The following is a 57,671-nucleotide window of genomic DNA, read 5'->3' on the forward strand; positions in this document are numbered from 1 at the left end:
TTTGTTCAGCGCTTTTCATTGCTGCCCGCCGTGTCAGTGGATGCGCATTATAGGGATGCGAAGAATTAACGCAAGCACTTTTTGAAGGTTTTTTTGATTATTTTCAAATTAGTACAATAACCATACAAATAAAGGGCTGCAGAGGGGTTTTAGCTCAAAAAGCAGTCATTTTTGTGAGGATAAAATGGCATAGAAAAAGCGACATACTTTAAATTAGGTATGTCGCTTTTTATTTTTATAAGGCGGATTAGTTAGTAGAAATTTCCCAAACAGCGATTGACCCCGAAATTTCATTACCAACAACTAGCAATGCTTCATTCGTTGCACTTTGTTCTGCAGGTATAAATGCCATACCTTCAGGAGCAAGATCACCTGTTATATCTGCATCAGCTTCTAGGCCACGATTAAAAAAGTAATCTTGGAATGTCACATTGTATGGATTAGTAATATCAAACACCATAATGCCACCCATACGCTCTAAACCAATAAATGCAAATGTACGTTCGCCAATCGTACCCAGTGCTAACGCTTCTGGTTCTGCACCTTTGTCATCAGAGCGACTATCACCGTCATTTTCATCTTCGTTATTATTGAATGCTGCTCCGTGAACTGATGCAGTAATACGTGAGATTTGATCGCCCGAGTCAAAAACCACCATGCCGTTACTATCCCAAATGGTAAAAGAGCGGGCACCATATGCATAGAGTGATTCATATTCGCCATTATTATCTTCATCACCTTTAACAGTGGTCACTTTTAAACGGCCAATATCACTGTTGTCATTGTTCAGGTAATCAAAATTGCTTGCCAGTGTTAAGTCTTTAGCTCTGGTTTCATCTATATATGATAAACAACCATCATCTTCATCATAATCTAGACCACCCTTTGCTAAACAATCAGCTTCGTCGGTTGTATCAAAGAAGTATTCTCGTGCATCACCTTCGTTCGCTGTGACAATAAAGTTAGCACCTTTCCAAGTAAAGCTTGAAATCGTATCAGGTTGATACATGCCATAGAGACCAGGGTACGATTTAAAGTTAACACCACCGTCTTTATCTGATGCATCAAAAAGTAAATTAGACCAATCTTTAAATCCTAAGCCTTTAAGCTCTAAGCTATTATCTTCAAGATTGACGATAGCAAGGGCGTTATTTTCTTGTAATGACACGTAGGCAAACTTATTGTCTTTCGAAACGCTGATGTATTCAGGTTCTAAATCCATTGCTACGGTTGTATTAATCAAGTTACCGTTGATTGTTCGACCTGTCGGGTTAGCAAATACAATCCCAAGTTCTTCAAGTTCTGCTTGTTTGTCGTTATAAGCCGAAAAAGTAATGCTAATAGCAGTATCTGCAATTACACCATCATTAATATTAATAATGCTGATAGAGCCTTCTGGGTCAATACTGTAATCACCATTAGGTTCGCCTTCATTTGCAACCAATACTTTATTGCCATCATGGCTAAAAGTAACCATGTCGGGTAGGGCGCCAACAGTGACATTTTTAATAAACTGAGGCTGGTCGCCACTAATATCATAAAATGCGATTAAACCGGCATCACCGGTATTACTTGCAGCCATAGCGACTGCTAAAAGTTCATTATTAGCATCAATAGCGATACTGTTTGCATCACCCACACTGTGCTCATTAAGTGCAAGGGTAATCTCTGAGCTTAAATTAGTGCCGTTTATAACCCCTTCGTTATCTTTAACTAAAGCTGCGCGGTCAAAGCTATCGGCTTTCATGATATTAACGACCGCAGAATCACCGGAACTATTGATAGCAAAAATTCGTTGTTTAGATGCTTGATAAGCAACAATTTCCGCAGCACCTTCAGGGCTTTCTGCATTCAGCACTGCACGGCCGATAAGATTTATAGTTAAAGCAGCGTTTGCATCTGTACCATTTGCTCCGTCAGTTCCGTTTGCACCATCGGTGCCATTTACCCCATCAGTTCCATTAGTACCATTTTGACCTGCAGGACCTTGTTCACCTTGTAGGCCGTCTTTGCCGTCGTCACCGTCTAATGAGCAGCCAGAAAGAATGGTTAAAAGTGATAGCGCAATAATTGATCTTTTTAACATTATTATTTTTCCTTGGAGTTGTATTGAGGCAATTACAACACGCAGGCATTACAACTATATGGCACTTTTATGAGAACAAAATTTTGTCATAAAAAAAGCGAGTATAAACTCGCTTTTTATTTATAAATTAGTAGGGTAGCTCATTACTTTTTAGTTGGGCGCTTCCAACCAGTAAGGTTACGTTGTTTACCACGAGCGACTGCAAGCTGATCATCTTCAACAGTATTAGTGATAACAGAGCCTGCGCCAATCGTTGCCATTGAGCCAATATTCACTGGGGCCACCAGTGATGAGTTAGAACCGATAAAGGCGTTATCACCAATAATGGTTTTTGATTTATTTACACCATCATAGTTACAAGTAATAGTACCTGCGCCAATATTAACTTTTTCGCCAACTTCAGTGTCGCCTAAGTAGGTTAGGTGATTTGCTTTTGAGCCTTTGCCTAAGCGAGTCTTTTTCATCTCAACGAAGTTACCAATGTGCGAGTCTTCTTCCATAATCGCACCAGGGCGAAGGCGGGCATATGGGCCTAAAGTACATTTAGCAGCAACGCTGGCTTCTTCAACAAGTGAGTTAGCTTTAATAACAACGTTATCGCCGATAGTACAATCTTTAAGTACGCAATTTGGGCCAATTTGTACGTTATTACCCAGAGTTACTTTACCTTCGAAAATAACATTAACGTCGATGAGAACATCTTCGCCAGTCGTTACTTCACCACGTACATCAATACGAGCAGGATCAGCAAGTGTTGCGCCGTTTAGCATTAGCTCTTCTGCTTGCCATGCTTGGTATGCACGTTCAAGCGCTGAAAGTTGTACGCGATTATTAGCACCTTCAACTTCCATCGGATGCTCAGGCTGTGCAGAGGTAATTTCAACACCTTCACTGTGTGCCATCGCAACAATGTCTGTTAGGTAGTATTCACCTTGGGCGTTATTGTTAGATAGGTTACCTAACCAACGTTTAAGTAGCGCACCATTAGCAGCCATAATACCGGTATTGATTTCTTTAATCGCAAGTTGCTCAGGTGAAGCGTCTTTTTGTTCAACAATACCGACTAGCTTGCCATTTTCACGGATCATTCGACCATAACCTGATGGATCATCTAAGGTAACCGTTAATACTGCTAAGCCTTTTTCTGGAGTCGCAGCAAGTAGCTTTTCTAAGGTCGCGCGTTTTGTTAATGGCACATCACCATAGAGAATTAATACGGTGTCATCATCGGCAATATGTTCTTTAGCAACAGCGACAGCATGACCCGTACCGAGTTGTTCTTCTTGTAATACCCAGTTTACTTGGTTGTGCGATAGGGCTTCTTGAAGCTGCTCACGGCCATGACCGTAAACAAGATTTGTTTCACGAGCGCCAAGGGCAGTGGCATTATCAATAACGTGCTGCACCATAGGTTTGCCAGCAACTTTGTGTAATACCTTAGGTAGAGCAGAGCGCATACGGGTGCCTTTACCCGCAGCAAGAATAACGGTAGTCAGAGACATTAAAACAATATCCTTCTTTCTTTGTTTTAGGTGTGCAATATTTTGTGAGTTCTGGGAAACATACAAAGTTGTGTAAGTCACATCATGTGTAAATACTCAATCCTAATGTGTTGGACTGAACCTTGAATGAAACAGCTATTCACTATTAATTTACACTATTGTAGCGAGCTTTGATGAAGGATATAAGTATAAATATAAAGTAGGGTGCTTAGCGGTGAATTTTAGGCACAAAAAAGCCCACATTAAGTGGGCTTTTCGAAAACCGAGTAGGCTTACTTTTTACGTAATTGTTGAATTACGCGAAGTTGAGCGATTGCTTCAGCAAGTTGCACTGCAGCTTGTTGATAATCTAACTCAGCAGTTGACGTATTCGCCATTTGCTCTTCAGCATCACGTTTAGCTTTTTCAGCCGCTTGCTCGTCTAGGTCTTCACCACGTACTGCAGTATCTGCAAGAATCGTGATGCGATCCGGTTGAACTTCTAGCGTGCCGCCAGCAATATACATCACGTCTTCGTGACCAAATTGCTTAACTAAACGTACCATACCAGGTTTTAGGGCAGTTAATAATGGAGCGTGACCATAGTTAACACCAAGGTCACCTTCACTACCACTCACTTGAATCGATTCAACCAGACCAGAGAACAAGCTCTCTTCTGCGCTTACTACGTCAAGATGTACAGTCATAGCCGCCATACTACCCTCCTAATTACATGCTTTTGGCTTTTTCTTGAGCTTCTTCAATAGAGCCAACCATGTAGAACGCTTGCTCTGGCATATCATCAAACTCACCGTTTAAGATACCTTTGAAGCCAGCAATTGTGTCTTTAAGTGACACGTATTTACCAGGCGCGCCTGTGAATACCTCAGCAACGAAGAACGGCTGAGATAGGAAACGCTGGATTTTACGTGCACGAGATACAACTTGCTTATCTTCGTCAGAAAGCTCGTCCATACCTAGGATTGCGATGATGTCTTTAAGTTCTTTATAACGTTGAAGAACTGTTTGAACGCCACGCGCTGTATCGTAGTGCTCTTGACCGATTACTAGTGGGTCAAGTTGACGTGAAGATGAATCAAGTGGGTCTACCGCAGGGTAGATACCAAGTGAAGCGATATCACGAGAAAGTACTACTGTTGCATCTAAGTGAGCAAACGTTGTTGCTGGAGATGGGTCAGTTAAGTCATCCGCAGGTACGTATACCGCTTGGATTGAAGTGATTGAACCCGTCTTAGTAGATGCGATACGCTCTTGAAGTACACCCATTTCTTCAGCAAGAGTTGGTTGGTAACCTACTGCTGAAGGCATACGACCTAGAAGTGCTGATACCTCTGTACCCGCTAGAGTATAACGGTAGATGTTATCAACGAAGAAAAGTACGTCACGACCTTCGTCACGGAACTTCTCAGCCATAGTAAGACCAGTTAACGCTACGCGTAAACGGTTACCCGGTGGCTCATTCATTTGACCGTATACTAGAGATACTTTGTCTAGTACGTTTGAGTCGTTCATCTCATGGTAGAAGTCATTACCCTCACGAGTACGCTCACCAACACCTGCGAATACTGAGTAACCGCTGTGCTCGATTGCGATGTTACGGATAAGTTCCATCATGTTTACGGTTTTACCAACACCGGCACCACCGAATAGACCAACTTTACCACCTTTAGCGAATGGACATACAAGGTCGATTACCTTGATACCAGTCTCTAAAAGTTCTACTGAACTTGATTGTTCTTCATAAGAAGGTGCTGCACGGTGAATAGACATACGCTCTTCTTCACCAATTGGACCAGCTTCATCAATAGGGTTACCTAAAACGTCCATGATACGACCTAGTGTCTTCGTACCTACTGGAACGTGGATTGGCTGACCTGTACCTTCTACTGCAGTACCACGACGTAAACCGTCAGTAGTACCAAGTGCGATACCACGTACCACACCGCCACCTAGCTGTTGTTGAACTTCTAAAGTTAAACCAGCTAAGTCGCCATCTGTTACTTTTAGTGCGTCATATACGGCTGGCACGTTGTCTTGTGGAAATTCGATATCCACAACGGCGCCGATAATTTGGACGACCTTACCTAAACTCATGTCTATTCCTCTCATTAAACTTTGCCGAAGCGTTAAACTGCTGCCGAACCGCCAACAATCTCACTAATTTCTTGTGTGATTGCAGCTTGACGAGCCTTGTTATAAACAAGCTGTAACTCATCCATAAGGTCGCCTGCGTTATCAGTTGCAGCTTTCATTGCAACCATACGGGCAGCCTGTTCAGAGGCAGCGTTCTCAACTACACCTTGGTATACTTGAGACTCAATAAAGCGTACTAACAGAGCTTCTAAAATTGCTTCTGGGTTTGGCTCATATAAGTAATCCCAAGAATGTTGAGATACTTCTTCTTCAGCTTTTGGCAAAGGGAGTAACTGATCGATTGTTGGCTCTTGCTTCATAGTATTAACGAACTTGTTAAATACTACGTATAAGCGGTCAATTTTACCTTCAGAGTATGCATCTAGCATTGTCTTTACAGGACCAATAACGTCTTGTAGTGAAGGTGTATCTCCTAAGTTCGCTTTTTTAGCGACTAACTTACCGCCAAAACGTTGGAAAAAGCCAGCTGCTTTGCTACCTAAAGTAGTAAATTCAGCTTCAACGCCTTTTTCTTTCCACGCTTTAACATCTAGGGCAACTTTTTTGAACTCGTTTGAGTTCAAGCCACCACATAGACCACGGTCAGTAGAGATAACAATATAACCAACTCGTTTTACTTCACGCTCTTCTAAGAAAGGGTGAGTAAAATCAAGATTTGCTTGAGCAACACGACCAATCACTTGGCGTAAGTTTTCAGCGTATGGACGGCTTGACGCCACACGTTCCTGCGCTTTTTTCATTTTAGACGCAGCAACCATTTCCATTGCGCTGGTGATCTTTTGAGTATTCTTGATACTCCCGATCTTGCTTTTAATCTCTTTTCCGCTGGCCATGACTCTCTCTCCGAATCAGGTGGGCTTTAGTTGCCTAAAGCTCACCATTCATAACTAAATTACCAAGTTTGCGTCGACTTGAACTTCTCTAGAAGTTCTTTAAGTTGAGCTTCAATCTCAGCGTTGTAGTTACCAGTTTCATTGATTTGAGCCATTAGCTCTGCGTATGTGCTGTTTGCATAAGAAATTAGGCCAGCTTCGAAATCCATGATTTTCGCGATTTCGATGTCTTTTAGGTAGCCTTTTTCAGCAGCAAATAGCGACAGAGACATTTCAGCAACAGACATTGGTGCGTACTGTTTCTGCTTCATTAGCTCTGTTACGCGCTCACCATGCTCTAATTGAGCACGTGTTGCATCGTCAAGGTCAGACGCGAACTGCGAGAACGCAGCTAATTCACGGTACTGAGCTAACGCTAGACGGATACCACCACCTAGTTTCTTAACGATTTTAGTTTGCGCTGCACCACCAACACGAGATACCGAGATACCAGCGTTAACAGCTGGACGGATACCTGAGTTGAATAAGTCAGTTTCTAAGAAGATCTGACCATCGGTGATAGAGATAACGTTTGTCGGTACGAACGCAGAAACGTCGCCGCCTTGAGTTTCAATGATTGGCAATGCCGTCAATGAACCTGTTTTACCTTTCACTTCACCATTAGTGAACTTCTCAACGTAATCAGCGTTTACACGTGATGCACGCTCTAGAAGACGTGAGTGAAGGTAGAATACGTCACCTGGGTATGCTTCACGGCCTGGTGGACGCTTAAGTAGTAATGAGATTTGACGGTAAGCAACAGCTTGCTTAGATAAATCATCATATACGATTAGCGCGTCTTCACCACGGTCACGGAAGTATTCACCCATAGTACAACCAGAGAATGGTGCTAGGTACTGAAGTGCCGCAGATTCAGAAGCAGATGCAACAACAACGATTGTGTTTTCTAATGCACCGTGCTCTTCTAATTTACGTACTACGTTAGCGATAGTAGATGCTTTTTGACCAACTGCAACGTACACACACTTAACGCCTGTACCTTTTTGGTTGATGATAGCATCGATTGCTAATGCAGTTTTACCAGTTTGGCGGTCACCGATCACAAGCTCACGTTGACCACGACCTACTGGGATCATCGCATCGATAGATTTATAACCAGTTTGTACTGGCTCATCTACTGATTGACGTTCGATAACGCCTGGTGCGATTTTCTCAACAGGTTCAAAACCGTCGTTATCTAAAGCGCCTTTACCGTCGATAGGTGCACCTAGTGTGTTAACAACACGACCAAGTAGACCACGACCAACAGGAACCTCTAGGATACGACCAGTTGATTTAACTTTTACGCCTTCTTTAAGGTCAGCGTAAGGACCCATTACTACAGCACCTACTGAGTCACGCTCAAGGTTTAGTGCGATAGCATAACGGTTGCCAGGAAGCTCGATCATCTCACCTTGCATACAGTCAGCAAGACCGTGGATGCGGATGATACCGTCAGTAACAGATACGATAGTACCTTCGTTACGAGCTTCACTTACAACTTCGAACTGCTCAATACGTTGTTTGATCAGATCTGAAATTTCAGTGGAATTAAGTTGCATGCTCTTTTTCCCAATTACGATTGTAGTGATGTAGCTAAGCGGGCTAATTTGCCACGTACTGAGCCGTCGATTACAGTGTCACCCGCCTTAATGATAAGACCGCCAACAACTGTAGTATCTTCACTACAATTCAGCTTAACTTTGCGTGCGAAACGTTTTTCAAGTGCCGCTACCAATGTTGCTTGCTGCTCAGCAGCAAGCGGTGTTGCAGAAATCACGTCAACGTCGATTTCTTTGTCGTAGTCCGCTTTAAATTCAGCGAATAACTCAGCAACAGCAGGCAGTGCAACTAAACGTCCATTTTCAGCCATCACCTTGATTAGGTTCTGACCTTGTTCGTTGAGCTGCTCTGCACAGATCTTGATAAACAGATCTGCTTGTTCAGTAGCAGTAGGCAATCCAGCTAGCGCGGCAGCGGCTTGCTCGTTGCTGGCAACATGGCCAGCAAAGAACAGCATGTCGTTCCAACTTTCAACAGTGCCTTTTTCAACGGCAAGTTCAAAAGCCGCTTTAGCGTATGGGCGAGCGATAGTAGCCAATTCAGACATGCTCATACCCTCCTAATTACAGCTCAGCGACAAGTTTTTCAACGATGTCACTGTGTGCGGCTTGATTGATTTCGCGCTCTAAAATCTTCTCAGCACCAACCACTGCCAGCGTCGCTACTTGTTTACGTAGTTCTTCTGTTACACGGTTACGCTCTGCTTCGATTTCAGAGTGCCCTTGAGCAATAATTTTTTCACGCTCTTGTTGACCACGAACAGTTTCTTCGTCAACGATTAGCGTGGCACGCTTTTTAGCTTGTTCAATGATATCAGCCGCTTGAGCTTTTGCCTCTTTAAGCTGCTCAGCAGCTTTCTTTTGCGCAAGTTCTAAGTCTTTTTCGGCTCTATCAGAGGCAGCTAAACCATCTTCGATTTTCTTCTGGCGAGCTTCAATTGCACCATTTAGTGGTGGCCATACGTATTTCATACAGAAAAGTACGAAAACCGTAAATGCAATTAATTCACCGATAAGAGTGGCTGTTAAGTTCACGACCGCTCCTCCTTAAAATAGTAAGCTGTTCAAAAAATAATATTAAAGTACGAACAACAATACCATTGCGATACCAACACCGATCATAGCTACGGCATCGATTAGACCAGCAAGGATGAACATCTTAACTTGTAATGAAGGTGCAAGTTCAGGTTGACGTGCACAAGCTTCTAGGAATTTACCACCCATGTTACCGAAGCCGATAGCAGTACCGATTGCACCGAAGCCGATAAGTAGAGCAACAGCGATGTACTTAAGACCAATCATTAGTTCCATTTTTTTCTCCAAAGTTTCAATTGTAAATTAAAGTTAAAATTTAAAAGTGTAAAAAATTAGTGATTATCTGAGCTTGCCATGCTTAGGTATACGATTGTAAGCATCATGAATACGAATGCTTGCAGTACGATTACTAAGATGTGGAATACAGCCCAAATAAAGTGCAACGGTAGTTGCATTAAACCAACTGCGCCGATCAAGATGAAAATCAACTCACCAGCATATAAGTTACCGAATAAACGCAGTGCTAACGAGAACGGCTTAGCAACTAAAGCGATTGTTTCTAGTAATAAGTTACATGGGATTAAGAACACCATCGCTAGCTTGTTATTAGAGCTAAACGGGTGAAGCGTTAATTCAGCTAAGAATCCGCCAATCCCTTTAATTTTGATTGCGTAACCGATCATCAGAATGAATACACCAATAGCAAGTGCAGCAGTCATGTTGATGTCTGTTGTAGGTACAATCTTCATGTAAACGTCGTGAGAATCCATACCAAATGCTTGCTCGCCAACGAAGCCAGCGAATGCAGGTAGGAAATCAACCGGAATCAAGTCCATTAAGTTCATTAAGAACACCCAAACGAAAATCGTTAGAGCTAATGGAGCGATTAATGCGCTTTTACCGTGGTATGTGTCACGTACGTTGTCGCCAACGAACTCAACGATCATTTCAATGAAACACTGAAATTTACCAGGTACACCGGTATTTGCTTTCTTAGCGGCACTACGGAAGATCCATAAAAATACAAGACCTAGACCGATTGACCATGCGAGGGTATCTATATTCCATGTCCAGAAACCACTGTCTGCACACGCTTTGTTGAAGGCAAGACCAGCGTCGGTCGAGCACATCTTAGCGTTAGTTAAGTGGTGCTGAATATGGCTTGATAGAGTTACTTCTTCTGCAGCCATGTTATATCCCAAAAGTTAATGATTAAAAAAAACGGGCGCAAACAATCCGCTAAATAACACCAATACATAAACACAGAAAAACGGTAATAAAACGACCGTGTAAGACTTCAGTATCAGTGCAAACAAAACGATTGTTAGCATAAATTTTAATCCGTTGCCGCGCTTTAGCGAGGCATACACTTGATTTACTCGACTTGCACCCATATAACGGAATGCATAGACAGCAAATACAAAATTAGGGAGTAGTGCAACAGCTCCGCCAGCAAGCGCTGACTGGCCGGCATTGACTCCCCAACCTATAAAAACAATTACTGCAGCGATTAATGCTACGATACCCTGAAGACAAATTAATTTAAATGCGGCAAGCCTATACGGCCTTGCTAACCTATTAGTCACGTTTTGTTAACCTTTAGAACGTTAAATTGTCAGGGTATGAAAACTGGCGAAATTATACTGATTCCTACCAGTTTTGCAACTTGAGTCGACCCTTTGTAGTGCAAAAACACCACAAATGTCTCTTTTTGGACATGTTATTAATTAATGACGGGAATAGTCTTAATTTATACGGCTTAAAATGCCATCCAACTCATCAAGAGTTGTATAAGAGATAACCAGTTTGCCTTTGCCTTTTTTATTGTAGTTTATTTCTACTTTAGCGCCTAAATTTTCAGCAAGTTTTTGTTCTAACTGTTTGACATCCGGATCTTTTTCTTGCACTTCTTTTTTCGGGGCAGGTTCTAAGATAGAGCGAACTAATTTCTCAGTTTCACGAACAGTCAACGCTTTAGCAACCGCTAATCTAGCAGCATCTGACTGCGCTTCGCCTTCAAGTGCCAATAAACAACGTGCATGACCCATTTCGATGTCGCCATGCTCTAACAAGATTTTAACATCTTCGTTAAGATTATTTAGACGTAGTAAATTAGTCACAGTCGTACGCGATTTACCAACAGCTTCGGCGACTTGTTGATGAGTGAGTTCAAATTCGTTAAGTAAACGATTTAATGCTATCGCTTCTTCCATCGCGTTTAGGTCTTCACGTTGGATATTTTCAATCAATGCGATTGCAACGGCTGCTTCATCTGGTACATCTTTGATGATACATGGAACAGCATCTAATTTTGCAAGTTGAGCAGCACGCCAACGACGTTCACCAGCAATAATTTCATATTTGTCTGCACCAATTTGGCGCACAACAATTGGCTGAATGATGCCTTGAGCACGAATTGAACTGGCTAACTCTTCTAGCGCTTCTTCAGACATGTCTTTACGCGGTTGATATTTACCCGATTGTAAAAACTCAATCGCTAATTTTTGCAGCTCACCTTTGCTTTGCTCTGCAACAACTTCAGAGACTTGCTCTGGTGTTGCTGTCGCTTGTTGCTGATTATTTGCACTTGGGGCAGGTTTTGATGAACTTAATAAAGCGTCGAGTCCTCGGCCTAAACCGCGTTTTTTAGCAGACATGTTATTTTTTTACCTCGAAGTTAGGCTACTGCTGAAGATGTTTTCTCTTTTCTACGTAACATTTCGCCGGCTAGGGCTAAGTAAGCTTTAGCACCACTTGATGCACGGTCATAATACATGGCAGGGGCACCAAAACTCGGCGCTTCTGCTAAACGGACATTACGTGGGATAACGGTACGATATACTTTATCGCCAAAATGTTGTTTTAGTTGTTCTGATACATCATTTGCAAGGCGATTGCGCGGATCATACATGGTGCGCAAAATCCCTTCAATTGTTAACGCTGGATTTACTAGCTTAGATAGCTGAGTAATGGTATCCATTAATGCCGTTAAACCTTCAAGGGCATAATACTCACATTGCATCGGAACTAAAATCGAATCTGCGGCAGCCATTGCATTAACAGTAAGCATGTTAAGTGAAGGCGGGCAGTCGATAAAAATGAAATCGTATTGGTCTTGAATTTGTTCAAGCGCATTACGTAAACGCACTTCACGAGCAAACAATTCCATTAGTTTAACTTCAGCGGCAGTCACATCGCCATTAGCAGCAATTAAGTGATACTCACCTGAGGTTTCTTTATTGATCACTTCATCGATTGGTGTTTCTTCAATCAATAAATCGTAAATAGTCGCAACATCACCGTATTTATCGACACCACTACCCATAGTAGCGTTTCCTTGCGGATCAAGATCGATTAATAACACTTTACGCTTCGTCGCGGCCATCGATGCCGCGAGGTTCACAGCGGTGGTCGTTTTACCAACACCACCTTTTTGGTTTGCTAATGCGATGACTTTTGCCACAGTGCTCTGATCCCTAGTCTTTAGATAGAATGATTAGATGTCTTTGCGCATCTAACTCAGGTACTTCCAAGCTGATTTTTTCATCAAACTTAATACCTTTAGGTAATGAGTCTAGTTCTTCGCTCGGAAATACGCCTTTTAAGGCGATAAATTTACCTGAATGATCAATCAAGTGCGCACACCAGTCAACCATATCTTGTAAAGAGGCGAATGCACGACTTAATACACCATCTAATTTAACACTTGGTTGATATTCTTCAACTCTAGACTGCACTGGGGTTACATTTTCAAGGCCAAGTGCATGTTTTACCTGCATCAAAAAGCGCACGCGTTTACCTAAACTATCTAACAATACAAATTGTGTATCAGGTAAAGCGATGGCTAATACGATACCCGGTAAACCAGGACCCGTACCTACATCAATGTAATGTTTGCCTTTAAGGTGTGGTGCAACAACTAAGCTATCCATAATATGTTTAACCATCATTTCTTCAGGTAAACGAACAGAGGTTAAGTTATACGCTTTGTTCCACTTGTCTAATAATTCAACATATTGCACAAGTTGTTGTTGCTGTTTTTCTGTTAGCGCAATATCAGTTTGCGCTAACAGCGAAGTTAATTGTTGTTGTAACACTGTATTCCTCACCAACTACGCAGTCTTGCGCAGTAAGCCTTGCTTTTTCAGATAGACTAATAATAGCGAAATAGCAGCAGGGGTGATACCTGAAATACGTGACGCTTGGCCAATTGTATCTGGACGACTATCAGTAAGCTTTGCGATAACCTCATTTGATAAGCCAGAAACAGTTGAATAATCAAAGTCTTTTGGTAATACAGTTTGTTCATGACGTAGCTGCTTATTGATCTCATCTTGCTGACGAGCAATATAGCCTGCGTACTTAGTATGGATCTCAACTTGCTCAAGTGCAGCTTGGTTATCAAACTCAGAACCCAAACCATCAATTGCCATTAAGTCGTTATAACGAATTTCAGGACGGCGGATCAGATCTTCAAGGCTCGCTTCACGAGTCAGTGGTGTTTTTAATAATGCATTTACTTGATCAACAGCAACGTGATCTTTGTGGATCCATGTTTCTTTTAAACGTTGCGTTTCTTTTTCGATGATTTCCATTTTTTCGTTAAATGCAGCCCAACGAGCATCGTCAACTAAGCCAAGTTCACGGCCTTTCTCAGTTAAACGAATGTCGGCATTATCTTCACGAAGTAATAAACGGTATTCAGCACGGCTAGTAAACATACGGTACGGTTCTTTAGTACCTAATGTTGCTAGGTCGTCAATTAGTACACCTGTGTATGCTTCATCACGACGAGGTGTCCAAGACTCTTTGCCTTGTACTTGTAATGCGGCGTTCATACCCGCAATTAAACCTTGTGCGCCTGCTTCTTCGTAACCGGTTGTACCATTGATTTGGCCTGCGAAGAATAAACCATTAATAAACTTAGTTTCTAATGATTGCTTTAAGTCGCGCGGATCAAAGAAGTCATACTCAATCGCATAACCAGGGCGACAAATATGTGCATTTTCAAAACCAGTGATTGATTGCACAATTTCGAGCTGTACATCAAACGGTAAGCTCGTTGAAATACCATTTGGATATAATTCGTATGATGTTAAACCTTCAGGCTCAACAAAGATTTGATGTTTGTCTTTATCAGCAAAACGTACGATCTTATCTTCGATTGAAGGGCAGTAACGTGGACCAATACCTTCAATTACACCTGAATACATAGGTGAGCGATGTAAGTTATTGCGGATCACATCATGTGTTTTTTCATTTGTATAAGTGATGTAACACGGGATCTGCTGTGGGTGATCCGATTGTTTACCCATAAATGAGAATACAGGCGTAGGGGTATCACCAGGCTGTTCTTGCATCTTGCTAAAATCAACAGTTCGCGCATCAATACGAGGAGGCGTGCCTGTTTTTAAGCGATCAACACGGAAAGGTAATTCACGTAATCGCTCTGCAAGTGCAATTGAAGGTGGATCACCGGCACGACCACCTTTGAAGTTCTCTAAACCAATATGGATCTGACCACCTAAGAAAGTACCTACGGTAAGAACCACAGAAGGTGCGCTAAAACGAAGACCCATTTGCGTTACAACACCGATTACTCGATCACCTTCAACGATTAGATCGTCACATGATTGTTGGAAGATCTTTAAGTTTTCTTGATGTTGTAAAGTATGTTGAATAGCTGCTTTATACAAAGCACGGTCAGCTTGTGCACGTGTAGCACGAACTGCAGGGCCTTTAGATGAGTTTAAAGTACGAAATTGAATACCGCCTTTATCAATAGCCTGAGCCATTGCACCACCAAGTGCATCGATCTCTTTAACTAAATGGCCTTTACCAATACCGCCAATTGCCGGGTTACAAGACATTTGACCAAGGGTATCCATATTATGAGTTAGCAATAGGGTATTCATGCCCATGCGAGCAGATGCTAATGCAGCTTCAGTACCTGCATGTCCACCACCTACAACAATAACATCAAAACGTTCGTGAAAAATCATTTATGGGATCCTACTTAATCGACCAGCAAAACTTTGTAAAGGGAGCGTATTCTACCTAGAAATTTAGAGAAGATAAATGATTAAACAGTGCTCAAGATCTAAGTGGGTGATCTCTAATAATATAAAGGATCTTTTAAAGAGATCTTTTATTACTCTTACTACTAGTAACGGCTAGATCTGTTGATAATGTTCGCTTTACTATTTAAAACATGATCTTAACGCAGATCTAAAGGTGTTAATATGATCGGATCTTCCCGCGTAAAAGCTTTGATCAAAAGGGCTGTTTATACACAGGGCAATATCGATTGGATCTTATCCAAGGGATAAACTAGGTTAAAATCGCAGTTAGATCAGTGTTTATCCACAATCCGATCTAAATTATCAGTAAATTGTGGGTAACTTTTATAACAACGATCAACACCGATCGGATTAATTGAGCCCTGCTGATTCGATCCAGCTTGGTAACCAGGCTAATGCCGTGTCTTCTGGCAATGCTTCATCAAGAATATTTAGCTCTAAGCGTTCTGCCACGCGGTTTGCGCCTTTATTAGCTAATAACTCATCTAGATTACGGCCAGCATAGTTATAGGTGTCGTAACTAGTGTCACCTAATCCGATCACACTGTAGTTTAATCCTTTAAGATCAGTCTGTTGGTTAATAGATTCAACAAATGGCAGAAGGTTCTCTGGGTAGTCTCCCGCGCCGTATGTAGAAGTACATAACAACCAAATAGTATCTTGCTGATCAATATCATCAAATACAGGCTGTTCATGAAGCTGCACTTGGATCCCTTGTTGTTCAAGGGCTTCTGCTAGTTGCTCTGCTACGTATTCTGCAGATCCCATTTGGCTACCAACGATGATATTTACTGATTGCATGTGATTGATCATGTATAGAAATAAGTGGCCACATGATAACTAAGTTAGGGTGTGAGTAAAGCGTTGAATTACGATCTGAATAAGTTTTTCTGCTTAAAATGACAGCTTTAATTTAATACTTTTTATAATCTACTGTTTTTAATAGTTTTTTATATTTATTCATAAATTAAACCCTTTGATCAAGCTGTTAATAAATTTGGGGAAAGTTCTGATCAAGCTAAATATTGGAAACTGTATAACTTTGCTAAGTTGTTGATCTTTAATTATGTGTAAGCGCTTAATTTTTCAGATCTGATAAAAATAGTGAGTATGATCGTTTTGTGGATAGAACGCTTGTTGATAACGATCGGTTTGCAATTTGCGATCAATAAAATAGATCGGAAAAAACTTAAATAAGCGCTAATAAAGGCTGTTTTTAAGAAAATTAGTTATCAAAAAGGGCTGTTGTATGAAAATAAATTCAAATTTCCGCGTTTTTTTATGATCAAATCAGCCTTTAGATCTAAAAAATCCCCAAATGTGGATAACATTTTTAGCTAAATTCGATCTTAAAAGCTGTTTTGATCTGATTTTTTAGCTCGCTAAGTTAATTTTCGATCTGAGTTAAACTGGTTTTTATCGTATTACCGACTAGATCATAGAGCGAATTACCTAATGAAAAACGTTTAGCACCACCAGCAAAAGCCGCTTTTGCTGAGTTAAAATTATTCATTGCCATCACATTTAGTGGCATATCTATTGTGTTAGCTAAGCTGGTTATGTGCTCTATGTTAGTTAAGCCGGGCACAAACAGACCGTCAGCACCTGCATCTTGATACGCTTTCGCACGTTCTAGTGTTTCTTTAAAAGGGGAGTCACTAACAAAGTAGGTATCGGTTCTGGCGTTTATAAATAAACCACCGAAGCCATTTTCGCTAAGTACTTTCTTTATCTCACTAATAATAGTGCATTGCTGTTCGATAGATCTCAGTGCGTTAGTGTCTTTATCTGAGTCCTCTATATTGATGCCTACAACTCCTAATCTTGCTAACGCTAAAACGTTTTCGCTAATTTGCAGCGGATCGTTACTGTAGCCTGACTCTATATCCACAGAGAGTGGAATATGAAGGTGTTCGGTTAAGCTTTTAGCTAGTGCTAATTGAGTTTTAAAAGAGATGTTTTCACCATCAGCTAACCCTAAACTGGCAGCAATTCCCCAGCTGGTTGTTGCTACTGCTTTAGCTCCCGCAGCTTGGATGAATTGTGCTGAACTAAGATCCCACGCATTAGCAAGCATAAAGCCGCTTTGCTGGTGGTGTAATTGGTGAAAGAGTTGATATTTGTCCATGATGTCCTCCGTTTAATGACATCGCTAGACTAATTGATATGAGGTTAATTACTGGCTGGTTTCGGCCCTGAACCGATAATTGATTACTAGACTAAAAACAAAAAAGAGTCTTGCGACTCTTTTTTATAATATTGATGACCGGAATTTATTTACCGATACAGAACGAACTAAAGATTTTCCCTAGCAAGTCATCAGAGGTAAATTCACCCGTTATCTCATTTAAGAACTGTTGAGTTAGGCGTAACTCTTCAGCCAAGATCTCACCAGCAATATGCATCTCTAATTGCTCTTTGCCTGTGTTTAAATGATAGGCTGCATGATCAAGAGCATCTAAGTGACGACGGCGTGCCATAAATCCACCTTCTGTGGCGCCTTGGAAACCTATACATGCCTTTAAGTGAGTACGAACTAACTCTATACCCTCTGCATTTTTAGCGCTTAAACGGATCACCGGATATTGATCATGTTCATCCATACCGACATTTTCACCGGAAATATCGGCTTTATTTCGGATCACAGTAACACCCATACCCTCTGGCAACTTGGCCATAAACTCTGGCCAAATATCATGAGGATCAGTGGCTGATGTGTCTGTGCCGTCTAACATAAATAGTACGCGATCGGCTTGGTTAATTTCATCCCATGCGCGTTCAATACCAATTTGCTCTACTTTATCTGGGCTTTCACGCAGGCCTGCGGTATCAATAATATGTAGTGGCATACCATCAATGTGGATATGTTCGCGTAATACGTCACGTGTTGTACCTGCTATTTCGGTAACGATAGCAGCATCACGGCCAGCTAACGCATTAAGTAGGCTTGATTTACCAGCGTTAGGGCGACCCGCAATAACAACACGCATACCTTCACGCATGATGCTACCTTGTTTAGCTTGCTGAGTTACATTCTCTAATTGATCAATAATGGCATTGAGATCTGCGGATACTTTACCGTCTGATAAAAAGTCGATTTCTTCATCTGGAAAATCAATTGCGGCTTCAACATACATACGTAGGTGAATGACTTTCTCCACCAGCGTTTCAATATGTTTAGAGAATTCACCTTGCAGTGATTGGAGGGCGCTTTTTGCTGCTTGTTCACTGGTTGCATTAATTAAATCGGCAATTGCCTCTGCTTGAGTTAAATCAAGCTTATCATTCATGAATGCGCGTTCAGAGAACTCACCTGGTTTTGCTAAACGTACACCGTCAATTTGGCTAATTTCTTTTAATAGCATATCTAATACGACAGGGCCGCCGTGACCTTGTAGTTCTAGTACGTCTTCGCCGGTAAATGAATTTGGCCCTTGGAAGTAAATAGCAATACCTTGGTCAAGCTGTTCACCGTTCAAGCTTTTAAATGGTACATAGTCTGCGTAACGTGTTTTAGGACAACGGCCAATAATCTGTTCTGCCACTGTTTTAGCTAAGCTGCCAGAGACGCGAATAATACCAACCCCACCACGTCCTGGTGCGGTCGCTTGTGCTGCAATTGTGTCTTGATTAATCATGCGATGAAATAATGCCAATAAAAGAATGAATGCTGGCTCTATTGTAACCTATGGCTTAATTTCATGCGAATAGCTGTTTGAGTAATGAAGTAGCAAAAGTCTGATGTAAGTAATACTTTATTTAGCTTTAATTAATAATAAACGGCCATTGCAAATGATAATTATATTCATTACCATATTGCGCATTCTAAATCTTATCGTTTTTTATTATGCGTCTTTCTGCTGTTTTTATTGCACTTGCTGCTGGTTTTTCGGGCGTTGCACATGCTCAAACTGAAGTGACTACTTCTGATCAAAGTGATTCTAAAGAACTCGAAAAAATAGAAGTTGTTGGCCGTGCGTTCTCTTTATATCGCCCAACCGAGTCTAGCTTTGCTACTCGTACCAATACACCTTTAGAGAAAATTCCTCAGTCAATTCAAATTTTGCCGCAGGAGCTGATCAGTGATCAGGCTGCTCGCCAAATTACCGATCTTTATAGCAATATTGCTGGTGTTAATGCCTTTAGTTATTCAGGCGTGACATTCCGTGGTTTCCGCCAAGATGAGATTTTATATGATGGTGTAAAGGGCGACCCTTTCAATGGCTTTGCTGTACCGCAATTATTTAATATTGAACAAGTTGCGGTTTTAAAAGGGCCTGCTGGCGCTATATACGGTAGTGGTAATCCGGGTGGTATTATTAACTATGTAACTAAGAAGCCTAAATTCACCAGTGAACACAGTATTGAAGTTGAAGTAGGTAATGATGACTTCTTCAGTGGTGCATTAGAAAGCACTGGAACATTGAGTGAATCACTTGATAATCATGCTTACCGTGTTGGTCTTTACCGTGATACTGAAAAGCCATTCCGTGTTAATACTAGCAGCGATAATACCATTGTTGATCTTGGTTATACGTGGCTTATAAACAGTGCAACCGAATTGACCACTCAGTATACCTATATAGAGCAAGAGTTGGGTGGGGCACGTTTACGTGGTGTACCTGCTGATGATAATGGCAATTTTCTAACTGATATTAGCTGGAATCATAACGAGGCGACAGACTTTCAAAATGTTGAAGCCCATGTCTATCAGGCAACTTTAAAACATGAATTTAATGATGTTTGGCGCACCGATGTCACAGCACGTTATTTTGATAACAAAGAAGTGCAAAACTACCATGAACCAAGAGGCCTCGTAGATACAGATGACGACGGTATTGTTGATTGGAGCCATCGTGAGTTTCGTGATCAAGTACGTGAGAACGAAGGCTTTAGCTTAACAGCTAATGCGATTGCAGAGTTTGCATTTGCTAATATGCAGCATCAAGTGCTGTTTGGTAGTGATTGGTATGAACATGATTTTGAAAGCGTTTACCGTACAGCTACGCAACAAAGTAAAGGTGGCCCAGTACCAGGACTTGATCTTAACAACCCTGAGTATGGTTTAACCTCTGCTGATGATTATCACCTTGATAGTATTACACCTAGGCTTGGCAAAACGAATAGCACCCGCTTTGGTGCCTACTTGCAAGATCAACTAGATATCACCGCTAATTGGAGTGTGACAGCTGGCTTAAGGTATGATCGTTTTGAAGATAAAGATCTGTTAAATCAAACCGAGTTTTCTGATAGCGACTTAACCTACCGTATTGGTACCAGCTATAACATTAATAATATGTTCTTCCCTTATGCGCTACATGGCACTGGCTTTGTGCCGCAAAGTGCGAGTAATCAAGAAACAGCAAAGGGCGGTCCGTTCTCGCCGGAAACTAGCCGCATTAACGAGTTAGGTTTAAGAACCAAGCTATTAGCAGACACACTTGCTGTTAATATGGCTGTGTACGATATTGTCCGCGAAAACATCCTGCAGCCTAGCTTATTAGGTGATGTTGCAGGTGACGGCGTTGATGACCTAGTTGCCGTTGGTGAAGTACAAAGTAAGGGTTTTGAACTCGAAGTGGTTGGTGACATCACTGAGCGCTGGGTAGTTACTGCAAGCTACGCTTATAATGATACCCGTATAACTAAAGCCAACGACAGCATTCGTAACCAAATTCCAGATAGCGATAAATTTGCTAACGCGCCGCAAAATACTCTAGGTATATGGACACGCTATGAGCTACCTAGCTTATCGTCATCTATTTCTGCTGGCTTAGATTATGTTGATGAACAGCTTAGTTTAGGCGGTCAACGTGTTAAACCTTACACTGTTTACAACATGGCGTGGCAAACAACCGTTGATAACTGGCAATGGCAGCTATCAGTTAAGAACCTATTTGATAAAGAATACGCAAGCAGTGGCTTTATCGAGCGAACAGGGCACTTTCCTGGTGAGCCACGCCGTGTCTATTTAAGTGCTAAATACAGTTTTTAATGGTGGCGTGTGAACGCTAAAAGTTGGTTTAACTTACATTCTTGGGCAGGACTCTTCGTTGGAGTCCTGTTTTTTGTTACCTGCGTATCGGGGACACTCGCTACGTTAAGTCATGAACTCGAGTACTTAACAGACGCTAAGTACCGTGCTTTAACTTCTTCAGCCTCTACTAACTACCCAGCTCTCGAAAACACCCTTAATAAGCATTATCCGCAAGCTCAGTTACTTTATATCCAACGTCATAAACAAGATTACCTTGCCACTGAAGCGGCTCTTAAAGTCGGTGATTCATTTCGCTTTGTTTATTTAGATGCTGCAACGGGTCGCTTACTCGGTGAAGGAGAATGGGCGCGGATATCACGGTTTTTACGTAACTGGCATATGAACTTGTCGATGGGCTGGATGGGTAAACTAATCGTCACCAGTTTGAGTATTTTACTCGTTATTTTATTGGTCTCGAGTTTTTATGTGTATCGGCGCTGGTGGCAAGGCTTTATGAAAAAGCCTGCTGCGCTAAGCCTAGATAAACGTAGTAGTTGGTCTGATTGGCATAAGCTGTTAGGGCTTTGGAGTTTATGGTTTATTGCTGTGATGGCCATTACAGGGGTTTGGTATCTGGTAGAACATGGGCTGCAAACTGCGAAGGTACCTCACTATGTCTCTAGTCCACCAGCCTTGAGTGAGTTTAAAAAGCAAAGCCCTAGCAAAGGTCTAACACCAATTAGTTTAGCTACAGCTTATGAAGCTGCTCAACAGGCATTTCCTAGCCTTGATATTCGCTATATTCGTTATCCTAATAAAGCAGAACAGCCAATTGAAGTGCGTGGTTATAACGATGATATTTTATTGCGCCTGCGTGCTAACCGGGTTTATTTAAAACCAAGTTCCGGTGAAGTTCTAGGCATACAAAAAGGGGAAGAACTAAACCTGCTTCCACGAATTAAAGACACCGCTGATCCGCTGCACTTTGGTAACTTTGCAGGCATTGGTACCAAGCTTATTTGGGGGTTATTTGGTGTATTGATGAGCTTTGTAAGCGCTGCTGGCATCTATATGAGTTGGCTTAGGGTTAAGCGTAAAACAACGGCTGTAAAGTGGCTTGGTTTATCTGGGGTGGTTGCAATCGGTTTGGTAGTTGCTTCGTTACTAACAACGAGTTTGAGCTTTACTGAACGCAGTGTGCCCAATCAAGTTTATTCTCCTATTCTCGGTTAGCTTTTTTCAGGCAATAAAAAAGGCGCAGTTAGCGCCTTTTTTATTGGGTTAAGAGTTAGCCTCTTACCTTAATACCTTTTTTCTCCATACCGCGGTAGATGATTAGCATCTGTGCGATTGAGATAAGGTTCGATACTAACCAGTAAAGTACTAGGCCAGATGGGAACCATAAGAAGAAAATAGAGAATATAACTGGCATAAAGGTCATCATTTTTTGCTGCATAGGGTCAGTAACCGTCATAGGTTGCAGCTTTTGAGTGATGAACATACTTAAACCAAATAAAACCGGTAATACGTAGTATGGGTCCATTGCTGATAAGTCATTTAACCATAAAACGAATTCAGCATGACGTAGCTCAGTTGATTCTAAGAATACGTAGAATAATGCTAAGAAGATTGGCATTTGTAGTAACAGTGGGAAACAGCCACCCATAGGGTTCACTTTTTCTTTGCGGTACATTTCCATCATAGCTTGACCGAATTTTTGACGGTCATCACCATACTTTTCTTTTAGTGCAGCCATTTTAGGCTGTAAGGCACGCATCTTCGCCATTGACGTGTATTGTGCTTTAGTAAGCGGGTACATTGCCGTTTTAACGATAACCGTGATTGCAATGATAGCTAGACCCCAGTTACCTAGGATGCTGTGTAACCACTTAAGTAGTACGAATAATGGTTGTGAGATAAACCATAACCAACCGTAGTCTACAGTTAGGTCTAAGTCTGGGTGAATTGCTTCTAGTACGTCAGACTCTTTCGGGCCCATATAGTAAGTTGAGCTAAGTGTTGCTTGCGTACCAGCTTGTACGTTAACTGCTTCACCTTTAGTACCAATAATTGCCGCATTACCGGCAACTAATTTGCTGTAAAGGGTATTTTGTTGGTCTTGCTTTGGTACCCACGCACTTACAAAGTAGTGTTGGATAAATGCAATGTAGCCGCCAGCTGTAGTGATGTTAAGGTTTTTATCAGCCATGTCTGAGAAGCTGTACTTTTCGTATGGCTCTTCTTCAGTACCAAATGCTGCGCCTAAGTAGTTTTGATCTACTAAGCTACCTTTTTCTTGTACTGTGCGTTTTACTTGCGTGTATAACTGAACTTGAATTGGATCAGCAGTTACGTTGTTTACTGTGTACTCTAAATCTACAGCGTAGTCGCCTTTTTTGAAGATATAAGTTTTAGTAAACGTCACACCTTTACTGTCAGTAAACTCAAGTGGTACACGTAGCTCATCACCCGTTAAAGTGAATGCTTTTTGTGTGGTTTTATAAACAGGGCGACCAGCAACAGTTGCGTCAGGACCATTTAAACCAATTAAGCCACTTTGCGAGAAGTATTGCTTACCATCGAACTCACCTAATAGCATGTAAGGTGTGTTACTGCCTTTTTCTTCTTCGTACTGAAGTAAGTCTGTTTCAATGATGTCACCACCACGGGTGTCAATTTTAACAGTGAATACATCAGTTGTTACATCGATAACTGAGCGCTTTGCTGTCGTTACAGCTGGAACTTCACCGTCAGATGATGCAGGAATAAAGTCATCAGATTCTGGTGTTGTTGCGCCTAGTGTTTGTGTTGTGGCACTTGGATCAGCCTTTGGTGCGTTGTAGTCGTTATTCCATTCTTGAAATAATAAAAACGACACAAGCATCAAGCCGATTAATAAAAACGTGCGTTGCGATTCCATAACAGCTCTTATTTCTCGTGTTGGTGGTTAATATGATTTTTTGCCGGTACGGGATCATCCCCACCAGCATGTAAAGGGTGGCATTTTAATATGCGTTTAACAGCTAACCAACTGCCTTTTACACTTCCATGCAAATTAATTGCTTGAATAGCGTAACTAGAGCAGGTTGGATTAAAACGACAATGCGGGCCTAATAGTGGACTTATCCATTTTTGATAGCCGCGTATTAGCATGACTAAACAGCGCTTTGGAATAGCAACAAGTGGTTTAAGTAACCTCATGATGTGTCTGCCCCTGCGTTAATTTAGTCAATGGATACCATGAATTTAAATTCCCATCGTAGAATTTTAAATGCATGATTAAAAGGTGAGCTAAAGATACCTTAATTAAGCCTGTAATTCTATTGCTATCAGGCTTGTTTATTAGATTTAGCTGATTTATTCGGGCGTTTTTTAAATGGTGGTGGTTTAGGTGCACCAGGCTTGCAGCGTTCGTTAATTTTTCGCCACAATTTATTTAGTTGCTTTGTTAGCTCTTCGTTTGACTGTTCATCGATACCACTTTTAACCATAAGCACAATATCAATGTTATCGAGTTTGTGCTGATTTAAACGGAAACTTTCGCGAGCAAGTCGTTTAATTCGATTACGTTGACAGGCTTTTTTAACGCGTTTTTTTGCGACCGTAAGACCTAATCGAGGATTAGTTTGGTCATTGCGTTTAGCTAATAGGGTAAAGAAAGGAGTCGCAGCGCGTGCTGGTTCATTAAAGATTCGAGAGTAATGCGAGGGAGTTAACAGACGTAACTCCCTGCTGAAGCTAAAGTCTTCCACTTATATATTAAGCAGAAAGAACTTTACGGCCTTTAGCACGACGACGAGCTAATACTTTACGGCCATTTGCTGTTGCCATACGAGCACGGAAACCGTGTGTACGTTTGCGTTTTAAAACGCTAGGTTGAAAAGTTCTTTTCATAACAATTCCATCCGATCGGTTAAGGTTAAAACATCCTATGCAGGTCGCGATCCTGGCACAGGTGCCATTGCGAGCGCGAGATATTATAGATGAAGACAACAAAAGTCAATCATTAAAACGCTGCAGAGGCCGTAATTATAAAGGATCCTTTTAACTGATCATATAGGATCATCATAAATAAGAAGTTTTCCACAGCCTCTGTATAAAAAGTGAATAAAAGCTTGGGAAAAGCCAATTCGATCGTAGAATTTGATCGCGATCTGGCTGCAAATTTGTTATGATCACTGTTCGAGCTTAAAAAATAATTTTCTTAAAAATCAGTGTTTTATTCTTTTATGTTGCTGAGATCATATTTTTCATAAAAATCAATCTTGTACTTGTGGATAAAGTACCTTCATAATAGTCGGTCTGGGCCAAGAAAGTTGGTCAAAGATTAGCAATAAATGTTTGATTTTCCATCATTAAAGATGAACGGGAATAAAAATTAAATCTCTGGGAGTTTAACTGTGTATCTGTCGGTTTGGCAAAGTTGTTTATATGTATTGCAAGATGAATTGCCTTCACAGCAATTCAGTATGTGGGTAAGACCACTTCAAGCAGAAAGTACCGAAGATACGTTGACTATATATGCACCTAACCGTTTTGTTTTGGATTGGGTGAGAGAAAAGTATTTAAACCGTATTAATGAACTACTCGTTGAAATTTGTGGTGATGAAGCACCTGAATTACGTTTTGATGTTGGTAGTAAACCTATTTTAAATGCCCAAGTGGCATCAGCACCGGCTGCAGCAGAAACAAGCGCGCCTGTTACCCAACAGACTGCCGAAAAACAACAGCCAAAACCTGAAAAAGCAGCGGTCGAACCTGCACCAAAATCAGGCTATAAATCAAACATTAAAGAAAATTACACCTTTGATAGCTTTGTTGAAGGTAAATCAAACCAATTAGCAAAAGCTGCAGCGACTCAAGTTGCAGATAACCCAGGTTCAGCATTTAACCCTGTATTTATATACGGTGGTACTGGCTTAGGTAAAACTCACTTATTACACGCTGTTGGTAACGGTATTATGGCTAATAAGCCAGACGCGAAAATTGTTTATATGCACTCAGAGAGATTTGTGCAAGACATGGTTAAAGCGCTACAAAATAATGCCATAGAAGAATTTAAACGTTATTACCGAAGTGTTGATGCATTGATGATCGATGACATTCAATTTTTCGCTAATAAAGAACGCTCACAAGAAGAGTTCTTTCATACCTTCAATGCTTTACTTGAAGGAAATCAACAAATTATCTTAACTTCAGACCGCTATCCTAAAGAGATAGAAGGGGTTGAAGATCGCCTTAAATCACGTTTTGGTTGGGGCTTAACAATTGCTATTGAGCCACCAGAACTTGAAACGCGCGTTGCTATTTTGATGAAAAAAGCGCAGCAAAGTAAAATCAATTTACCTCACGAAGTTGCCTTTTTTATCGCTAAAAAGTTGCGTTCAAATGTGCGGGAATTAGAAGGGGCGTTAAACCGCGTTATTGCTAATGCAAACTTTACTGGTCGTCCGATTTCAATCGACTTTGTAAAAGAAGCGCTACGTGACTTACTTGCGCTGCAAGATAAATTGGTAACGATAGATAATATTCAACGCACTGTTGCTGAGTATTACCGTATTCGTGTATCAGATTTACTCTCTAAACGCCGTAGCCGTTCAGTAGCAAGACCACGTCAAGTGGCCATGGCATTATCAAAAGAACTTACAAATCACAGTTTACCTGAGATTGGTGACGCCTTTGGTGGTCGTGATCACACAACTGTATTACACGCTTGTCGTAAAGTTAAATCACTACGTGACGAAAGCCACGAAGTGAAAGAAGATTATCAAAACTTAATAAGAACCTTGTCATCTTAAGGCCGACTTTATTATGCAAATAACAATATCAAGAGAGCAATTTTTAAAACCTTTGGTTCAAGTGTCTGGTGCGATTGAGCGTAAGCACACCTTACCGATTTTATCGAACGTACTGTTAGTTGTTGAAAACGGGCAACTTTCGATGACGGGTACTGATCTTGAAATTGAGTTAGTGGCGAGTGTGTTTGTCGGTGAAGATACCACAGATACGCAACTCACTTTACCAGCTAAAAAGTTACTCGATATTTGTAAAAGTTTACCTGATGGCTCAGACCTTACGTTAAGTAGCCAAGATCATCAGTTACTACTAACAAGTGGTAAAAGCCGTTTTTCTTTAACTACGCTGGCCGCTGAAGATTTTCCGAATCTTGAGCAGTGGGATGGTGAAGTTGAATTTCAACTAACGCGTTTAGAATTGCGTAAACTTTTAGAAAGCACGCACTTTTCTATGGCGAATCAAGATGTACGTTATTACTTAAACGGTATGTCATTTGAAGTTGATAACGCAGATATTAAAACAGTGGCTACAGATGGCCACCGTTTGGCAATTGCACAAAAGCAATTACCACAGTCTTTAAATACACAGCGTCAGTTAATTATTCCACGTAAAGGTGTGCAAGAAATTATGCGCCTAATGGTGGCTGATGATGAGCTAGTAACCATTCAATTTGGTGCTAACCATATTCGTATTATTGATACTGAGTTTACATTTACTAGTAAACTAGTTGATGGTCGTTTCCCTGATTATCGTCGAGTATTGCCACGTGGTGGTGATAAAGTGATTACTGCTAACCGTGAATGGTTGCGCAGTGCTTTCCAACGTGTGTCTATTTTATCGAATGAAAAATTCCGTGGTGTACGTTTAAACTTGTCTGAAGGTTTATTAAAAATTACAGCAAACAACCCTGAGCAAGAACAAGCTGAAGAGGTGGTTGAAGTAATGTACCAAGGCGGCGAACTTGAAATTGGCTTTAACGTTTCTTATGTACTTGATGTACTTAATACATTAAAAACAGAAGATGTAACCTTTACGCTTGCAGACTCTAATAGCAGTGCGCTAATTGAAGGTGCAGGTGACGAAGAAGCTATGTACGTTGTAATGCCGATGCGCCTATAAGCTTATATGAGTTTAAGTCATTTAAGCCTCAATAATTTTCGGAATATTGAGGCGCTGACACTTGAGCCGGTTAATGGCATAAACATTATCTATGGCGAAAATGGCAGCGGAAAAACCAGTCTCCTTGAGGCGATATATTTCCTTTCTCACGGTAAATCATTTCGTACCGCCAAACATAAAAATATCATTCAGCATCAACAAGACAAGTTTGTGATTCATGGTCGCAAAGCGCTGCATGATTTGTCTATTCCGATTGGTATAAGCAAAAACCAAGCGGGTGAAACGTCTTTAAAGATTCAGGGAAAAACGAGCCGTAAAATCTCTGAATTAGCTCAGCTAGTGCCGGTGCAAGTGATTACTCCAGAAAGCTATTCATTGTTTTTTGGTGGCCCAAAAGAGCGTAGAAAATTTCTCGATTTAGGATTGTTCCACGTGGAACATGACTTTTTTTATCTGTGGCAGTCTTTTAATAAAGTACTGAAACAACGTAATGCTTTATTAAAAAGTAAACCTAGAGATTATTTCGAGCAGATCAAGTTTTGGGATAAAGAATTTGTTAGACTAGCTGAACAAATAAATAATCTAAGAATCGCGTATATAAGTAGGTTTAAGCAGCAGTTTTTTGATAAAATGTGTGCAGAATTAACGCTTGTAAGCGATTTAGAAATTAACTTTCATGCGGGCTGGAAAGAGAGTGAAACGCTCTCAGAGGCGCTTGAGCAAAGCTTTGAACGTGATGCCAAACAAGGTTTCACAAGTAAAGGTCCGCATAAAGCTGATTTTAGTTTTAGTGTTTCTGGTAACAGTGTAGAAAATACCTTTTCACGCGGTCAATTGAAGCTCTTGCTTTATGCGTTAAAAGTAACGCAAAATAGCTTAATTGAGTCAGAAACAGATAAGCAATCTATATTGCTAATAGATGACTTACCTTCAGAACTAGGTGAAGATACAAAAGAAAAAGTGGGTCAACTTTTGACTCATTGCGATTCGCAACTTTTTATCTCATCAATTTTATCTGAAAGTATTTCTGCTGTGGTGGAACCCATGCAACGAGAACTAAAAATGTTCCACGTGAAACATGGCAACCTAATAACAAGATAAGTGGGATTAACCATGTCTGAGAATTACGATTCGTCGAGTATTAAAGTACTTAAAGGATTAGACGCAGTAAGAAAGCGTCCAGGAATGTATATAGGGGACACCGATGACGGTACAGGCCTTCACCATATGGTGTTTGAGGTTGTTGATAACTCTATCGATGAAGCCTTAGCTGGTCATTGTGATGATATTTTTGTAACGATTCACTTAGACGGTTCAGTCTCTGTAAGAGATAACGGTCGTGGTATTCCTACATCTATTCACGAAGAAGAAGGTGTTTCTGCGGCTGAAGTTATCATGACGGTACTTCATGCTGGTGGTAAGTTCGATGATAACTCATATAAAGTATCTGGTGGCTTACACGGTGTAGGTGTTTCGGTAGTAAATGCACTATCTGAAAAGCTGCAACTGACCATTCGTCGTGAAGGCAAAATTCACCAACAAACATATACTATGGGTGTACCAGATGCGCCATTAGCTATAATTGGTGACGCAACAGACACAGGTACTGAATTACGTTTCTGGCCAAGTGGTGAAACATTCAGTGACCTTAACTTCCACTACGATATCTTAGCAAAACGTTTGCGTGAGCTTTCGTTCTTAAACTCTGGTGTAAGTATCATTCTTACTGATGAGCGTGAAGAATCTAAGAATGACCACTTCAAATATGACGGTGGTATCCAAGCATTCGTAGAATATCTAAACCGTAACAAAACACCTGTACATAAAAGTGTTTTCCACTTTACCCATGAGCGTGAAGAAGACGGTATTAGTGTAGAAGTTTCAATGCAGTGGAACGATGGTTTCCAAGAAAGCATTTACTGTTTCACAAACAACATTCCACAACGTGATGGTGGTACGCACTTAGCTGGCTTTAGAGCTGCATTAACGCGTACGCTAAATAACTACATGGAAAAAGAAGGCTTTAACAAAAAAGCGAAAACAACAAGCAATGCGACGGGTGATGATGCTCGTGAAGGCTTAACTGCGGTTGTAAGTGTTAAAGTACCTGATCCTAAGTTCTCATCACAAACTAAAGACAAACTAGTATCAAGTGAAGTTAAGTCTGCTGTAGAACAAGCAATGGCAGAAAAATTAACAGAGTTCTTATTAGAAAACCCTGTTGATGCTAAAACAGTTGTTGGCAAAATTATTGATGCAGCACGAGCTCGTGAAGCAGCACGTAAAGCACGTGAAATGACACGCCGTAAAGGTGCAATGGATTTAGCTGGCTTACCAGGTAAATTGGCAGACTGCCAAGAAAAAGATCCGGCACTTTCTGAACTATACATAGTGGAGGGTGACTCTGCAGGTGGTTCAGCTAAGCAGGGTCGTAACCGTAAAAACCAAGCAATTTTGCCACTTAAAGGTAAGATTCTTAACGTAGAAAAAGCACGCTTTGATAAGATGCTTTCTTCTCAAGAAGTAGCAACTCTAATCACTGCATTAGGCTGTGGTATTGGTCGTGATGAATATGACCCAGAAAAGCTACGTTATCATCGTATCATTATCATGACCGATGCGGACGTGGATGGTTCTCACATTCGTACCTTACTACTGACTTTCTTCTACCGTCAAATGCCAGAGATTGTAGAAAAAGGCTTTATCTATATTGCGCAACCACCACTTTATAAAGTGAAAAAAGGTAAGCAAGAACGCTACATTAAAGATGATCCAGCGCTTGTTGATTACTTAACATCATTAGCATTAAATAATGCTGCACTTTATACAAGCGAAGGTTCATCTGCACTTGAAGGTGAAGAGCTAGAAAGAATCGTTCACGACTATCAAAATACAGTTAAAGTGATTGAGCGCTTAAAACGTAAATATCCAAACTCGGTTATGGAACGTTTAATCTATCAAAGCGAAATTACCGAAGCTGATTTAGTAGATGAAGCAAAAGTTAAAGAGTGGACTAACACGCTAGTTGACGACTTAATTGCACGTGATGAAGATGCAACTATCTTCCATGCGGGCACTGAGCACGATACTGAGCGCAACATGTATTATCCTGTTGTGAATATTCGTCAGCATGGTGTGGATAAAGCACATGTACTAAACCATGACTTCATCACATCGCGTGACTACAAACGCATTGCAGCGACAGGCGTAAACATTGCTAACTTACTTGAAGAAGGGGCATATGTTCAACGCGGTGAGAAAACTCTTGCTGTTGATAACTTTGTGGATGCATTAGAGTGGTTAATCAATGAATCGAAACGTGGCCTTTATATTCAACGCTATAAAGGACTTGGTGAGATGAACCCTGATCAGCTTTGGGAAACCACTATGGACCCAGATGCTCGTCGTATGTTGAAAGTAACAATTGAAGATGCAGTAGCTGCAGACCAATTGTTTGCGACTCTAATGGGTGACCAAGTTGAGCCGCGTCGTGACTTCATCGAAACGAATGCGCTACGTGTAGTTAACCTAGACGTATAACGCTAAATTAAGAATTAAAAAGGAGCCTACAGGCTCCTTTTTTTATTGCTGAAAAAGCACAAACTGCTTAAAACCTTACTGCACACAAGGTATACTGAGAGCAATTTTCAGACTAAACGCACCAGATACTATAAGCCAAATATGCAAAAATATGACGTTAAAACCTTTCAAGGTTTGATCCTGGCTTTACAGGACTATTGGGCACAGCAAGGCTGTGTGATTGCTCAACCACTTGATATGGAAGTGGGAGCAGGGACATTTCATCCGTTAACTTTCTTAAAGTCGATTGGCCCAGAGCCAATGTCGAGCGCGTATGTTCAACCATGCCGCCGTCCAACTGATGGTCGTTATGGTGAAAACCCGAACCGTTTACAGCATTACTACCAATTCCAAGTAGTATTAAAGCCATCACCAGAAAACATCCAGGAGCTTTATTTAGGCTCTTTAGCTGCTGTTGGTATTGATACACTAACTGATGAAGTTCGCTTCGTAGAAGACAATTGGGAGTCGCCTACATTAGGTGCATGGGGTTTGGGTTGGGAGATCTGGTTAAACGGCATGGAAGTAACTCAGTTCACTTACTTCCAGCAAGTAGGTGGCTTAGAGTGCTCACCAGTAACCGGTGAAATCACTTATGGTCTTGAGCGTTTAGCAATGTATATTCAGGGCGTAGATAGTATCTATGACCTAGTATGGGCAGACGGCCCTATGGGTCGTGTGACATACGGTGATGTATTCCATCAAAACGAAGTAGAGCAGTCAGCTTATAACTTCGAACAAGCGGATGTTGAGTTCTTATTTGCACAGTTCGATCACTGTGAAAAAGAAAGCGAAAAGCTAATTGAAGCAGGCCTACCATTACCAGCTTATGAGCAAGTAATGAAAGCATCACATGCGTTTAACTTATTAGACGCTCGTCACGCTATCTCAGTAACAGAACGTCAACGTTATATCTTACGTGTTCGTGCTTTATCTAAAGCATGTGCGCAAAGTTACTATGATGCCCGTGAAGCTCTTGGTTTCCCGCTTTGTAAGGATTAAGAATTAGCATGTCAGCAGAAAATTTATTAGTAGAAATTGGCACAGAAGAGTTGCCACCGAAAGCACTTCGTAAACTTGCTGAGTCGTTTGCTGAGAACTTAGCAACTGAGCTTGCAAGCTTAGAATTAAATCACCAAGGCGTTAACTGGTACGCATCACCACGTCGTTTAGGTTTGCGTGTTACTGCACTTGAGGCTAAGCAAAGTGACAAGGTTGTAGAAAAGCGTGGTCCTGCAGTTGCAGCTGCTTTTGATGCCGATGGTAATCCAACAAAAGCAGCAATGGGTTGGGCTCGTGGTTGTGGTATCGATGTAAGTGATGCACAAACACTTGAGACAGATAAAGGCGCTTGGTTATTACATAAAGCACAGGTTGAAGGTCAAGCAACTACATCGCTTATGAGTGATGCAGTAAACAAAGCACTTGCTAAATTACCTATCCCTAAACCAATGCGCTGGGGTGCAAATAAAACACAATTTATTCGCCCTGTGCACACAGCGACTATCTTATTTGGTAGCACGTTGATCGAAGGCGAAATCCTTGGTAAGCAAGTTGGCAACCAATTACAAGGTCACCGTTTCCATCATCCAGAAAAAGTAACAATCAACCACGCTGATGATGTGTTTGATGTTCTTAAATCTGCTTACGTTGTCGCTGACTTCGAAGCGCGTAAAGCACAAATTCGCGAACAGATTGAAGCAGCAGCTAGCGCTGTAAATGCTAAAGTAGCAATGGATGAAGACTTACTTGAAGAAGTAACATCCTTGGTTGAATGGCCAGTAACGCTGACAGCAACATTCGAAGAAGCATTCTTAGATGTTCCTTCAGAAGCGCTTATCTATACCATGAAGGACGACCAAAAGTACTTCCCGCTATTAGACCAAGATGGCAACTTACTTAACAAGTTCCTATTTGTTTCTAATATCGAAAGTAAAGATCCAAGCGTGGTAATTGCTGGTAACGAAAAAGTTGTTCGTCCTCGTTTAGCGGATGCACAGTTCTTCTACGAAACAGATAAGAAGAAAACGCTAGAGAGTCGCTTAGAGTCTCTAGATACTGTTTTATTCCAAAAGCAACTTGGTACGTTGAAAGACAAATCTGAGCGTATTAGTGAACTTGCAGGTTACATTGCTGAGCAATTAGGTGCTGATGCAGAGCTTGCTAAGCGAGCAGGTTTATTAAGTAAAACAGACTTAATGACCGAAATGGTCATGGAGTTTACCGACGTACAAGGTGTAATGGGTATGCATTACGCTCGTCACGACGGTGAAGCTGAAGAAGTTGCACTCGCGCAAAACGAACAATATATGCCTCGCTTCGCGGGTGATAACTTACCAACAAATGTGATCAGCTGTGCGGTAGCTATTGCTGATAAGTTTGATACGCTGGTGGGTATTTTTGGTATTGGTCAAGCGCCAAAAGGCGACAAAGACCCATTTGCACTTCGCCGTGCAGCAATTGGTGCATTACGCATCATGGTTGAAAAATCATTACCGCTAGATATCTTAGACCTTGTTGCTAAATCACAAACGCTATTCGGTGAAAAGCTAACAAACCTGAACGTATCAATAGATGTATTTGAGTTTATGCTAGGTCGTTTCCGCGCATGGTATCAAGATGAAGGTATTGAAGTTGATGTCATTCAAGCCGTACTAGCACGTCGCCCAACTAAACCAGTTGATTTCGACCGCCGTGTTAAAGCAGTAAGTCACTTCCGTACATTAGACGCAGCAGAAGCGCTTGCAGCAGCAAATAAACGTGTAAGCAATATCTTGGCTAAGAATGACATCACAACACAAGGTGATGTGAATGAGAGCCTATTAAGCGATGACGCAGAAAAAGTATTAGCGTCACACGTTGCTAAGTTTGCAACTGAGCTTGCACCTTTATATGCAAATGGCGATTACCAAGAGGCATTATCACAACTTGCGGGTATCCGTGAGAGTGTTGATAACTTCTTCGATAACGTCATGGTAATGGCCGATGACGAAGCGGTTAAACAAAATCGTTTAGCATTGTTAAGCCAACTAAGCCGTCTGTTTTTAGATATTGCTGATATTTCTGTACTTCAGAAGTAAGCAGTAGCCAATTAATAAAAGCCAGCTCAGTGCTGGCTTTTTTGTAGCAAAAGGAACAGTAATGAAACGTGTAATTACTTTAGCATTAGCAGGCTTATTAACAGCCTGTTCTAGCCAAATGCAAATGCCAAGCATCGACGATATTCTGCCAAGCAAAGAGCTTGACCGTACTATGTATTTACGTGGTGATTTTACCTTGTGGGATGCCGAGCCGCAGTATCAATTAGAGCAAGTTGCCCCGGGCATATTTCAAACCGACGTTAAGTTTTCAACACCAGGTAAGGTTTATGAATTCAAAGTAGCGGATGCTGATTTTAGCGAAGGCTATAACTGTGGTTACAGTGATATGTACCCAGCAGGGCAATCATTAGTGCTAGGCCAAGCCGCCAATGCAGACTGTAATACCATCTACAATTATTTCAGCTTTAAACCCGCTGCAAAAGGTGTGTATGTAGTGAGCTTTAATTACCGCAATAGTAATCAACCAAAAGTGACAGTAACTCGAAAGTAAAGCTCTGCGCTGGTAGGTTGGGTAGAGCGGAGCGAAACCCAACGCATACACTCACCTTGAAGATTAGCTGCGGTATCTAACTCTGCAGCGGATTAGCTATCGGGAATGTTCGATATATCGCAGAAGAAAAGTATCTACAACATGTTGGGTTTCGTTGCTCTCAACCCAACACACTGGTTAGGCTAGCGTTAGAACAAAGCGCCAGCCTTCTCATCAATCTTCATAAAGATTAAGTGCGATATCAAACTCATCACCTGACAAATTAAAAGCAGGTGACTCACTCAACTTCCTATAAGACGAAAATGGCCAGTCTTCAATTTGATTCACATATTTATGTTTCACAGGGTTGAAGTAAATATAATTAATATGGTTCATTAGGTCTTGCTCGTCCTTTATATAATGCTCCCAATACCGTCTCTGCCAAATACCTCGTTCACATTTCTGAATACGGCTAGGCGATTTATGCTCGCAATTATTTAGCTGTCTAGAAAAATTAGACTTAATTAACCGCCACCGTTTTGCATAATCACAATCCCCAGCGGGTAGTTGCCAAATAGCGTGTAAGTGATCTGGAAGAATGACAATGGCAAGCGTTGTAAAAGGGTGTGACTTAAACACACTTTTATAAGCTGAGCGTAGCTGAGTGATGTTTGAAGTTAAAAGTGCTGAGTTTCTTTGCGCAATCGCTAGAGTAAAGAAATAGGTGCCCCCGGGGATTAATATTCTTCTGTATCGCATACATTCATCCTTGAATGTTAAATGATAAGAATAGCTTAATTTCGATTAAAAGTTGAATTTCACGAACTTTAATTTGTTGCCATCAACTTGCAGTTACGTTGGGTTTCGCTTCGCTCTACCCAACCTACAAGCTCGTTATAACCCTTTCTTCACCAAGTATCGATACGGTGCTTGTTCTACATCTTTAGCCACGAGAGTGTGATCCATAAAAGTACAAAAACTTGGGATATCGCGGGTGGTTGATGGGTCGTCGGCGATAATAAGTAAGGTTTCGCCATCTTTCATTTTACGTACTGCGCCACGTACCATCATAACAGGTTCTGGACAACGAAGGCCAAGTGCATCTAATTGGTGATCGGGATTATCAAAACTCATGGCTGACCTTTTAGGTGAAAGAGACGATTATTAAGCGGCTATTTTAACTTTCTATTGCCGCCAGTTTCAATAAGCGAAAGCAAAGCAAATAAAAAAGGCGCACTGAGCAAATCAGTGCGCCTTTTTATCACCAAGATGTTTGGTGTGAGCTCGTTATTCTACGCGCTCAAATACAGTTGCAATACCTTGGCCTAAACCAATACACATAGTTGCTAGACCGTATTTAGCGTTCTTGTCTTCCATTAGGTGAACAAGCGTTGTGCTAATACGTGAACCAGAACAACCAAGTGGGTGACCAAGTGCAATTGCACCACCATTTAGGTTAACTTTCTCATCTACCACATCCATCAGACCTAGGTCTTTTAACACTGGTAGAGATTGTGCTGCGAATGCTTCGTTAAGCTCTGCAACATCGATATCGTCAATAGTGATACCTGCTTGTTGAAGTGCTTTTTGCGAAGCTGGAACTGGGCCGTAACCCATGATTGATGGATCGCAACCTGCAACAGCCATTGATTTAATACGCGCACGAATTGGTAAACCAAGTTCTTTTGCTTTCTCTTCGCTCATTACAAGCATTGCTGACGCGCCGTCAGACAGTGCAGAAGAAGTACCTGCCGTTACGCTACCTGATGCTGGATTGAATACAGGGCGTAGTTGCGATAAGCCTTCAACAGTTGTCTCTGGGCGGATTACTTCATCGTCTTCAACTAAGATTAAAGAACCATCTGCATCGTGACCTTCCATTGGCAGGATTTCACGACGGAAGCGACCTTCAACAGTTGCTGCGTGTGCACGTTGGTGTGAACGGTAAGCAAATTCGTCTTGTTGCTCGCGGCTAATGCCGTGCAGCGTAGCAAGGTATTCTGCAGTTAAACCCATTACGCCAGCAGCTTGTGCTACAGACGTTGATAAACCAGGGTGAAAATCATTACCGTGAGTCATAGGTACGTGACCCATGTGTTCAACACCACCAATGATGTAGGTATCACCAGCGCCAGTCATAATAGCGCGTGCTGCATCGTGTAATGCTTGCATTGATGAACCACATAAACGGTTAACAGTAACAGCTGGTACTGAGTGAGGGATACCGGCTAGTAGTGATGCGTTACGAGCAATGTTAAAACCTTGCTCTAAAGTTTGTTGTACACAGCCCCAGTAAATATCATCAATTGATGCTGGATCAACGGCTGGGTTACGGTCTAACAAACCTTTCATTAAGTGAGCACTTAAATCTTCCGCACGCTTGTTTTTGAATACGCCGTTCTTTGAACGACCCATTGGTGTGCGGATACAATCTACGATTACTGGATTATTCATGTTTCTTATCCTTCCACCTTATAGAATACACGGCCTTCTTCGGCCCACTTGCGAGTTTCATCTGATACTTGGTAAATCGCACCTAAGTGAGCGTATTTGTCTGCTGTCGCAACAAAGTTCGCTAAACCAGTTTGATCTAAGTAACGGAATGCACCGCCTCTAAATGGAGGGAAACCAATGCCGTAAATTAGCGCCATGTCAGCTTCTTGTGGTGACGCTACGATACCTTCTTGTAAACAAAGTAGTACTTCGTTGATCATCGGGATCATACAACGGTCAATGATTTCTTGCTTGTCGAAATCTTTAGGTGCATCAGTGATAGCACTTAGTAACTCTGTTGCTGTTGCATCTTTTGCTTTTTTCAGGCGACCACGACGGTCTGGCGCGTATTGGTAGAAACCTGCACCATTTTTCTGACCAAAGCGTTTTTCGTTTGCAAATACAGTAACTGGGTCTTTATCTTGGCGAGCCATACGCTCAGGGAAACCGTCAGCCATTACACCAGTACAGTGGTAAGCTGTATCGATACCTACAACATCAAGAAGATATGCAGGCCCCATAGGCCAACCAAATACATTTTCCATCACTTTATCAACTTTAGTGAAGTCAGCACCTTCAACAACAAGTTTGCTGAAACCTGCAAAGTAAGGGAATAGTACGCGGTTTACAAAGAAACCAGGACAGTCGTTTACAACGATTGGTGATTTACCAAGTTTTAATGCGTAATCAACAACCGCATTAATAGTAGCTTCTGATGTTTTTTCACCACGAATGATTTCTACTAATGGCATTTTTGGCACTGGGTTAAAGAAGTGCATACCACAGAAGTTTTCTGGTTTTTCAAGTGCCGATGCTAACTCGTCAATACGAATTGTTGAGGTATTTGAAGTTAGGATAGTGCCCGCTGGTAAGTCTTTTTCAAGGCCCGCAAGAACAGCTTGCTTCACTTTAGGGTTTTCAACCACAGCTTCAACAACGATGTCTGCGCTTTGTAGGTCCGCATCGTTTAGTGTTGGTTTGATCTTGCCTAAGGTAGCAACCATCTTATCCATCGCCATATGGCCACGTTGTACTTTTTTGCCAAGTAGCTTAGATGCTTCACCCATACCTAAACCAAGAGCATCTTGGTTGATGTCTTTCATGATAATAGGTGTGCCTTTATAAGCAGACTGATATGCAATACCGCCGCCCATAATACCTGCGCCTAATACAGCTGCTTGTTTGATCTCAAGTTCACTGTGTTTAGCTTGCTTCTTCGCTTTACCTTTAATGTATTGGTCAGCTAAGAAAATACCTGTTTGTGCAGCAGCTTCGCTTGTTGCTGCTAATTTAGCAAAGTTAGCGTTTTCAATCGCCATTGCTTCAGCGCGTTCACAGTTTGCTGCAGCTTTGATTGTTTTTACAGCCATAACAGGTGCTGGGTAGTGACCTTTTGTCTGACCCATTACCATGCCTTCAGCCATCGCAAAACTCATACCTTGCTCAACACGGTTCATTTTCAGTGGCTGTAATTTTACTTGTCGTTTTGCTTGCCAATCTAGCTTGCCAGCAATTGCTTGCTCAAGTGTTGCAATACTTGACTCTAAAAGTTTGTCAGCACTAACTACTGCGTCAAAAGCACCTACTTTTAAGGCATCAGCAGCGCGGTTTTCTTTACCTGTAGTGATCCATGTCATCGCATTATCAGCGCCAATAAGGCGTGGAAGGCGAACTGTACCACCAAAACCAGGCATGATGCCTAGTTTAACTTCAGGTAGGCCAATTTTAGCGTTAGAGCTAGCAACGCGGTAATCGGTAGCGAGTGCCCACTCACATCCACCGCCAAGCGCCATGCCGTTTACAGCACTTAGCGTTGGGAAAGGTAAATCTTCAATTGCATCAAAAACGTCAGTTGCATTTTTGATCCATGCAACAAGTTCTTCTTGAGGTTTAGTGAAGGTAGGTAAAAATTCGAAAATGTCGGCACCGATAATGAAATGATCTTTATCGCTGGTGAACACCATGCCTTTGATATCTGAGTTTGTTGCCAATTCTTTTAATGCTAAAGCGCAATCTTGCAAGGTTTGCTGCGAAAGTTTATTTACTGAGCCGTCTGCACAGAACTTAAACTCGGCGATGTTGTCCTTGATGAAAGCAACTTCAAATGAATCGCTTTTATATAACATTATTATTCTCCCTAGTTTATTAACTAAGACTGGTACGATGAGTTTGCATTTCAATCAGTGTGCTTGCTTTAAAATGAAAATGCAACGAAAAATTTACTGCGCTTTATCGCGATTGGTTAAAATATAGCTGGTTTGGTGCTAAGGTGTAGGAGAAGTTTTTTGTTATTAATTCTTTAATTTTTGTTAAAGGTCATCATGAAAAAACAACTCCTTGGTTGGACAGCTGCCGCATTACTTTTTCCTTTTTTTGTAGCTGAAGCCAACGATAAACATGACGCTTTTTTAAAAGCAGAAAAAAAGGCGCGTTACGGTGATTATCAAGACATGAAAGAGGCGGCAAGTGGGCTTGATCACCCTTTGAAACCTTATGTCGAAAAGGCTTATTGGCAACGTAATCCGAGCCTTAAACACCAGACAGAAATCGAAAACTACCTCAATGTTTACCAAAACACGCCACTAGAGTGGCCTGTACGTAAGGCATGGCTTAATTACTTAAAAAAGTACAACAAAAAAGCGGCTTATATTCGTAACTATCGCGAAACAAGCAATAACGAATTGACCTGTCCTTATTTAAGTTTTCAATTGGACTTAGGTGCGCCTGAAAAAGCCATCATGAATCAAGTGACTGATTTATGGGTGGTAGGAAAATCACAACCAAAAGAGTGCGATAAGTTGTTCTCTCTTTGGAAGAAAAAAGGTTACCAGACCGAAGAGCGGGTTTGGCAGCGCATTAGCTTGGCTGCCGAAGGGGGCTCATCAAGTTTAATTCCATACTTAAAAACATTACTGCCTCGTGCTGACCAATATTTAGCTGATTTATATTTAAAGGTACGCAAAGATCCGAGTGCTTCAGCGGGCCTTTATCGCTACAAGAAAAAATCTGCTAAAGAAGGGCAGATTGCGATTTATGGAGTTAAGCGCCTAGTATGGCGAGATAAAGACCTTGCACTGCGTGCCTGGGAAAAGCTCGAAACCATGTTCGATTACACAGACGAGCAAAAAGCGGATGTTTACTACAGTTTTGCCTTGTCGCTTGCTTCAAGTGGCCACCAGCAAGCGCGCTTTTGGTTAAATAAAGTGCCTAAAGACCGTCAAACTAGAAAGTTAATGCAATGGCAACTTGGCAATATGTTAGAGAGACAAGATTGGTCTGGCATTGTGGCGTTTTTTACAGGCAAAGAAAACCTGAGCCTAGGTCAACAATATTGGTTAGCATATAGCTTAAACCAACGTGGTGAAGTCGAACGTGCTCGTGAAATCTGGCAAACAGTGGCTAAAGAGCGTGATTATTACGGCTTTTTAGCATCTGCACGCTTAGGTATTCCGGTTAGCTTAAATAACAAAGAGATAAATATTAGTAATAAGCTAAAGCTTGAAGTGGCGAATGCTCCAGGCTTTAAGCGAGCTCGTGCTTTATATGAGCTTGAGCGCTTTACATCTGCGCGTCGTGAGTGGAATTATTTAACGGATACATCAACCAAAGAAGAAAAGCTTGCTGCGTCATTACTTGCAGCTGAACTTGATTGGTACGACAGTACTATCTATACCTTAGCGCAGTTAAAAGAGTGGGACTATGTCGACTTACGCTTCCCATTTGCGTTCAAAGATGTATTTGCAACATATAGCAGTCGCAGCCATATTGATGTTGCTTGGAGCATTGCAATTTCACGCCGTGAAAGTTCTTTTGCGCCCGATGCGCGTTCTCATGCCAATGCCCATGGTTTAATGCAGTTGTTGCCAAGTACTGCTAAATATATGAATAAGAGTTCAGTGTCGCGTAAGCAGTTATACCAGCCTCGTACTAATATTCGTCTTGGTAGTGAGTATTTGCAGTATTTGAAAAAGAAAAATCATGGCAACGAAATCCTGGCAACGGCCTCGTATAATGCAGGCTATCATCGTATTAAACGCTGGATCCCAGAGCAAGCTATGCCAGCTGAGCTGTGGATTGAGTTAATTCCTTATACAGAAACACGAAACTACGTTAAGAATGTATTTGCTTACAGACAGGTTTATCACACTCGATTAGGACGCGATGGCAATGTTCTAGCGCCAATTCTTGATATGTCGATGGGTGGTTAAACTCGATTTGTCACACTATCCTCCCTCAGTTGGGGGATAGTGCTGGCTATGATAGACTGCTAACAAGTTAAATTTACTAAAGATGGGTTTACTATGGATAAATTAGCGGTGTTATACGCCGAACATATTGCAACCTTGCAACAACGCACTCGAACAATTACAGAGCGTGAAGGTTTAGAAGGGTTAGTAATTCACTCAGGTCAGGCTAAACGTCAATTTTTAGATGACATGTATTATCCGTTTAAGGTGAATCCGCAATTTAAAGCTTGGTTACCAGTGATCGACAACCCACATTGTTGGATTGTGGTTGATGGTGCATCTAAGCCGAAACTGATTTTTTATCGTCCAGTGGACTTTTGGCATAAAGTACCTGACGAACCACGTGATTTTTGGGCTGAGTATTTTGATATTGAATTATTAGTACAGCCAGATCAGGTAGAAAAGCTGCTTCCTTATGATAAAGCTAAATATGCTTATATCGGTGAATACCTAGAAGTAGCGCAAGCGCTGGGCTTTAGCATTATGAATCCAGAGCCAGTTATGAACTACCTTCATTTTCATCGTGCTTATAAAACGCAGTATGAGCTTGAGTGTTTACGCCAAGCTAACCGTATCGCGGTAGATGGGCACAAAGCAGCACGTGATACGTTTTTTGCTGGTGGTTCAGAGTTTGATATTCAGCAAGCTTACCTTATGGCTACCCGCCAGAGTGAAAACGAGATGCCTTACGGTAATATCGTTGCACTAAATGAGAACTGTGCAATTTTGCATTACACGCATTTTGAACCTAAAGCGCCGCAAACGCATCACTCTTTCCTTATTGACGCAGGTGCAAACTTTAATGGTTATGCTGCTGATATCACACGTACTTATGACTTTAAAAAGTCAGGTGAGTTTAGCGACTTAATTAAAGTAATGACTGAGCATCAAATCGCTTTAGGTAAAGCATTAAAGCCTGGCTTGTTATACGGTGAATTGCATTTAGATTGTCACCAGCGTGTAGCGCAAGTACTAAGCGACTTTAATATTGTGAAGTTACCAGCCGCTGAAATTGTTGAGCGTGGTATTACGTCGACGTTCTTCCCGCATGGTCTTGGTCATCATCTTGGTTTACAAGTTCACGATATGGGTGGCTTTATGGCTGATGATACAGGTGCGCACCAAGCACCACCTGAAGGTCATCCGTTCCTACGTTGCACTCGTTTAATCGAAAAGAACCAAGTATTTACTATTGAACCTGGTTTATACTTTATCGACTCGTTATTAGGTGACCTTGCGCAAACTGACAACAAACAGTTTATTAACTGGGAAAAAGTTGAAGAGCTTAAGCCGTTTGGCGGTATCCGTATTGAAGATAATATTATCGTTCATGAAGATAGCCTAGAAAACATGACTCGTGATCTACACTTAGATTAACGATAAAGGTTAGTGAATGTCGGGGCCAATAGGCCCCATTTTTTTAGATAAGCAATTATGTCTGAATACCAATATCCGGCTGAGCCGGTTTTTTACCAAGAAGAAATCAAAAAAAGCACCTTTATTGTGCATATTGCCCACACCCCAGATCTTGCGTCAGCAAAAGCCTTTATCAAAGAAATTCAAGATAAATACAGCGATGCTCGTCATAATTGCTGGGCACATGTTGCGGGTAACCCCGGTGGTAGTCATGTGTATGGCTTTTCTGATGATGGTGAGCCTAATGGCACAGCAGGTAAGCCAATGCTTAATGTATTAACAGGCTCTGGTATTGGTGAAATTACAGCGGTGGTAACCCGTTATTTCGGGGGCATCAAGCTTGGTACAGGTGGGCTAGTTCGCGCTTACGGCGGTAGTTTAAATAATGCCATGCGAGAGCTTAAAACCATTACCAAGGTACCGAGTGTTGAACTAGTTGGTCAAAGCGATTACAGCGTACAAGGTGCAATTGAGCAGTTATTAAAAAATCAGTATCAGGTGCTTAATATCGAAAAACAATTTGCAGAGAACATCACATGGCAAATTGAAATCGATAGCCGTCAGGCAGAGCAAGCGATTGATGATATCCATGAATTGACTCATGGCGAAGTTAGCCTAAAAGTCAGAAAAGTTTGAAATGTAAAAATAATACATTCCGTTTACTTACAATTAAGGCTGTAAGACAATAAACTGTATTAGCTAAACATTTAATAAGAAAGCGATACGCCTAGATGCAATTTCGTACCATAATAAAAATTCTCGGCCAGCTGGTGGCGTTATTTAGTATCACTATGGTGCCACCGGCACTGGTGTCTTTGATCTACAAAGACGGTGGTGGTGTGCCATTCGTTCTCGCTTTTATCTTTAGTGTTGTGATTGGTTTAGCGGCTTATTATCCAAACCGTCATGAGCATGGTGATCTTAAAGCCCGTGAAGGCTTCTTGATTGTAGTCTTGTTCTGGTTGGTACTAGGTACCTTCGCTGCGGTGCCTTTAGTGTTCTTACAAGAGCCTAATCTTTCCTTAGCTGACTCCGTATTTGAGGCCTTTTCTGGGCTGACAACAACAGGGGCTACCGTACTTACGGGCATAGAATACCTACCTAAATCAGTCCTCTTTTATCGCCAGCAACTGCAATGGCTAGGTGGTATGGGGATCATCGTACTCGCAGTCGCGGTACTGCCTATGCTAGGGGTCGGTGGTATGCAGCTATACCGTGCAGAAACACCTGGTCCGGTTAAAGACTCAAAAATGACACCGCGTATTGCCGATACCGCAAAGCATCTTTGGTATATCTATGTATCGCTGACGATAGCCTGTACGCTTGCGTATTGGGCTGCAGGAATGGATTGGTTTGATGCAATCTGTCATGCGTTCTCTACGATTGCGATTGGTGGCTTCTCTACTTACGACGCATCAATGGGGCAGTTTGACAGCCCATTAATTAACTTTATTTGTGTCGTGTTTTTGCTGATCGCAGCCATTAACTTCTCGCTGCACTATGCGGCGGTAGCTTCGCGCAACATTCGTGTTTATTTACGTGACCCTGAATTCAAAGTGTTCTTATTGATTCAATTAGCATTGGTCATTGTCTGCTTTACTGTGCTGTCATCAAATAATATTTATGCTGATGGTGATGAGACTCTCGATCAAGCTATGTTCCAAGCGGTATCAATGAGTACTACCGCGGGCTTTGCGACAGACAACTTCTCAGCATGGCCACTGTTCTTACCTATTTTACTTATTTTCTCAAGTTTTATTGGCGGCTGTGCCGGCTCTACCGGTGGTGGTATGAAGGTCGTGCGGGTGTTCTTACTTTACTTACAAGGTATTCGTGAGCTCAATCGTCTTGTGCATCCAAGGGCTATTTATTCAATTAAATTAGGCCGAAAAGCACTTCCAGATAAAGTTGTAGAAGCTGTTTGGGGCTTCTTCTCTGCGTATGCTTTGGTGTTTGTCATTATCATGTTGGCGCTGATGGGCACCGGCATGGATAACATCAGTGCATTCTCAGCAACAGCTGCTTGCTTAAATAACTTAGGCCCAGGTTTAGGTGAAGTCGCTGCTCATTACGGAGCGATTTCTGATACGGCAAAATGGCTACTTACTATTGCGATGGTATTTGGTCGTTTAGAAATATTCACCCTGTTAGTGTTGTTTACGCCAACCTTCTGGCGGGGCTAACCATAGTAAGGTGATTATCTAGAAGTGGAGGCATTACTGTGCCAAAAACTCAAAAACAACGTAATCTTGAAAAGCTAACCTGTATCCCAGCGGGTAGCTTGGTGGATGTTGAAATTACTACACCAACCGACAGTAAACGCGTAAAAACAGAGTTTATTGGTTTGATGAATGATCAGTACATCATTATCAATTACCCATCAGCAAAGCGTTTAGCAAATGGAAGTGATTTCATCAAAGATGGGGTGATGGTCGTTATACGCGCGGTACTTGAAGCGGGTGGTGGGCAAGTAATTGCTTTTCGTCAGCAAATAAGCGCCTTGGCATCCCATCCTCACCGTTTAATTTTTCTCGAGTTTCCTCAGCAAGTGCAGCTTTATAGTTTGCGTAGTGAAGCACGTATTCCTACGTTATTCCCTGCAAACTTAGTCATTGCAGAGCAAAAACTGGCAGGGCTTATTAAAGATATTTCACTCACAGGCGTGCAGTTTGATCTTAATAGCAAGGATGACTTAAGCGCTTTTAAAGGGCAAAGCTGCCAAATCACACTTAGTAAACGTGAGCTTAATGGCACAGTATGTAGCGTGCGCAAAAGAGCAGGCGGTTTTATGTTCGGTGTACAGCTTGATACGAGTGAAGATGAAATGAAAGCGTTTATGAAAGAGCACTTAATTGACCTTTCTGTGTTGGATAACTAATACCAATTCGCCATTTTGCAACAAAATGGCTATTTCCTCCGGTTTAACCCTATAAATATTAAAATTAACTTATAAATAAATTTAAATAACCAATTAAATCAATGTGTTATTAATTAAATTAATTTCGATTTTTTTCTTCAAGTTTTGTTGTTCAGATAGAGTTTATTTTCAAATTTCTAATTTTTCTGTTTTCTAATCCGAGTTAATCGCTATTGTCTCCATTTTAATCTTTGTAAGTTATTGATTTTAAAAGAAGCGTAAAACCAACCACCGAGCTTGTTGCAAAACAGCAACAAATAAATCGCGTTATTTACCCCTAATTCTCGCTATTTTAATTTAATGCACTGATTTTATTGTTCTTTTTAACTTTGGCATCGAAGTTGAAATAGTCTTAGCGAACACAGAGAAAAACTGATTCAGGAACATATCCTTTATCACAGTTGAGACAACATTGAAGGAATAGTGATTATGAAAACGTTACACAAAACTTTAGCACTTGTAGCTCTTGCAACTTCATCAGCAGCGTTTGCCGCTGACTTTGACACACTGGATGTTAATGGCGATGGCGCTATCAGCAAAAGCGAAGCATCAGTAAGCGAAACGTTAATGAGCCAATTTAAAGAGCTTGATACAGACGGCAACGGTGAGCTGTCTAAACAAGAGTACTCAAAAGCTTAATTTCATTGTAAGGACACACTGAAAAGGACTTCTAACTCAAGACAACACATTTTGAAGGAATGGCATTATGAACACAGTAAATAAAACACTAGCACTTATGGCACTTGTATCTTCATCAGCAGCATTTGCGATGAGTGATTTCGATACTCTAGATGTTGATGGCAATGGTGTTATCAGCCAAAGCGAAGCATCGGTAGATGCAGAGCTAATGAGCAAATTCAGTGAATTAGACACTGACGGTAACGGTGAGTTATCGAAACAAGAATTTTCAAAAGCTTAATGTGATTAAGCAAAACCAGTTTATTTAGCTGATTAGTTCTGAGCTGCCAAAGACAGCCTAAATGGATAAGGGAATCCATGACAAAGGACAACACTGGAAGTGTGATCAGCTAACACTCTTAAAATTGAAGGAATATGATTATGAAAACAGTAAGCAAAACATTAGCTTTAATCGCACTTGCATCTTCTTCAGCAGCTTTTGCAGCAACTGATTTTGACACCTTAGACGTAGACGGTAACGGCGTGGTTAGCAAAAGTGAAGCAGCCGTTGACGCAAAAATTATGTCGCAGTTTAAAACATTAGACGTGAATGGCGACGGCGTTCTTACAGAAGCTGAGTTCTCTGAAGCCGAATAACTGAATTAATAAGTAGTTATACCAATTTCCACTAAACAGGGATCTCAGAAACGGATTTCACTCTTTTCAAATTTAAGGTAGTTATTATGAAACAGTTAAGCACAACAATCGCAATTTTAGCACTAGCAACGTCATCTGCAGCCTTTGCACAAGGCGTAAACTTTGCAACATTCGATACTGACGGTGATGGTGTGATCAGCAAAGAAGAAGCGTCTGCAAATATGCAGCTTGAAAAGTTATTTCCAGAGCTAGATAGTGATGGTAATGGCGAACTTTCAAAAGAAGAGTTCGCTCAAATTCAATAGAATCTTTTAGAAAAGTTAGGTACTTTCACTTCAAGAGTCGTAAAGCAGCTGTCATGGCTGCTTTTTTCGTTTATAAGCTTTTTTACAAGAAGATAGCACTTACTTGGAACAGCTTTTCAACAACTGTAATGTGCTTTTTATCAATCAAGAACATGATTACATGGTCACCCGACTGAATAACCGTATCGTCATGGGCAATCAGTACATCATCGTTACGCACAATTGCACCAATGGTTGTTCCAGCTGGTAGTTTGATATCAGCAATTGCTCGGCCAACAACTTTAGAGGTATGCTCATCACCATGAGCGACAGCCTCAATGGCTTCTGCTGCGCCCTTACGTAACGAATAAACATTAACAATGTCACCACGGCGAACGTGTGTTAACAGCGCCGAGATAGTGGCTTGCTGAGGTGAAATAGCAATATCAATCTCACCACCTTGAACTAGGTCTACATAAGCGCCACGCTGAATAAGCACCATGGTTTTTTGTGCGCCCATACGCTTTGCCAGCATCGCAGACATAATGTTTGCTTCATCGTCGTTAGTTACTGCGATGAACACATCCACTTGTTCAATATGTTCTTCAGATAACAGCTCTTGATCAGAGGCATCGCCACAGAACACTACGGTGTTATCAAGCATTTCAGAGAGCTGTGCTGCGCGCTCTTTATTGCGCTCAAGCAGTTTCACACTGTGGTTTTTCTCAAGTGAACGCGCAAGGCCCGCACCAATATTACCACCACCAGCAATCATGATCTTTTTGTATGAACGTTCGAGTTTTTGCAGCTCATTCATGACTGCTCGAATATGCTTTGTTGCAGCGATAAAGAACACTTCATCGTCCGCTTCGATAACGGTTGTGCCAAGTGGTTTAATCGCTTTACCTTGACGATAAATAGCCGCTACCCGGGTTTCGACATTCGGGATGTGCTCTTTCAAGGCTGAAAGTGCATAACCCACCAGCAAACCACCGTAATAGGCTTTCACCGCAACCAGCGATAACATGCCATCGGCAAATTGTAATACCTGTAAAGCACCCGGATAGTCGATTAAGCGACGAATATACTTAGTTACCAGCGCTTCAGGAGCAATGTAGTGATCAACAGGTAAGTCGTCATTATGAAATAGCTTTTCACGGTACTTTAAGTATTGCTCTGAGCGAATACGGGCAATTTTGGTTGGTGTGTTAAAAATACTATAAGCAACTTGGCAAGCAACCATGTTCACTTCATCTGAACTGGTTACGGCAATAATCATATCGGCGTCTTCTGCGCCTGCGCGACGCAATACATCGGGATGCGCACTGTGGCCATTAACACCTTGTAAGTCGTACTTATCTTGTAGCTCTCGCAAACGGTTGCCGTCGATATCGACAACGGTGATCTCATTTTGCTCACCTACGAGGTTTTCTGCCAGTGTGCCACCAACTTGTCCGGCACCGAGTATGATTATTTTCATAGCGTGTTCTTATTAGTGTTTTTTAACTAGCTTTGCATAATAGAAACCGTCACTTTCACCAGGCAATAATTGCAGACCAGGTAAAGTAGGCGTGTCGTTTTCATGCAAAGGTATGTGTTCAGCACTTGGATTATTGGCAAGGAACTTAGCAACTTGTTGTTGGTTCTCTTGCGGTAATACTGAGCAGGTCGCGTAAACTAACGTACCACCTGGCTTAAGTAGAGGCCAGATGCTATTTAAGATATCGCCTTGTAAATTAGCCAGATCTTCAATATCAGATGCACGACGTAACCATTTAATATCAGGGTGACGACGGATCACGCCAGTAGCTGAACAAGGCACATCAAGCAAAATACGGTCAAATTGCTGCTCATCCCACCAGATGTGAGGTTGTGAAGCATCGGCACATTGTAAATCGGCAGCTAAACCAATACGCACTAAGTTTTGTTTAACGCGTTCTAGGCGCTCGCTGTCGCTATCAAGTGCTAATACGTCGGCATCAGCAAGCTCTAGGATATGGCACGTTTTACCACCTGGCGCTGCACACGCATCTAAAATGACATCATCATTTTGTGGTTCTAAAAAGCGTGCTGCTAATTGTGCCGCAGCATCTTGAACTGAGCAGGCACCGGTATCAAATTCTGGCAGTGCGTATACATCACACGGTTTAGCTAGTTTAATACCATCAGGAAAATCAGCATTAAGGGTATGCTCAATATCATTTGCTTTAAGCATCTCGCTGTATTCTTGGGTGCTATATTGCGCTTGGTTTACACGTAACCACATAGGTGCTTGCAGCTGATTCGCTTCAAGGATTTCTTGCCAGTTATCAGGGTAAGCAGCGGTTACTTGTTTGATAAACCAACCTGGGTGGTTAAATTTGCAAACAGGAATTTGCTTTGCTTTTTCTTCAAGCTCAACTTGTTCACGTTGGAAACTACGTAAAATAGCGTTAATCAGACCTTTTAAACCCAGTGCGCGCATTTGCTGAAGCGCATTAACCGTTTCGCTGATTGCTGCATGAGGCGGTACACGCATGTGTTGAAGTTGGTAAATACCCACATACAACAAGAACTGGAAAATACGGCGCTTACCTTTTAGTGGTTGATCTAAAAGTTGCTGACAATAATTTTCTAGGCTAGGTAAATAGCGCAGCACACCGTAGCAAATTTGTTGTAGTAGGGCTTTATCTTTCGGCGATAATCCTTGGCTTGCAAAAGGTAGTTCTTGATTTAGCGATGCACCTTTATCGACCACGTTATAGAGGGTTTCAGCAGCAAGTGCTCTTACATTACTCATTGCTTTGACCTAATACTGAGCCTGGTTCAACCCAATCACTGCGACCATTTAAAAAGTCAGTAACAGCCATTGGTTTTTTACCTTGTGGTTGAAGAAGAGTGATTTTAAGTGCATCTTGCCCACAGCCAACGGTAATACCTTGCTTATCAGCAGCAATGATTTTACCGGCTTGTGCAGTTTGCGATACAACTTCGGCTTGCCAAATTTTTACCGTTTGTCCTGCCATTTCAGTAAAGCAAACAGGCCATGGATTAAAGGCACGGATATTACGCTCAATTTGCGCAGCATCCATTGACCAATCAATATTGGCTTCGTCTTTTGATAGCTTCTTGGCGTAATTTGCTTGTGCGTCATCTTGCTTTTCTGGGTTGATTTCACCTGCAGCAAGACGATTGATTGTACTGATCAGTGCATCAGGACCCAGTGCAGCTAATTTATCGTATAAAGAGCTACTGGTTTCTGTGCTATCAATCGGGCAACGGCTGATATGCAGCATATCGCCGGTATCTAAGCCTTCATCCATTTGCATTATTGTTACACCGGTTTCATTGTCACCAGCCCAAATAGCACGTTGGATCGGTGCAGCACCACGCCAGCGCGGTAAAATAGAGCCATGCACGTTTAAGCAGCCTAAGCGCGGTGCATCTAAAATCGCTTTTGGTAACAGTAAGCCGTACGCCACCACAATCATAATATCGGCGTTCAGGCTGGTAAGCTCTGCAAGTGCTTCATCTGATTTTAGTGATTGCGGTTGAAATACAGGTAAATCATGAGCAAGTGCCAGTTCTTTAACTTCACTGGCTTTTAGCTTTTTACCTCGGCCCGCTGGTCGATCAGGTTGGCTATATACACCAACAACTTCGTGCTCTGAGTCAATCAGTGCTTGTAAATGGCGCGCAGCGAAATCCGGCGTACCAGCAAAAATAATGCGTAATGGTTGTGTCACAGATATTCCTATTGATTAACTTATGATTTAGCAGCCAGCTTAGCTTCTTTTTCAAGCTTTTTACGGATACGTTGGCGCTTTAAAGGCGATAGATAATCAATAAATAGGGTGCCTTTAAGGTGATCAAGCTCATGCTGAATACAGATCGCTAATAGCTCGTCAGCGTCAAGGCTAAACTCTTCACCGTTTTCATTAAGCGCTTTAACAGTAACTGTTTCTGCGCGGTCAACTTTTGCGTATGAGTAAGGAACAGATAAACAGCCTTCTTCACTCACAGTTGAACCATCTTTTTTGGTGATTTCTGGGTTGATTAACACTAACGGTTGGTCGCGCTCTTCAGATACGTCGATCACCACAATTCGCTGGTGGATATCTACTTGCGTCGCTGCTAAGCCGATACCGTTTTCGTCATACATAGTTTCAAGCATGTCTTTGACGATTTGACGAACTTCATCGTTTACTTCTGGTACTTCTTTCGCGATTGTACGTAAACGCTCATCCGGAAATCTCAAAACTTCTAACCTAGCCATAGTTACCTTTTACACTTGTGATTCATTTAGGGTATTGTATGCTCTTATTTTAGCCATTCGTGTTCACCTTTAACAGGTTTTGGTCGATAATAATCTAAAAACAACTCAAGGAAGCCAAATGAGATACCCACTAGTTGCGGCTTTGTTAGCCATTAGCTGTGCTTTTCCGGTAGCTGCTGATGTTTTAACAATTAAAAAAGATGCACCAAAACAATATGTTGTCAAAAAAGGCGATACGCTTTGGGATATCTCGGGCGTGTATCTTGATGAACCTTGGCAATGGCCTGATTTATGGCAAATGAACCCGCAAATTGCGAATCCGCATTTAATATACCCGGGTGATGCGCTCACTTTAATTTACGATAAAGACGGAAATCCTCGTTTAGTTAAAAATGCGCGTTATAAAAAACTCTCTCCAGAAGGGCGAATTACACCAAAAGGCAAGCAAGCAGTGCCGACGTTGCCTTTGGAGTTGCTGCGCCCATATTTGAGTTATGAGCAAGCGATTAGCGCCGATGTTATTGCACAAAAACCATATATTTTGGGTGCCAGTGTTAATACCAAAATGAATACTATGGGCCATACGCTTTACGTTAAAGGTGACTTAACACTTAACGAAGCTTATGGCGTATACCGTAAAGGCAATGATCTTGTTGATCCAAATACCAATGAAGTACTAGCGAATAAAGCGGAATTAGTGGCGATTGTTCGCGCATTTAGAAGCGGTGACGTAGAAAACGGCGTACCTGCCTCAGTTAAAGTTGAACTGGTAAAACAAGAAATTAAGCCGCATGACTTTTTAATGCCGGCGATGGAAGGGCAAATGTTGCCAGCCTATTTCACTATGAAACGCCCTGAAGCTACTTTAGATGGCACTATTATCGCCGCAGCTAATGAAATGCGTGAATTTAGTACCATGGACATTGTTGTACTAAACTTAGGTTCAGACCAAGTGAAACCAGGTTTTGTACTTGATATTCAGCGTCAATCACCTGAAGTGTATGACGGCCGCAATGGTCCGCGTTACCGCGAAGATTCAAACAGTCTTGAGAAATTCATGACTGATGCAAATGATGTGTTAGGAATTGAAAGCGACGAAGACAGTAATGTATGGCACATGCCAAAGGAAAAAGTCGGTGAGTTAATGGTGTTTAAGGTATATGACAACGTTAGCTACGCATTGATTGTGAAGAATCAGCACCCGATCCGAGTTGGAGATTATGCAGTTATAAACTAACTCACAATTTGGGCGCTCTAAGGAGGGAGCATGGCACAGGTTTCAGGCAAGCTATCCCATTGGCTTGCCTTTTATTTATGTAAAGGGCTTGGAATAAAAAGCCTTATTGCATTAAGTCAAAGACAGCCACTGGATGAGCTATTTAAGCTATCTAGTTTAGAGCTTCAGCAGCTGGGTTTATCACAAAGCCAAGCCGATAACTTAGTTAATACTGACTGGCAGTTAGTAGCCCACTACCAAGAGTTAATAGCAAGACTTAAAATCAAAGTCATAAGCTATTTTGATAGCAGCTATCCGCCCTTACTCAAGCAAATAGCCAGTGCACCTATCTTATTATTTTGTTTAGGTAATACGGATCTACTACTGTCACCGCAAATAGCAATTGTCGGTAGTCGTAATGCCACACCGACAGGGCTTGAAGTCGCTGCTGAGTTTGCCCATCAACTTTCTGCTGTTGGCATGACGGTGACATCAGGTATGGCTATGGGAATTGATGGTGCAGCCCATAAAGGCGCATTAGCAGGGTCAGGCAATACGATTGCCGTACTTGGTACGGGTATCGATATTGCTTATCCAAAACGCCATCGCTTACTCATTAAACAGGTTGCTGAGCGGGGCTTGTTGGTTTCTGAGTTCTTACCGGGAACGGCTGCTAATGCCGCTAATTTTCCGCGCCGAAACCGCATTATCTCTGGGTTGTCATTAGGTGTATTGATTGTCGAAGCGCAAATTAAAAGTGGCTCATTGGTGACAGTGCGCTATGCGCTTGAGCAAAATAAAGAGGTGTTTGCCGTGCCGGGTTCGATAAAAAGCCCACTATCAGAGGCAAGCCATTTTTTAATTAAGCAAGGCGCTAAATTGACAGAAAATATTACTGATATTCTTGATGAAGTGAGCTTTTTCTGTGAAAACAGTCTATATAGTATAGAACAGCCTATTGCAGATGAACCCGACTGCCCAGTGTTCAAAAGTATAGGGTATGAGGTAACAAGTGTTGATCAAATAACACAGCGCAGCCAATTACCTGTAGACGAAGTACAAGCTCGGTTACTCGACCTAGAGCTCGCAGATAAAATCGAACGAGTACTAGATGGTTATATAAGACTAGGAGGACATAAACATGTTTGACATCCTCATGTATCTTTTTGAAAACTATATCCATAGTGAAGCTGAAATCTTTACTGAAGAGAACGAACTTACCGATGAGTTGGTTCGTGCTGGCTTCAATAAACCTGAAATCTACAAAGCCCTTGATTGGCTAGAGCAACTTGCTGACTTACAACAAAGCGATATCTACCCGTACCTTAATGCCCAACCACAACATGCTATGCGTATTTACACTGATAGTGAATGCCAAATGTTAAGTGTTGAGTGTCGCGGCTTTTTAATGTTTATCGAGCAAATAGGTGTAATTAACACCGTAACTCGCGAAATGGTGATAGATAGGCTTTGTGCTCTGGATAAACCATTTATTTCTTTGGAAGATCTAAAGTGGGTAGTGCTTATGGTGTTATTTAATGTACCAGGGTCAGAGCAAGCTTACGCACAAATGGAAGACTTAATATTTGACGAGCCAGCCGATGTATTACATTAATTCGACTTTGCTTGTATCTTTGTTGAGTTTGGGTATATTAGGCGAAAATTAGCCAACCCCACAGGAATCTTATGAGTAAAATCGACCATTCTCTTTTTTCTGCAGATAAACATGCACTCGAAAAAGAGTATGAGGTTTGCCCTAAATGCGGTTCTGAATTGGTTATGCGCAACTCAAAGTCAGGGCCGTTCTTAGGCTGTGCCAGTTACCCAAAGTGTGACTTTATCCGCCCATTAGCTCATCACGATAGCCAACAAATAAAAGTACTCGAAGACAGTGCCTGCCCAGAGTGTGGTAAGCCATTAGTAATTAAAAATGGCCGCTACGGTATGTTTATTGGGTGTACCGGCTATCCTGAGTGCCATTACATTGCTCATGATGAAGAGCCTGACGATGCCCCTCAATTACCTGCTTGCCCTAAATGCAAAAAAGGCCAGCTGGTTGCGCGTAATAATAAGTTTGGCAAAACCTTTTATTCTTGTGATGGCTATCCGCGTTGTAAATATACCCTTAATCACAAACCTGTGGCGACTGAGTGCCCGGCCTGCCAGTGGCCAATTATGACCGAAAAGAAAACAGCTTCAGGTGTTGTGTTACAATGCCCGCAGAAGTCGTGTATGCATAAGTTAGTCGAATCTTAATGCACTTGTAATTTGTTTATTTAGGAGAGTTTCTTTGTCTGATCCTGTTGCGCAACCAGCCAATGCAATTGACGCTTTGCAGCAAGGCGGTGTAATTGTTTACCCAACCGAAGCTGTTTTTGGTCTTGGTTGCGATCCTGATAACCAAGCTGCGGTTGAAAAGCTTTTAGCCATCAAACAACGCCCTGTAGAAAAAGGCTTAATTTTAATTGCTGACAATTATGGCCAGTTATTAAAGTATGTAGATGATGCCAAAATCCCGATGGATAAACGTGCTGATATCTTTTCACAATGGCCAGGTGCTATCACTTGGGTGATGCCAGCAGCAAAAGAAACGCCAAAGTGGCTAACAGGCCAGTTTGATACTATTGCGGTACGTGTTACTGATCATCCAACGGTAAAAGCCCTGTGTCAGCAATTTGGTAAGCCGTTGGTTTCAACAAGTGCAAACTTAACCGGTCAAGAAACGGTAATGACTATCGTACAAGCGAAAAGCGAATTTGCAGACACAGTAGATTTTTATGTTGATGAGCCGTTAGGTGGCAACAGCCAACCAAGTGTGATCAAAGACGCAGGCACCGGTAAAGTATTTAGAGGATAAACATGCAAAGCGAGCTACTCGAACAAGTTAAAACCTACTTAATGGCCTTACAAGATACAATTTGTCAGGGCCTTGAAAATGCTGACGGCAAAGCAAAATTTGTTGAAGACAATTGGCAACGTGCAGAAGGCGGCGGTGGCCGTACTCGTGTTATCCAAGGTGGTAATGTCATCGAACAGGGTGGGGTAAACTACTCGCATGTGTTTGGTGCTTCGATGCCAGCATCAGCAACAGCACATCGTCCAGAGCTCGCTGGTCGTAGCTTTCATGCATGTGGTGTGTCATTAGTGATCCACCCTAATAATCCACATATTCCAACTAGCCATGCCAATGTCCGTTTCTTTATTGCCGAAAAAGAAGGCGAAGAGCCAATTTGGTGGTTTGGTGGTGGTTTTGATTTAACCCCTTATTACCCTGTTTTTGAAGATGTACAACATTGGCATCAGGTGGCTAGCGATTTATGTCAGCCATTCGGTGCTGAGGTTTACGATAAATATAAAAACTGGTGTGATGATTACTTTTATCTAAAACACCGCAGTGAAACACGTGGTGTTGGTGGCTTATTCTTCGATGATTTAAATGAGCTTGGCTTTGAACAAAGCTTTGCCTTTATGCAGGCGGTAGGAAATGGCTATTTAGATGCTTACCTTCCTATTATTGAGCGCCGTAAAGACACGCCAACAACCGAACAGCAACGCGATTTCCAATTGTATCGTCGTGGTCGTTATGTTGAGTTTAATCTTGTTTGGGACCGCGGCACATTATTTGGCTTACAAACCGGCGGACGTACTGAGTCGATTTTAATGTCGATGCCACCATTAGCACGTTGGGAGTATAACTATGTACCTGCTGCAGATAGCCCAGAAGCTAAGCTGTATCAGTACTATTTACGCCCACAAGATTGGTTAAATAGCAAAGAGTCTGATTTAGTTGCACGCCAGTGGCAGCTTTAATCGAGTATTGAAACCACTCGAACCAACATTGTGTTGTCACCCTCTACGAGGGTGGCAACACTGTCACTGCTTGGCAGCTCTGCCAAGACACTAAATAGCACTTCTGCTTTTAATATCTTTAGCTTATCAGGTGTTGTATCAATGGGGGCGCTAACCTGTGTTAAGCATTGACTGATATCACAGGCATAGAAATCAAGTTTCACCTCAAAATATTCAGGGTGCTGAATAAGCTTATCAAAACCACCAACAATACTTTGTTCATACTTATCGCTTTGTGATGTTTTATCTTGGCTGAGAAGAGATTGAGCAATCTGTTGAATATCATCATGAAAAATATATTCATTAACAGTGCTTAGTTGATCAGCCGTATTGTTAACGCTGTGCTGATAGGTAAATAATAGCGCCGCAATAATTCCAATACAGACT

General features: G+C 41.6%; 56 protein-coding genes (1 of these 56 running past the window's edge). 25 read left to right on the plus strand and 31 right to left on the minus strand.

Features of this window, described 5'->3' with window-relative positions:
• Positions 1–247: 247 nt before the first annotated feature.
• From HUS61_RS18025 to mnmE, 18 genes are all read right to left on the minus strand, one after another.
• Positions 248–2,086: a choice-of-anchor I family protein gene (locus HUS61_RS18025; RefSeq protein WP_175083282.1), complete on the minus strand. Its 1,839-nt coding sequence runs from the start codon at positions 2,084–2,086 to the stop codon at positions 248–250.
• Between the two features lie 143 nt (positions 2,087–2,229).
• Positions 2,230–3,588 carry a bifunctional UDP-N-acetylglucosamine diphosphorylase/glucosamine-1-phosphate N-acetyltransferase GlmU gene (gene glmU / locus HUS61_RS18030; protein ID WP_063528634.1) on the minus strand — a complete coding sequence of 453 codons (1,359 nt, stop codon included), beginning with the start codon at positions 3,586–3,588 and terminating at the stop codon, positions 2,230–2,232.
• 272 nt (positions 3,589–3,860) lie between these two features.
• Positions 3,861–4,283: a F0F1 ATP synthase subunit epsilon gene (locus HUS61_RS18035; RefSeq protein WP_054554812.1), complete on the minus strand. Its 423-nt coding sequence runs from the start codon at positions 4,281–4,283 to the stop codon at positions 3,861–3,863.
• 13 nt (positions 4,284–4,296) lie between these two features.
• Positions 4,297–5,682, minus strand: a complete 1,386-nt coding sequence (gene atpD / locus HUS61_RS18040) for a F0F1 ATP synthase subunit beta (protein WP_054554811.1) — start codon at positions 5,680–5,682, stop codon at positions 4,297–4,299.
• Positions 5,683–5,714: 32 nt separating this feature from the next.
• Positions 5,715–6,575, minus strand: a complete 861-nt coding sequence (gene atpG / locus HUS61_RS18045) for a F0F1 ATP synthase subunit gamma (protein WP_054554810.1) — start codon at positions 6,573–6,575, stop codon at positions 5,715–5,717.
• Positions 6,576–6,634: 59 nt separating this feature from the next.
• Positions 6,635–8,176 (minus strand): F0F1 ATP synthase subunit alpha, encoded by a 1,542-nt coding sequence (gene atpA / locus HUS61_RS18050; protein WP_054554809.1) that lies wholly within the window; start codon positions 8,174–8,176, stop codon positions 6,635–6,637.
• Between the two features lie 14 nt (positions 8,177–8,190).
• On the minus strand, positions 8,191–8,724 hold the full coding sequence (atpH, locus tag HUS61_RS18055) for a F0F1 ATP synthase subunit delta (protein ID WP_054554808.1): 534 nt from the start codon (positions 8,722–8,724) through the stop codon (positions 8,191–8,193).
• A 16-nt stretch (positions 8,725–8,740) separates the two neighbouring features.
• The gene (atpF, locus tag HUS61_RS18060) at positions 8,741–9,211 is read right to left on the minus strand and encodes a F0F1 ATP synthase subunit B (RefSeq protein WP_054554807.1); all 471 of its coding nucleotides are present in this window, start codon (positions 9,209–9,211) and stop codon (positions 8,741–8,743) included.
• Positions 9,212–9,253: 42 nt separating this feature from the next.
• Positions 9,254–9,487 (minus strand): F0F1 ATP synthase subunit C, encoded by a 234-nt coding sequence (atpE, locus tag HUS61_RS18065; protein WP_010561330.1) that lies wholly within the window; start codon positions 9,485–9,487, stop codon positions 9,254–9,256.
• Between the two features lie 56 nt (positions 9,488–9,543).
• Positions 9,544–10,401 (minus strand): F0F1 ATP synthase subunit A, encoded by an 858-nt coding sequence (gene atpB, locus HUS61_RS18070; RefSeq protein ID WP_054554806.1) that lies wholly within the window; start codon positions 10,399–10,401, stop codon positions 9,544–9,546.
• A gap of 15 nt (positions 10,402–10,416) precedes the next feature.
• Positions 10,417–10,797, minus strand: coding sequence for an ATP synthase subunit I (locus HUS61_RS18075; protein ID WP_054554805.1), 381 nt, complete (start codon positions 10,795–10,797; stop codon positions 10,417–10,419).
• Between the two features lie 159 nt (positions 10,798–10,956).
• Positions 10,957–11,868, minus strand: coding sequence for a ParB/RepB/Spo0J family partition protein (locus HUS61_RS18080; RefSeq protein ID WP_054554804.1), 912 nt, complete (start codon positions 11,866–11,868; stop codon positions 10,957–10,959).
• Between the two features lie 20 nt (positions 11,869–11,888).
• Positions 11,889–12,674, minus strand: coding sequence for a ParA family protein (locus HUS61_RS18085; protein WP_054554803.1), 786 nt, complete (start codon positions 12,672–12,674; stop codon positions 11,889–11,891).
• A gap of 13 nt (positions 12,675–12,687) precedes the next feature.
• Positions 12,688–13,308 carry a 16S rRNA (guanine(527)-N(7))-methyltransferase RsmG gene (gene rsmG / locus HUS61_RS18090; protein WP_054554802.1) on the minus strand — a complete coding sequence of 207 codons (621 nt, stop codon included), beginning with the start codon at positions 13,306–13,308 and terminating at the stop codon, positions 12,688–12,690.
• A gap of 15 nt (positions 13,309–13,323) precedes the next feature.
• The gene (gene mnmG / locus HUS61_RS18095; RefSeq protein ID WP_054554801.1) at positions 13,324–15,213 is read right to left on the minus strand and encodes a tRNA uridine-5-carboxymethylaminomethyl(34) synthesis enzyme MnmG; all 1,890 of its coding nucleotides are present in this window, start codon (positions 15,211–15,213) and stop codon (positions 13,324–13,326) included.
• 429 nt (positions 15,214–15,642) lie between these two features.
• The gene (gene mioC, locus HUS61_RS18100; RefSeq protein WP_175083283.1) at positions 15,643–16,092 is read right to left on the minus strand and encodes an FMN-binding protein MioC; all 450 of its coding nucleotides are present in this window, start codon (positions 16,090–16,092) and stop codon (positions 15,643–15,645) included.
• Between the two features lie 586 nt (positions 16,093–16,678).
• The gene (locus tag HUS61_RS18105; RefSeq protein ID WP_175083284.1) at positions 16,679–17,419 is read right to left on the minus strand and encodes an isocitrate lyase/phosphoenolpyruvate mutase family protein; all 741 of its coding nucleotides are present in this window, start codon (positions 17,417–17,419) and stop codon (positions 16,679–16,681) included.
• Positions 17,420–17,564: 145 nt separating this feature from the next.
• Positions 17,565–18,929, minus strand: a complete 1,365-nt coding sequence (mnmE, locus tag HUS61_RS18110; protein ID WP_175083285.1) for a tRNA uridine-5-carboxymethylaminomethyl(34) synthesis GTPase MnmE — start codon at positions 18,927–18,929, stop codon at positions 17,565–17,567.
• Between the two features lie 209 nt (positions 18,930–19,138).
• Between mnmE and HUS61_RS18115 the strand changes: the two genes are divergently transcribed.
• Together HUS61_RS18115 and HUS61_RS18120 are read left to right on the plus strand one after the other, a co-directional pair.
• Complete coding sequence (locus HUS61_RS18115) at positions 19,139–21,286, plus strand: TonB-dependent siderophore receptor (protein ID WP_175083286.1); 2,148 nt, start codon at positions 19,139–19,141, stop codon at positions 21,284–21,286.
• A gap of 9 nt (positions 21,287–21,295) precedes the next feature.
• Complete coding sequence (locus HUS61_RS18120; RefSeq protein ID WP_175083287.1) at positions 21,296–22,501, plus strand: PepSY domain-containing protein; 1,206 nt, start codon at positions 21,296–21,298, stop codon at positions 22,499–22,501.
• 55 nt (positions 22,502–22,556) lie between these two features.
• Here HUS61_RS18120 and yidC read toward each other — a convergent pair whose 3' ends face one another.
• The 4 genes from yidC to rpmH form a co-directional block, all read right to left on the minus strand.
• Positions 22,557–24,188, minus strand: a complete 1,632-nt coding sequence (gene yidC, locus HUS61_RS18125; protein WP_175083288.1) for a membrane protein insertase YidC — start codon at positions 24,186–24,188, stop codon at positions 22,557–22,559.
• Between the two features lie 8 nt (positions 24,189–24,196).
• Complete coding sequence (gene yidD, locus HUS61_RS18130) at positions 24,197–24,469, minus strand: membrane protein insertion efficiency factor YidD (protein ID WP_054563758.1); 273 nt, start codon at positions 24,467–24,469, stop codon at positions 24,197–24,199.
• A 128-nt stretch (positions 24,470–24,597) separates the two neighbouring features.
• Positions 24,598–25,020 (minus strand): ribonuclease P protein component, encoded by a 423-nt coding sequence (rnpA, locus tag HUS61_RS18135; RefSeq protein WP_058583673.1) that lies wholly within the window; start codon positions 25,018–25,020, stop codon positions 24,598–24,600.
• Between the two features lie 7 nt (positions 25,021–25,027).
• Positions 25,028–25,162 (minus strand): 50S ribosomal protein L34, encoded by a 135-nt coding sequence (gene rpmH / locus HUS61_RS18140; RefSeq protein WP_008488847.1) that lies wholly within the window; start codon positions 25,160–25,162, stop codon positions 25,028–25,030.
• A gap of 506 nt (positions 25,163–25,668) precedes the next feature.
• On the opposite strand from rpmH, the gene dnaA reads away from it, so the two are divergent.
• The 7 genes from dnaA to HUS61_RS18175 all read left to right on the plus strand — a co-directional run bounded on the left by dnaA (position 25,669) and on the right by HUS61_RS18175 (position 35,353).
• The gene (gene dnaA, locus HUS61_RS18145) at positions 25,669–27,066 is read left to right on the plus strand and encodes a chromosomal replication initiator protein DnaA (protein WP_175083289.1); all 1,398 of its coding nucleotides are present in this window, start codon (positions 25,669–25,671) and stop codon (positions 27,064–27,066) included.
• A 13-nt stretch (positions 27,067–27,079) separates the two neighbouring features.
• Entirely contained in the window at positions 27,080–28,183 is a 1,104-nt protein-coding gene (gene dnaN, locus HUS61_RS18150; RefSeq protein WP_054563760.1) for a DNA polymerase III subunit beta, read from the plus strand.
• A gap of 6 nt (positions 28,184–28,189) precedes the next feature.
• Positions 28,190–29,284: a DNA replication/repair protein RecF gene (gene recF / locus HUS61_RS18155; RefSeq protein WP_054563761.1), complete on the plus strand. Its 1,095-nt coding sequence runs from the start codon at positions 28,190–28,192 to the stop codon at positions 29,282–29,284.
• A 12-nt stretch (positions 29,285–29,296) separates the two neighbouring features.
• Complete coding sequence (gyrB, locus tag HUS61_RS18160; protein ID WP_175083290.1) at positions 29,297–31,723, plus strand: DNA topoisomerase (ATP-hydrolyzing) subunit B; 2,427 nt, start codon at positions 29,297–29,299, stop codon at positions 31,721–31,723.
• Positions 31,724–31,864: 141 nt separating this feature from the next.
• On the plus strand, positions 31,865–32,764 hold the full coding sequence (gene glyQ / locus HUS61_RS18165; protein WP_054554789.1) for a glycine--tRNA ligase subunit alpha: 900 nt from the start codon (positions 31,865–31,867) through the stop codon (positions 32,762–32,764).
• An 8-nt stretch (positions 32,765–32,772) separates the two neighbouring features.
• The gene (gene glyS / locus HUS61_RS18170) at positions 32,773–34,842 is read left to right on the plus strand and encodes a glycine--tRNA ligase subunit beta (protein ID WP_175083291.1); all 2,070 of its coding nucleotides are present in this window, start codon (positions 32,773–32,775) and stop codon (positions 34,840–34,842) included.
• Between the two features lie 61 nt (positions 34,843–34,903).
• Entirely contained in the window at positions 34,904–35,353 is a 450-nt protein-coding gene (locus HUS61_RS18175) for a hypothetical protein (RefSeq protein WP_175083292.1), read from the plus strand.
• Positions 35,354–35,566: 213 nt separating this feature from the next.
• On the opposite strand, the gene HUS61_RS18180 is transcribed toward HUS61_RS18175, so the two are convergent.
• The 4 genes from HUS61_RS18180 to fadB all read right to left on the minus strand — a co-directional run bounded on the left by HUS61_RS18180 (position 35,567) and on the right by fadB (position 39,951).
• Positions 35,567–36,091 (minus strand): REP-associated tyrosine transposase, encoded by a 525-nt coding sequence (locus HUS61_RS18180; RefSeq protein WP_175083293.1) that lies wholly within the window; start codon positions 36,089–36,091, stop codon positions 35,567–35,569.
• A gap of 135 nt (positions 36,092–36,226) precedes the next feature.
• Positions 36,227–36,466, minus strand: a complete 240-nt coding sequence (gene tusA, locus HUS61_RS18185; protein WP_054554785.1) for a sulfurtransferase TusA — start codon at positions 36,464–36,466, stop codon at positions 36,227–36,229.
• A gap of 153 nt (positions 36,467–36,619) precedes the next feature.
• Entirely contained in the window at positions 36,620–37,786 is a 1,167-nt protein-coding gene (fadA, locus tag HUS61_RS18190; RefSeq protein ID WP_054563765.1) for an acetyl-CoA C-acyltransferase FadA, read from the minus strand.
• Between the two features lie 5 nt (positions 37,787–37,791).
• On the minus strand, positions 37,792–39,951 hold the full coding sequence (gene fadB, locus HUS61_RS18195; RefSeq protein ID WP_175083294.1) for a fatty acid oxidation complex subunit alpha FadB: 2,160 nt from the start codon (positions 39,949–39,951) through the stop codon (positions 37,792–37,794).
• Positions 39,952–41,203: 1,252 nt separating this feature from the next.
• Between fadB and HUS61_RS21935 the strand changes: the two genes are divergently transcribed.
• The 10 genes from HUS61_RS21935 (at position 41,204) to HUS61_RS18240 (ending at position 47,985) form a co-directional block, all read left to right on the plus strand.
• Positions 41,204–41,254 carry a KxYKxGKxW signal peptide domain-containing protein gene (locus tag HUS61_RS21935; RefSeq protein WP_350338391.1) on the plus strand — a complete coding sequence of 17 codons (51 nt, stop codon included), beginning with the start codon at positions 41,204–41,206 and terminating at the stop codon, positions 41,252–41,254.
• 74 nt (positions 41,255–41,328) lie between these two features.
• A complete protein-coding gene (locus tag HUS61_RS21940; protein WP_353956870.1) occupies positions 41,329–42,033 on the plus strand; it encodes a transglycosylase SLT domain-containing protein in 705 nt (234 codons plus the stop codon).
• A gap of 93 nt (positions 42,034–42,126) precedes the next feature.
• Positions 42,127–43,449 carry a Xaa-Pro dipeptidase gene (gene pepQ / locus HUS61_RS18205; protein WP_175083296.1) on the plus strand — a complete coding sequence of 441 codons (1,323 nt, stop codon included), beginning with the start codon at positions 42,127–42,129 and terminating at the stop codon, positions 43,447–43,449.
• A gap of 57 nt (positions 43,450–43,506) precedes the next feature.
• A complete protein-coding gene (locus HUS61_RS18210) occupies positions 43,507–44,124 on the plus strand; it encodes a YigZ family protein (protein WP_063529145.1) in 618 nt (205 codons plus the stop codon).
• A 95-nt stretch (positions 44,125–44,219) separates the two neighbouring features.
• Entirely contained in the window at positions 44,220–45,671 is a 1,452-nt protein-coding gene (locus HUS61_RS18215; protein ID WP_054563770.1) for a TrkH family potassium uptake protein, read from the plus strand.
• Positions 45,672–45,709: 38 nt separating this feature from the next.
• Complete coding sequence (locus HUS61_RS18220; RefSeq protein ID WP_175083297.1) at positions 45,710–46,366, plus strand: flagellar brake protein; 657 nt, start codon at positions 45,710–45,712, stop codon at positions 46,364–46,366.
• Positions 46,367–46,834: 468 nt separating this feature from the next.
• Positions 46,835–47,044 carry a calmodulin gene (locus HUS61_RS18225; protein WP_054563772.1) on the plus strand — a complete coding sequence of 70 codons (210 nt, stop codon included), beginning with the start codon at positions 46,835–46,837 and terminating at the stop codon, positions 47,042–47,044.
• Between the two features lie 67 nt (positions 47,045–47,111).
• On the plus strand, positions 47,112–47,324 hold the full coding sequence (locus HUS61_RS18230) for a calmodulin (RefSeq protein ID WP_054554776.1): 213 nt from the start codon (positions 47,112–47,114) through the stop codon (positions 47,322–47,324).
• Between the two features lie 140 nt (positions 47,325–47,464).
• The gene (locus HUS61_RS18235) at positions 47,465–47,680 is read left to right on the plus strand and encodes a calmodulin (RefSeq protein ID WP_175083298.1); all 216 of its coding nucleotides are present in this window, start codon (positions 47,465–47,467) and stop codon (positions 47,678–47,680) included.
• Between the two features lie 86 nt (positions 47,681–47,766).
• Positions 47,767–47,985, plus strand: coding sequence for an EF-hand domain-containing protein (locus HUS61_RS18240; protein ID WP_175083299.1), 219 nt, complete (start codon positions 47,767–47,769; stop codon positions 47,983–47,985).
• 82 nt (positions 47,986–48,067) lie between these two features.
• Here the strand turns inward: HUS61_RS18240 and trkA are convergent, their stop codons facing one another.
• Genes trkA through def form a run of 4 tightly spaced genes read right to left on the minus strand, consistent with a single transcriptional unit; the run spans position 48,068 to position 52,219 of the window.
• Positions 48,068–49,444: a Trk system potassium transporter TrkA gene (gene trkA / locus HUS61_RS18245; protein WP_175083300.1), complete on the minus strand. Its 1,377-nt coding sequence runs from the start codon at positions 49,442–49,444 to the stop codon at positions 48,068–48,070.
• Positions 49,445–49,456: 12 nt separating this feature from the next.
• Positions 49,457–50,743 (minus strand): 16S rRNA (cytosine(967)-C(5))-methyltransferase RsmB, encoded by a 1,287-nt coding sequence (gene rsmB / locus HUS61_RS18250; RefSeq protein ID WP_175083301.1) that lies wholly within the window; start codon positions 50,741–50,743, stop codon positions 49,457–49,459.
• Positions 50,736–51,689, minus strand: coding sequence for a methionyl-tRNA formyltransferase (fmt, locus tag HUS61_RS18255; protein WP_175083302.1), 954 nt, complete (start codon positions 51,687–51,689; stop codon positions 50,736–50,738). Before fmt ends, rsmB begins: the two co-directional genes overlap by 8 nt.
• A gap of 20 nt (positions 51,690–51,709) precedes the next feature.
• On the minus strand, positions 51,710–52,219 hold the full coding sequence (def, locus tag HUS61_RS18260; protein WP_054554770.1) for a peptide deformylase: 510 nt from the start codon (positions 52,217–52,219) through the stop codon (positions 51,710–51,712).
• A 118-nt stretch (positions 52,220–52,337) separates the two neighbouring features.
• On the opposite strand from def, the gene HUS61_RS18265 reads away from it, so the two are divergent.
• The 6 genes from HUS61_RS18265 to hemF all read left to right on the plus strand — a co-directional run bounded on the left by HUS61_RS18265 (position 52,338) and on the right by hemF (position 57,245).
• Positions 52,338–53,456 carry a LysM peptidoglycan-binding domain-containing protein gene (locus tag HUS61_RS18265; RefSeq protein WP_054563778.1) on the plus strand — a complete coding sequence of 373 codons (1,119 nt, stop codon included), beginning with the start codon at positions 52,338–52,340 and terminating at the stop codon, positions 53,454–53,456.
• A gap of 30 nt (positions 53,457–53,486) precedes the next feature.
• A complete protein-coding gene (gene dprA / locus HUS61_RS18270) occupies positions 53,487–54,584 on the plus strand; it encodes a DNA-processing protein DprA (RefSeq protein ID WP_175083303.1) in 1,098 nt (365 codons plus the stop codon).
• A complete protein-coding gene (locus HUS61_RS18275) occupies positions 54,577–55,050 on the plus strand; it encodes a DUF494 family protein (RefSeq protein WP_054563780.1) in 474 nt (157 codons plus the stop codon). Before dprA ends, HUS61_RS18275 begins: the two co-directional genes overlap by 8 nt.
• Positions 55,051–55,121: 71 nt before the next feature.
• Positions 55,122–55,691: a type I DNA topoisomerase gene (locus HUS61_RS18280; protein ID WP_058583687.1), complete on the plus strand. Its 570-nt coding sequence runs from the start codon at positions 55,122–55,124 to the stop codon at positions 55,689–55,691.
• 34 nt (positions 55,692–55,725) lie between these two features.
• The gene (locus tag HUS61_RS18285; protein ID WP_175083304.1) at positions 55,726–56,292 is read left to right on the plus strand and encodes an L-threonylcarbamoyladenylate synthase; all 567 of its coding nucleotides are present in this window, start codon (positions 55,726–55,728) and stop codon (positions 56,290–56,292) included.
• A 2-nt stretch (positions 56,293–56,294) separates the two neighbouring features.
• Positions 56,295–57,245, plus strand: coding sequence for an oxygen-dependent coproporphyrinogen oxidase (hemF, locus tag HUS61_RS18290; RefSeq protein ID WP_055199325.1), 951 nt, complete (start codon positions 56,295–56,297; stop codon positions 57,243–57,245).
• Here the strand turns inward: hemF and HUS61_RS18295 are convergent.
• A protein-coding gene (locus HUS61_RS18295) for a hypothetical protein (RefSeq protein WP_175083305.1) crosses the window boundary here: on the minus strand, positions 57,242–57,671 show its 3' portion. Its footprint extends 23 nt past the window's final position; only the last 430 of its 453 coding nucleotides appear in the window; its start codon lies beyond the right edge, outside the window; its stop codon occupies positions 57,242–57,244. The two genes, hemF and HUS61_RS18295, sit on opposite strands and share 4 nt — an antisense overlap.

The sequence above is a fragment of the Pseudoalteromonas sp. 0802 genome (assembly GCF_013350085.1).
GTDB lineage: Bacteria > Pseudomonadota > Gammaproteobacteria > Enterobacterales > Alteromonadaceae > Pseudoalteromonas.

Excerpts from the sequence above, each read along its gene's own strand:
- HUS61_RS18025 (WP_175083282.1), bottom strand. The coding sequence starts at position 2,086 with ATGTTAAAAAGATCAATTATTGCGCTATCACTTTTAACCATTCTTTCT.
- glmU (WP_063528634.1), bottom strand. The coding sequence starts at position 3,588 with ATGTCTCTGACTACCGTTATTCTTGCTGCGGGTAAAGGCACCCGTATG.
- HUS61_RS18035 (WP_054554812.1), bottom strand. The coding sequence starts at position 4,283 with ATGGCGGCTATGACTGTACATCTTGACGTAGTAAGCGCAGAAGAGAGC.
- atpD (WP_054554811.1), bottom strand. The coding sequence starts at position 5,682 with ATGAGTTTAGGTAAGGTCGTCCAAATTATCGGCGCCGTTGTGGATATC.
- atpG (WP_054554810.1), bottom strand. The coding sequence starts at position 6,575 with ATGGCCAGCGGAAAAGAGATTAAAAGCAAGATCGGGAGTATCAAGAAT.
- atpA (WP_054554809.1), bottom strand. The coding sequence starts at position 8,176 with ATGCAACTTAATTCCACTGAAATTTCAGATCTGATCAAACAACGTATT.
- atpH (WP_054554808.1), bottom strand. The coding sequence starts at position 8,724 with ATGTCTGAATTGGCTACTATCGCTCGCCCATACGCTAAAGCGGCTTTT.
- atpE (WP_010561330.1), bottom strand. The coding sequence starts at position 9,487 with ATGGAACTAATGATTGGTCTTAAGTACATCGCTGTTGCTCTACTTATC.
- atpB (WP_054554806.1), bottom strand. The coding sequence starts at position 10,401 with ATGGCTGCAGAAGAAGTAACTCTATCAAGCCATATTCAGCACCACTTA.
- HUS61_RS18080 (WP_054554804.1), bottom strand. The coding sequence starts at position 11,868 with ATGTCTGCTAAAAAACGCGGTTTAGGCCGAGGACTCGACGCTTTATTA.
- mnmG (WP_054554801.1), bottom strand. The coding sequence starts at position 15,213 with ATGATTTTTCACGAACGTTTTGATGTTATTGTTGTAGGTGGTGGACAT.
- mioC (WP_175083283.1), bottom strand. The coding sequence starts at position 16,092 with ATGCAATCAGTAAATATCATCGTTGGTAGCCAAATGGGATCTGCAGAA.
- HUS61_RS18105 (WP_175083284.1), bottom strand. The coding sequence starts at position 17,419 with ATGGACAAATATCAACTCTTTCACCAATTACACCACCAGCAAAGCGGC.
- mnmE (WP_175083285.1), bottom strand. The coding sequence starts at position 18,929 with ATGATTAATCAAGACACAATTGCAGCACAAGCGACCGCACCAGGACGT.
- HUS61_RS18115 (WP_175083286.1), top strand. The coding sequence starts at position 19,139 with ATGCGTCTTTCTGCTGTTTTTATTGCACTTGCTGCTGGTTTTTCGGGC.
- yidC (WP_175083288.1), bottom strand. The coding sequence starts at position 24,188 with ATGGAATCGCAACGCACGTTTTTATTAATCGGCTTGATGCTTGTGTCG.
- yidD (WP_054563758.1), bottom strand. The coding sequence starts at position 24,469 with ATGAGGTTACTTAAACCACTTGTTGCTATTCCAAAGCGCTGTTTAGTC.
- rpmH (WP_008488847.1), bottom strand. The coding sequence starts at position 25,162 with ATGAAAAGAACTTTTCAACCTAGCGTTTTAAAACGCAAACGTACACAC.
- dnaN (WP_054563760.1), top strand. The coding sequence starts at position 27,080 with ATGCAAATAACAATATCAAGAGAGCAATTTTTAAAACCTTTGGTTCAA.
- recF (WP_054563761.1), top strand. The coding sequence starts at position 28,190 with ATGAGTTTAAGTCATTTAAGCCTCAATAATTTTCGGAATATTGAGGCG.
- gyrB (WP_175083290.1), top strand. The coding sequence starts at position 29,297 with ATGTCTGAGAATTACGATTCGTCGAGTATTAAAGTACTTAAAGGATTA.
- glyQ (WP_054554789.1), top strand. The coding sequence starts at position 31,865 with ATGCAAAAATATGACGTTAAAACCTTTCAAGGTTTGATCCTGGCTTTA.
- glyS (WP_175083291.1), top strand. The coding sequence starts at position 32,773 with ATGTCAGCAGAAAATTTATTAGTAGAAATTGGCACAGAAGAGTTGCCA.
- HUS61_RS18175 (WP_175083292.1), top strand. The coding sequence starts at position 34,904 with ATGAAACGTGTAATTACTTTAGCATTAGCAGGCTTATTAACAGCCTGT.
- HUS61_RS18180 (WP_175083293.1), bottom strand. The coding sequence starts at position 36,091 with ATGCGATACAGAAGAATATTAATCCCCGGGGGCACCTATTTCTTTACT.
- tusA (WP_054554785.1), bottom strand. The coding sequence starts at position 36,466 with ATGAGTTTTGATAATCCCGATCACCAATTAGATGCACTTGGCCTTCGT.
- fadA (WP_054563765.1), bottom strand. The coding sequence starts at position 37,786 with ATGAATAATCCAGTAATCGTAGATTGTATCCGCACACCAATGGGTCGT.
- fadB (WP_175083294.1), bottom strand. The coding sequence starts at position 39,951 with ATGTTATATAAAAGCGATTCATTTGAAGTTGCTTTCATCAAGGACAAC.
- pepQ (WP_175083296.1), top strand. The coding sequence starts at position 42,127 with ATGGATAAATTAGCGGTGTTATACGCCGAACATATTGCAACCTTGCAA.
- HUS61_RS18210 (WP_063529145.1), top strand. The coding sequence starts at position 43,507 with ATGTCTGAATACCAATATCCGGCTGAGCCGGTTTTTTACCAAGAAGAA.
- HUS61_RS18215 (WP_054563770.1), top strand. The coding sequence starts at position 44,220 with ATGCAATTTCGTACCATAATAAAAATTCTCGGCCAGCTGGTGGCGTTA.
- HUS61_RS18225 (WP_054563772.1), top strand. The coding sequence starts at position 46,835 with ATGAAAACGTTACACAAAACTTTAGCACTTGTAGCTCTTGCAACTTCA.
- HUS61_RS18230 (WP_054554776.1), top strand. The coding sequence starts at position 47,112 with ATGAACACAGTAAATAAAACACTAGCACTTATGGCACTTGTATCTTCA.
- HUS61_RS18235 (WP_175083298.1), top strand. The coding sequence starts at position 47,465 with ATGAAAACAGTAAGCAAAACATTAGCTTTAATCGCACTTGCATCTTCT.
- HUS61_RS18240 (WP_175083299.1), top strand. The coding sequence starts at position 47,767 with ATGAAACAGTTAAGCACAACAATCGCAATTTTAGCACTAGCAACGTCA.
- trkA (WP_175083300.1), bottom strand. The coding sequence starts at position 49,444 with ATGAAAATAATCATACTCGGTGCCGGACAAGTTGGTGGCACACTGGCA.
- rsmB (WP_175083301.1), bottom strand. The coding sequence starts at position 50,743 with ATGAGTAATGTAAGAGCACTTGCTGCTGAAACCCTCTATAACGTGGTC.
- def (WP_054554770.1), bottom strand. The coding sequence starts at position 52,219 with ATGGCTAGGTTAGAAGTTTTGAGATTTCCGGATGAGCGTTTACGTACA.
- HUS61_RS18265 (WP_054563778.1), top strand. The coding sequence starts at position 52,338 with ATGAGATACCCACTAGTTGCGGCTTTGTTAGCCATTAGCTGTGCTTTT.
- dprA (WP_175083303.1), top strand. The coding sequence starts at position 53,487 with ATGGCACAGGTTTCAGGCAAGCTATCCCATTGGCTTGCCTTTTATTTA.
- HUS61_RS18275 (WP_054563780.1), top strand. The coding sequence starts at position 54,577 with ATGTTTGACATCCTCATGTATCTTTTTGAAAACTATATCCATAGTGAA.
- HUS61_RS18280 (WP_058583687.1), top strand. The coding sequence starts at position 55,122 with ATGAGTAAAATCGACCATTCTCTTTTTTCTGCAGATAAACATGCACTC.
- hemF (WP_055199325.1), top strand. The coding sequence starts at position 56,295 with ATGCAAAGCGAGCTACTCGAACAAGTTAAAACCTACTTAATGGCCTTA.